This is a genomic window from Dyella soli (genome assembly GCF_054482295.1).
This window is the reverse complement of the sequence record NZ_JBTFFU010000001.1, coordinates 2035088-2090629: the sequence shown is the minus strand read 5'-3', so window position 1 is coordinate 2090629 and position 55542 is coordinate 2035088. Positions and strand designations below refer to the sequence as shown.

The 55542-nt window shown below is 65.9% G+C and carries 54 protein-coding genes and 1 tRNA gene (2 of these 55 only partly in view); 34 read left to right on the top strand and 21 right to left on the bottom strand.

Annotation, left to right across the window (positions count from 1 at the left end; translation table 11 throughout):
- On the bottom strand, positions 1-1072 hold the 5' end (the start) of the coding sequence (locus ACXU4B_RS09625; protein ID WP_131409953.1) for an ATP-binding protein. It extends 1514 nt beyond the left edge of the window; the window shows 1072 of its 2586 coding nt (coding positions 1-1072); it begins with the start codon at positions 1070-1072; the stop codon falls past the left edge of the window.
- 84 nt (positions 1073-1156) lie between these two features.
- On the bottom strand, positions 1157-1507 hold the full coding sequence (locus tag ACXU4B_RS09620) for a DUF4242 domain-containing protein (RefSeq protein ID WP_131409951.1): 351 nt from the start codon (positions 1505-1507) through the stop codon (positions 1157-1159).
- 344 nt (positions 1508-1851) lie between these two features.
- Here ACXU4B_RS09620 and ACXU4B_RS09615 point away from each other — a divergent pair, with 344 nt between their 5' ends.
- Both ACXU4B_RS09615 and ACXU4B_RS09610 read left to right on the top strand, forming a co-directional pair.
- Complete coding sequence (locus ACXU4B_RS09615) at positions 1852-2940, top strand: catalase family peroxidase (RefSeq protein ID WP_131409949.1); 1089 nt, start codon at positions 1852-1854, stop codon at positions 2938-2940.
- Entirely contained in the window at positions 2940-3542 is a 603-nt protein-coding gene (locus ACXU4B_RS09610) for a cytochrome b (RefSeq protein WP_131409947.1), read from the top strand. Before ACXU4B_RS09615 ends, ACXU4B_RS09610 begins: the two co-directional genes overlap by 1 nt.
- Before the next feature lie 33 nt (positions 3543-3575).
- Here the strand turns inward: ACXU4B_RS09610 and ACXU4B_RS09605 are convergent, their stop codons facing one another.
- The 5 genes from ACXU4B_RS09605 to ACXU4B_RS09585 form a co-directional block, all read right to left on the bottom strand.
- Positions 3576-4040, bottom strand: coding sequence for a nuclear transport factor 2 family protein (locus tag ACXU4B_RS09605; RefSeq protein WP_131409945.1), 465 nt, complete (start codon positions 4038-4040; stop codon positions 3576-3578).
- Positions 4041-4118: 78 nt separating this feature from the next.
- Positions 4119-4949, bottom strand: a complete 831-nt coding sequence (locus tag ACXU4B_RS09600) for an alpha/beta fold hydrolase (RefSeq protein ID WP_131409943.1) — start codon at positions 4947-4949, stop codon at positions 4119-4121.
- A 745-nt stretch (positions 4950-5694) separates the two neighbouring features.
- Positions 5695-6327 carry a M23 family metallopeptidase gene (locus tag ACXU4B_RS09595; RefSeq protein ID WP_131409941.1) on the bottom strand — a complete coding sequence of 211 codons (633 nt, stop codon included), beginning with the start codon at positions 6325-6327 and terminating at the stop codon, positions 5695-5697.
- A gap of 38 nt (positions 6328-6365) precedes the next feature.
- Positions 6366-7832, bottom strand: coding sequence for an FAD-dependent monooxygenase (locus ACXU4B_RS09590; protein ID WP_131409939.1), 1467 nt, complete (start codon positions 7830-7832; stop codon positions 6366-6368).
- 418 nt (positions 7833-8250) lie between these two features.
- Positions 8251-9432: an FAD-dependent oxidoreductase gene (locus ACXU4B_RS09585; protein WP_131409937.1), complete on the bottom strand. Its 1182-nt coding sequence runs from the start codon at positions 9430-9432 to the stop codon at positions 8251-8253.
- A gap of 149 nt (positions 9433-9581) precedes the next feature.
- On the opposite strand from ACXU4B_RS09585, the gene ACXU4B_RS09580 reads away from it, so the two are divergent.
- The 6 genes from ACXU4B_RS09580 to ACXU4B_RS09555 all read left to right on the top strand — a co-directional run bounded on the left by ACXU4B_RS09580 (position 9582) and on the right by ACXU4B_RS09555 (position 14561).
- Positions 9582-10040: a MarR family transcriptional regulator gene (locus ACXU4B_RS09580; protein WP_205746544.1), complete on the top strand. Its 459-nt coding sequence runs from the start codon at positions 9582-9584 to the stop codon at positions 10038-10040.
- A 103-nt stretch (positions 10041-10143) separates the two neighbouring features.
- The gene (locus ACXU4B_RS09575) at positions 10144-10608 is read left to right on the top strand and encodes a cupin domain-containing protein (protein WP_131409933.1); all 465 of its coding nucleotides are present in this window, start codon (positions 10144-10146) and stop codon (positions 10606-10608) included.
- Positions 10609-11095: 487 nt separating this feature from the next.
- A complete protein-coding gene (gene dusA, locus ACXU4B_RS09570; RefSeq protein WP_131410515.1) occupies positions 11096-12067 on the top strand; it encodes a tRNA dihydrouridine(20/20a) synthase DusA in 972 nt (323 codons plus the stop codon).
- A gap of 97 nt (positions 12068-12164) precedes the next feature.
- Entirely contained in the window at positions 12165-12485 is a 321-nt protein-coding gene (locus ACXU4B_RS09565) for a hypothetical protein (RefSeq protein WP_131409931.1), read from the top strand.
- The gene (locus ACXU4B_RS09560) at positions 12485-13177 is read left to right on the top strand and encodes a response regulator transcription factor (RefSeq protein WP_131409929.1); all 693 of its coding nucleotides are present in this window, start codon (positions 12485-12487) and stop codon (positions 13175-13177) included. Before ACXU4B_RS09565 ends, ACXU4B_RS09560 begins: the two co-directional genes overlap by 1 nt.
- Positions 13143-14561: an ATP-binding protein gene (locus tag ACXU4B_RS09555; protein WP_131409927.1), complete on the top strand. Its 1419-nt coding sequence runs from the start codon at positions 13143-13145 to the stop codon at positions 14559-14561. Before ACXU4B_RS09560 ends, ACXU4B_RS09555 begins: the two co-directional genes overlap by 35 nt.
- 263 nt (positions 14562-14824) lie before the next feature.
- On the opposite strand, the gene ACXU4B_RS09550 is transcribed toward ACXU4B_RS09555, so the two are convergent.
- Together ACXU4B_RS09550 and ACXU4B_RS09545 are read right to left on the bottom strand one after the other, a co-directional pair.
- Positions 14825-15592, bottom strand: coding sequence for a M90 family metallopeptidase (locus ACXU4B_RS09550; RefSeq protein WP_131409925.1), 768 nt, complete (start codon positions 15590-15592; stop codon positions 14825-14827).
- A gap of 12 nt (positions 15593-15604) precedes the next feature.
- Positions 15605-15826, bottom strand: coding sequence for a hypothetical protein (locus ACXU4B_RS09545; RefSeq protein ID WP_458910860.1), 222 nt, complete (start codon positions 15824-15826; stop codon positions 15605-15607).
- A gap of 342 nt (positions 15827-16168) precedes the next feature.
- Here ACXU4B_RS09545 and ACXU4B_RS09540 point away from each other — a divergent pair, with 342 nt between their 5' ends.
- From ACXU4B_RS09540 to ACXU4B_RS09500, 9 genes are all read left to right on the top strand, one after another.
- A complete protein-coding gene (locus ACXU4B_RS09540) occupies positions 16169-17140 on the top strand; it encodes a biotin--[acetyl-CoA-carboxylase] ligase (protein ID WP_131409921.1) in 972 nt (323 codons plus the stop codon).
- Entirely contained in the window at positions 17137-17895 is a 759-nt protein-coding gene (locus ACXU4B_RS09535; protein WP_131409919.1) for a type III pantothenate kinase, read from the top strand. The genes ACXU4B_RS09540 and ACXU4B_RS09535 overlap by 4 nt, the downstream gene beginning before the upstream one ends.
- A gap of 36 nt (positions 17896-17931) precedes the next feature.
- Positions 17932-18636 (top strand): SPOR domain-containing protein, encoded by a 705-nt coding sequence (locus ACXU4B_RS09530; RefSeq protein WP_131409917.1) that lies wholly within the window; start codon positions 17932-17934, stop codon positions 18634-18636.
- 49 nt (positions 18637-18685) lie between these two features.
- Positions 18686-18761: transfer RNA gene (locus ACXU4B_RS09525), tRNA-Thr, on the top strand.
- 16 nt (positions 18762-18777) lie between these two features.
- A complete protein-coding gene (locus ACXU4B_RS09520; RefSeq protein ID WP_131409915.1) occupies positions 18778-19185 on the top strand; it encodes a rhodanese-like domain-containing protein in 408 nt (135 codons plus the stop codon).
- Positions 19186-19194: 9 nt separating this feature from the next.
- Positions 19195-20109, top strand: coding sequence for an arginase (rocF, locus tag ACXU4B_RS09515; RefSeq protein ID WP_131409913.1), 915 nt, complete (start codon positions 19195-19197; stop codon positions 20107-20109).
- Between the two features lie 35 nt (positions 20110-20144).
- On the top strand, positions 20145-21506 hold the full coding sequence (locus ACXU4B_RS09510; protein WP_131409911.1) for a tryptophan--tRNA ligase: 1362 nt from the start codon (positions 20145-20147) through the stop codon (positions 21504-21506).
- Positions 21507-21543: 37 nt separating this feature from the next.
- Entirely contained in the window at positions 21544-21870 is a 327-nt protein-coding gene (locus ACXU4B_RS09505) for a hypothetical protein (RefSeq protein ID WP_131409909.1), read from the top strand.
- An 18-nt stretch (positions 21871-21888) separates the two neighbouring features.
- Positions 21889-22530 carry a DUF6348 family protein gene (locus ACXU4B_RS09500; RefSeq protein ID WP_131409907.1) on the top strand — a complete coding sequence of 214 codons (642 nt, stop codon included), beginning with the start codon at positions 21889-21891 and terminating at the stop codon, positions 22528-22530.
- 29 nt (positions 22531-22559) lie between these two features.
- Here ACXU4B_RS09500 and ACXU4B_RS09495 read toward each other — a convergent pair whose 3' ends face one another.
- From ACXU4B_RS09495 to pdhA, 4 genes are all read right to left on the bottom strand, one after another.
- A complete protein-coding gene (locus ACXU4B_RS09495) occupies positions 22560-22943 on the bottom strand; it encodes a VOC family protein (RefSeq protein ID WP_131409905.1) in 384 nt (127 codons plus the stop codon).
- 231 nt (positions 22944-23174) lie between these two features.
- Positions 23175-24560 (bottom strand): dihydrolipoamide acetyltransferase family protein, encoded by a 1386-nt coding sequence (locus ACXU4B_RS09490; RefSeq protein ID WP_131409903.1) that lies wholly within the window; start codon positions 24558-24560, stop codon positions 23175-23177.
- A gap of 112 nt (positions 24561-24672) precedes the next feature.
- Complete coding sequence (locus ACXU4B_RS09485) at positions 24673-25653, bottom strand: alpha-ketoacid dehydrogenase subunit beta (RefSeq protein WP_038615039.1); 981 nt, start codon at positions 25651-25653, stop codon at positions 24673-24675.
- A 3-nt stretch (positions 25654-25656) separates the two neighbouring features.
- Positions 25657-26742: a pyruvate dehydrogenase (acetyl-transferring) E1 component subunit alpha gene (gene pdhA, locus ACXU4B_RS09480; RefSeq protein WP_131409901.1), complete on the bottom strand. Its 1086-nt coding sequence runs from the start codon at positions 26740-26742 to the stop codon at positions 25657-25659.
- A gap of 211 nt (positions 26743-26953) precedes the next feature.
- Between pdhA and ACXU4B_RS09475 the strand changes: the two genes are divergently transcribed.
- From ACXU4B_RS09475 to ACXU4B_RS09465, 3 genes are all read left to right on the top strand, one after another.
- Positions 26954-27802, top strand: coding sequence for a tryptophan 2,3-dioxygenase (locus tag ACXU4B_RS09475; protein WP_131409899.1), 849 nt, complete (start codon positions 26954-26956; stop codon positions 27800-27802).
- A gap of 112 nt (positions 27803-27914) precedes the next feature.
- Positions 27915-29426: a peptide MFS transporter gene (locus ACXU4B_RS09470; RefSeq protein WP_131409897.1), complete on the top strand. Its 1512-nt coding sequence runs from the start codon at positions 27915-27917 to the stop codon at positions 29424-29426.
- 131 nt (positions 29427-29557) lie between these two features.
- Positions 29558-31147 (top strand): peptide MFS transporter, encoded by a 1590-nt coding sequence (locus ACXU4B_RS09465; RefSeq protein ID WP_131409895.1) that lies wholly within the window; start codon positions 29558-29560, stop codon positions 31145-31147.
- 40 nt (positions 31148-31187) lie between these two features.
- Here the strand turns inward: ACXU4B_RS09465 and ACXU4B_RS09460 are convergent, their stop codons facing one another.
- Positions 31188-31667: a MarR family winged helix-turn-helix transcriptional regulator gene (locus tag ACXU4B_RS09460; RefSeq protein WP_131409893.1), complete on the bottom strand. Its 480-nt coding sequence runs from the start codon at positions 31665-31667 to the stop codon at positions 31188-31190.
- 82 nt (positions 31668-31749) lie between these two features.
- Between ACXU4B_RS09460 and hppD the strand changes: the two genes are divergently transcribed.
- The 6 genes from hppD to tpx all read left to right on the top strand — a co-directional run bounded on the left by hppD (position 31750) and on the right by tpx (position 37845).
- Positions 31750-32844 carry a 4-hydroxyphenylpyruvate dioxygenase gene (hppD, locus tag ACXU4B_RS09455; protein WP_131409891.1) on the top strand — a complete coding sequence of 365 codons (1095 nt, stop codon included), beginning with the start codon at positions 31750-31752 and terminating at the stop codon, positions 32842-32844.
- A gap of 82 nt (positions 32845-32926) precedes the next feature.
- Complete coding sequence (locus ACXU4B_RS09450) at positions 32927-33301, top strand: endonuclease domain-containing protein (RefSeq protein ID WP_240734057.1); 375 nt, start codon at positions 32927-32929, stop codon at positions 33299-33301.
- 17 nt (positions 33302-33318) lie between these two features.
- Entirely contained in the window at positions 33319-34620 is a 1302-nt protein-coding gene (gene hmgA / locus ACXU4B_RS09445; RefSeq protein ID WP_131409889.1) for a homogentisate 1,2-dioxygenase, read from the top strand.
- A 62-nt stretch (positions 34621-34682) separates the two neighbouring features.
- Positions 34683-35669, top strand: coding sequence for a fumarylacetoacetate hydrolase family protein (locus tag ACXU4B_RS09440; RefSeq protein ID WP_131409887.1), 987 nt, complete (start codon positions 34683-34685; stop codon positions 35667-35669).
- A gap of 124 nt (positions 35670-35793) precedes the next feature.
- Positions 35794-37194, top strand: coding sequence for an oxygen-independent coproporphyrinogen III oxidase (hemN, locus tag ACXU4B_RS09435; protein ID WP_131409885.1), 1401 nt, complete (start codon positions 35794-35796; stop codon positions 37192-37194).
- Positions 37195-37344: 150 nt separating this feature from the next.
- Positions 37345-37845: a thiol peroxidase gene (gene tpx / locus ACXU4B_RS09430; protein ID WP_131409883.1), complete on the top strand. Its 501-nt coding sequence runs from the start codon at positions 37345-37347 to the stop codon at positions 37843-37845.
- A 101-nt stretch (positions 37846-37946) separates the two neighbouring features.
- Here the strand turns inward: tpx and gap are convergent, their stop codons facing one another.
- Entirely contained in the window at positions 37947-38960 is a 1014-nt protein-coding gene (gene gap, locus ACXU4B_RS09425; RefSeq protein WP_131409881.1) for a type I glyceraldehyde-3-phosphate dehydrogenase, read from the bottom strand.
- Between the two features lie 170 nt (positions 38961-39130).
- Here gap and ACXU4B_RS09420 point away from each other — a divergent pair, with 170 nt between their 5' ends.
- On the top strand, positions 39131-39601 hold the full coding sequence (locus ACXU4B_RS09420) for an OsmC family protein (RefSeq protein ID WP_131409879.1): 471 nt from the start codon (positions 39131-39133) through the stop codon (positions 39599-39601).
- Positions 39602-39672: 71 nt separating this feature from the next.
- A complete protein-coding gene (locus ACXU4B_RS09415; protein WP_131409877.1) occupies positions 39673-40485 on the top strand; it encodes a S1/P1 nuclease in 813 nt (270 codons plus the stop codon).
- Positions 40486-40538: 53 nt separating this feature from the next.
- Here the strand turns inward: ACXU4B_RS09415 and ACXU4B_RS09410 are convergent, their stop codons facing one another.
- Both ACXU4B_RS09410 and ACXU4B_RS09405 read right to left on the bottom strand, forming a co-directional pair.
- On the bottom strand, positions 40539-42491 hold the full coding sequence (locus ACXU4B_RS09410) for an alpha/beta hydrolase family protein (protein WP_458910859.1): 1953 nt from the start codon (positions 42489-42491) through the stop codon (positions 40539-40541).
- A 207-nt stretch (positions 42492-42698) separates the two neighbouring features.
- Positions 42699-44717, bottom strand: coding sequence for an alpha/beta hydrolase family protein (locus ACXU4B_RS09405; RefSeq protein ID WP_165583174.1), 2019 nt, complete (start codon positions 44715-44717; stop codon positions 42699-42701).
- 474 nt (positions 44718-45191) lie between these two features.
- Here ACXU4B_RS09405 and pyk point away from each other — a divergent pair, with 474 nt between their 5' ends.
- The 3 genes from pyk (at position 45192) to ACXU4B_RS09390 (ending at position 48353) form a co-directional block, all read left to right on the top strand.
- Complete coding sequence (pyk, locus tag ACXU4B_RS09400; protein ID WP_131409871.1) at positions 45192-46664, top strand: pyruvate kinase; 1473 nt, start codon at positions 45192-45194, stop codon at positions 46662-46664.
- Positions 46665-46746: 82 nt separating this feature from the next.
- Positions 46747-47196: an energy transducer TonB gene (locus ACXU4B_RS09395; RefSeq protein WP_131409869.1), complete on the top strand. Its 450-nt coding sequence runs from the start codon at positions 46747-46749 to the stop codon at positions 47194-47196.
- Between the two features lie 149 nt (positions 47197-47345).
- Positions 47346-48353, top strand: a complete 1008-nt coding sequence (locus ACXU4B_RS09390) for a class I fructose-bisphosphate aldolase (protein WP_131409867.1) — start codon at positions 47346-47348, stop codon at positions 48351-48353.
- A 79-nt stretch (positions 48354-48432) separates the two neighbouring features.
- Here ACXU4B_RS09390 and ACXU4B_RS09385 read toward each other — a convergent pair whose 3' ends face one another.
- On the bottom strand, positions 48433-49047 hold the full coding sequence (locus ACXU4B_RS09385; RefSeq protein ID WP_131409865.1) for an outer membrane beta-barrel protein: 615 nt from the start codon (positions 49045-49047) through the stop codon (positions 48433-48435).
- Between the two features lie 255 nt (positions 49048-49302).
- Between ACXU4B_RS09385 and tkt the strand changes: the two genes are divergently transcribed.
- Positions 49303-51306: a transketolase gene (tkt, locus tag ACXU4B_RS09380; protein WP_131409863.1), complete on the top strand. Its 2004-nt coding sequence runs from the start codon at positions 49303-49305 to the stop codon at positions 51304-51306.
- 126 nt (positions 51307-51432) lie between these two features.
- On the opposite strand, the gene ACXU4B_RS09375 is transcribed toward tkt, so the two are convergent.
- Together ACXU4B_RS09375 and ACXU4B_RS09370 are read right to left on the bottom strand one after the other, a co-directional pair.
- Positions 51433-52071, bottom strand: a complete 639-nt coding sequence (locus tag ACXU4B_RS09375; protein ID WP_131409861.1) for an HAD hydrolase-like protein — start codon at positions 52069-52071, stop codon at positions 51433-51435.
- The gene (locus tag ACXU4B_RS09370) at positions 52071-53234 is read right to left on the bottom strand and encodes a phosphoglycerate kinase (RefSeq protein ID WP_458910858.1); all 1164 of its coding nucleotides are present in this window, start codon (positions 53232-53234) and stop codon (positions 52071-52073) included. Before ACXU4B_RS09370 ends, ACXU4B_RS09375 begins: the two co-directional genes overlap by 1 nt.
- Positions 53235-53399: 165 nt before the next feature.
- Between ACXU4B_RS09370 and maiA the strand changes: the two genes are divergently transcribed.
- Positions 53400-54065, top strand: a complete 666-nt coding sequence (gene maiA / locus ACXU4B_RS09365; protein WP_205746542.1) for a maleylacetoacetate isomerase — start codon at positions 53400-53402, stop codon at positions 54063-54065.
- A gap of 69 nt (positions 54066-54134) precedes the next feature.
- On the opposite strand, the gene ACXU4B_RS09360 is transcribed toward maiA, so the two are convergent.
- A complete protein-coding gene (locus ACXU4B_RS09360) occupies positions 54135-55250 on the bottom strand; it encodes a PilT/PilU family type 4a pilus ATPase (protein ID WP_165583173.1) in 1116 nt (371 codons plus the stop codon).
- A 131-nt stretch (positions 55251-55381) separates the two neighbouring features.
- On the opposite strand from ACXU4B_RS09360, the gene ACXU4B_RS09355 reads away from it, so the two are divergent.
- Positions 55382-55542 carry the 5' portion of a DUF4398 domain-containing protein gene (locus ACXU4B_RS09355; protein ID WP_240734056.1) on the top strand. 358 nt of this gene lie beyond the right edge of the window, so only the first 161 of its 519 coding nucleotides appear in the window; its start codon is at positions 55382-55384; its stop codon lies beyond the right edge, outside the window.

The window sequence follows — 55542 nt, the reverse complement described above, 5'->3', positions numbered from 1 at the left end:
CGGCGTCGCAATGCGCGCCATGCATCGCCGCATCGGCCGCAGCCCGCGGCGCGTACTGCATCACCGCGGCTGCATCGCCCGCGCCGGCCGCGTGGTGCACCAGTCGCGCCAGCGGAAGCTCGCCGCCGCGCGCTTCCAGATAACGCAGCACGCGCTCGTGCAGGGCCGCCGCCACCGGGTGCGGCAAGGCCTGCTCCATCGAGATGCGCGCCAGTTCGTGCCGATAGGCATAGGTGCCGCCCTGCGACGACAACAGGCCCGAGGCCAGCGCCGCGGAGATGTCTTCGCGCGTGGGCGCCAGCAGCGCATCGACCATCGACACGTCGACGCGAGCCGGCACGATGGCGGCAAGATCGAGCAGGGCGCGCACGGCAGTCGGTTGTCGCGCCGCGCGTGCCAGCACGGCGTCACGCACCGTGGCCGGCAGGCCGTCGGCGCTCAACGCCTCGGTAACGAAGAACGGATTGCCGCCCGTCGCGGCGAACAGCCCGTCCGACGAGCGGCCGGTCCGATGGGCCATCTCGCCCACTGCCGCTTCCGACAGCGGCAGCAGCGGAATGCGCACCGCCGCATCCGTCGGCAGGTCGCCGAACAACAGGCGCAGCGGGTGCCGCTCGTTCAGTTCATCGTCGCGGTAGGTCAGCACCAGCAGCACGCGGGCATGCTGGATGCGTCGCGTCAGGTACTTGACCAGGTCCAGCGTGGCGGCATCGGCCCAGTGCAGGTCCTCGAGCACGATCAGCGTGGTGCCGTCGAACTCCTTCAGATCGGCGAGCAGGGACGCGAACAATTCCATGCGGCGTCCCTCGCGCCCGAGCAACTCCTGCGTCTTCGCGCTGAAGAGATCGGCCATGTCGTAGAACGGGCCGAGCGGGCGCGGGGAGAACAAGGCCTCGCACCAGCCGAGCAGAATACGACCATCGACATGCGCGGAGGCCAGGCACTGCACCACCGACGTCTTGCCGATGCCGGCTTCGCCGTATACCAGAGCCGTACGACCAGCGCCTTGCCGCGCCAGCTCGAGAGCGTCCAGCAGACGCTGCAAGGCGTAGTCACGTTCGATCAGTTCCACCGCGTGAACTCCTGGGAACCGGTCGATTGTCGCACTTACCCGTGACGGGCAAGAGACGCCGATTCTCCTAGGCCGTTCGCGCTATCAGAGGAAGTAGCGGAACGGGCGCCACGGTGCCCGATAGACCGTACGGTTGGCGGAGGCCCTGCTCGCTCCGGCCATGCTGAGATAGAAGTACGGGTTGAGTACCGAAATCTCGGTGATCTGGTTCACGGGCAGCTCGTTGCGGCGCGCTACCTGGCGAATGGCTTCGGGCGTGGGTGCATCGTAGACGCAGAAAGTCCGGGTCTTGTCCTCGCTCACGTACGAGTGGAGCCAGGTGACGCCTTCCTCGGCGTTGGTGTTGACGATCTCCACGCACTTGGCGGCACCGGAAGCATTGGTGGGCAGCGAGAGCCCGTCGGGGAAGGAACGTTCGACGATATAGCGCGGCATGACGATTTCCTCGTGGTATGCAGCTCGTGCTCAAGCTGCAAGGCCAGACTACGGATCCACGCGCCGCGCCACATCGGGAGGGTTACCCAGATTGGTCGTCGCCACCCCTCATTTTGCGCCGTGCCGATTTCCGGCCTGACCGGCGCACGAGGAGGCGACGACAAGCATGCCTGTCATGTCCTGTTTCGCCGCAGGCACGCCGGGAACGGCTTTCGCGTTGCGCTCGCAAAGCGCCTGCGACAATGGCGGCGCCGGGGCATGACCCCGTTGCGCGCGGGTAACCCTGCACGGTGGTCGGGCGAATCTGTTCTTGAGCACAGTCATTGCCAGGTGGGGAGCGTTCCATGTCCGAATCGTTTGAGGTCGCACGCCGGGCACGACAGCCGTGGCGCTGGGCGGTGATCGCTGCCGCGGTGCTGCTGCTCGCCGCGGCCTTTGCCTTTGTGGGTGGCTGGCTCAGCCCGCAGCGGCTGACGCCGCACCGCATCGTGGATGCCCTGCAAGAAAACGGCGGCCTGCACCCGGGCTATCGGCGCAATCACGCCAAGGGCGTTTGCGTAGGTGGCTATTTCGAAAGCAACGGCACGGCGGCGGTGTATTCCACCGCGACGGTGTTCGCCGCGGGGCGCACGCCGGTGGTGGGACGCTTTGCGATTCCCGGCGGCAATCCTTATGCGCCCGATAGTGGCACGCAGGTGCGCAGCTTGGCGTTGCGTTTCAGCCTGGCAAACGGCCAGCAGTGGCGCACCGCGATGAACAACATGCCGGTGTTCGTCGTGGCCACGCCCGAGGCCTTCTATCAAATGTTGCAAGCCGGTCGGCCCGATCCCGCCACGGGCAAGCCCGATGGCGCGCGCATGGGTGCCTTCTTTGCCGCGCACCCGGAGACCGCAGCGTTCCTGACCTGGGCGAAAGCGGTGAAGCCATCGGCAAGTTTTGCCACCGACAGCTACTACAGCCTCGATGCGTTCTACCTGGTCGACGCATCCGGCCAGCGCCATGCCGTGCGCTGGCGCGTGGTGCCCGAGGCCAGGGACGATGGCAGCAACGTGCCTGACGCCAGTGACAACGATTACCTCGCGCAGGACCTGCAACGACGCCTTGCCGCCGGTCCGCAGCGCTGGCATCTGCTGCTGACGCTCGCGGCGCCGGGTGATCCCACCAACGATGCCACCAAGGCGTGGCCTGCGGATCGCCCCACCGTCGACGCCGGTACGCTGGTCATCGACAGCGAACAGGCGCAGGACGGTGGCCCGTGCCGCGACGTGAACTACGACCCCACCATTCTTCCCACTGGCATGCGCATCTCCGACGACCCGCTGCTGCCGGCGCGCTCGGCGGCCTATGCCGATTCGTATCTGCGTCGCACCAGCGAGGAAGGCCATCTTCCCGGTGCAGCCAGCGCCGGCGCACGCCGATCGGAGCGCAAGTGATGAACGCACGCACATCCTTTCATCCGCTGGCGCGCCTGCTCCACTGGACCATGGCGTTATTGATCCTGGCGATGTTGTTCATCGGCGTGGGCATGGTCGATACGTTGGCGCCCAGGCACCAGTGGCTGCTTGCCATCCACAAGCCACTGGGGCTGGCGATTTTCCTGTTGGCGCTGATTCGCCTGGGAGTGCGCCTGCGCAATCGCCCACCGGCGCTGCCGGCCGACATGCCGGCGTGGCAACAGTTCTTCGCGCACGCATCGCACTGGGCTCTCTATGCCCTGATGCTGGCGATGCCTCTGATCGGCTGGGCCATGCTGTCCGCCGGCGGCTATCCCATCCTGTCGGGACGTTCATGGCATCTCCCCGCCCTGCTGCCGGCCGACCCGACGCTGTTTGCGTGGCTGCGACTGGCACACCGTTACGTGGCGTACCTGTTCTTCCTGACCATCCTCGGGCACATGGCGGCAGCGCTCTATCACGCGCTGATCCGTCGCGACGATGTCTTCCCGAGCATGACTGTCGGGGTCAGGCCCACGGTGGTCGCCACCCAGGAAGAGGCCGCGCCGGCCGCACCGCCGCCCGGCGACGCCGCGGCCTGAAGTGCCGGGCACAGGGCCCCGCGTCGTGGCCGTCTAGAAGCCCAGGTCGGACAGCGCGGGATGATCGTCGGGGCGGCGCCCGAGCGGCCAGTGGTATTTGCGATCCGCTTCGGCGATGGGAAGGTCGTTGATGCTGGCAAGGCGTAGCCGCATCAGCCCCTCCTCGTCGAATTCCCAGTTCTCGTTGCCGTAGCTGCGATACCACTGCCCGCTGTCGTCGTGGCATTCGTAAGCGAAGCGCACGGCGATGCGGTTGTCACGGAAGGCCCATAGCTCCTTGATCAGGCGGTAATCGAGTTCGCGCCGCCACTTCAGCGTCAGGAATGCCTCGATCGCCTCGCGACCCTTGATGAACTGGTTGCGGTTACGCCATTGGCTGTCCAGCGTATAGGCCTGCGACACCAGCGCGGGGTTGCGGGTGTTCCAAGCGTCTTCTGCCAGGCGCACTTTCTGCGTTGCGGTTTCCAGCGTGAACGGGGGCAGGGGTGGTCGGCTCATGGCGTTCTCCTCCAGGCGTTGTGGGCCATGGATGGGCGGTGCAGCCTCCCGCGTCCGTGCGGGGAGGCAGCACGTGACTCAGCCCTTGATGAAGGCGAGCAGGTCCGCGTTGATCACATCCGCATGCGTCGTCGGCATGCCGTGGGGGAAGCCGGGGTAGATCTTGAGCGTCGCATTCTTTAGCAGTTTGGCCGATAGCACGGCCGCGTCCTGGTAAGGCACGACCTGGTCATCGTCGCCATGCAGCACGAGCGCAGGCTGCGTGATCTTCTTCAGGTCGTCGACGAAGTCGGTCTCGGAGAATGCCTTGATGCAGTCGTAGTGGGCCTTGGTCCCGCCCATCATGCCCTGTCGCCACCAGTTGTTGATGATGCCTTCCGACGGTTTGGCGCCGGGCCGGTTGTAGCCGTAGAAGGGACCTGATGCGATGTCCAGGTAGAACTGGGCCCGGTTCGCCGCCAGTTGTGTGCGAAAGCCATCGAACACTTCGATGGGGAGGCCGCCCGGGTTGTCCTTGGTCTTGACCATGATGGGGGGCACGGCGCTGAGCAGTGCGATCTTCGCCGTGCGCTCCATGCCATGGCGCGCCACGTAATGCACCACTTCGCCACCGCCGGTGGAGTGCCCGACGTGCACGGCGTTCCTCAGATCGAGTGCTTCCGTCAGCGCGGCGAGATCCGCCGCGTAGTGGTCCATGTCGTTGCCATCGGGTGTCTGCGTGGAGCGCCCGTGTCCGCGCCGGTCATGGGCGATCACCCGGTAACCGTGGCTCAGGAAGAACAGCATCTGCGCATCCCAGTCGTCTGCCGTGAGCGGCCAGCCGTGGCTGAAGACGATGGGCTGCCCGCTGCCCCAGTCCTTGTAGAAGATTTCAACGCCGTCTTTCGTAGTGATCGTGCCGCTGCCCATATGTATTCCTCAGGTGGTCGAATGTGCCGTCATGGCGGTTGCGTCCATCTCTGCGCCAGGCGCGTGTCTCGCCCGCTGCTTCGGCGGGAGACGCGTGGGGTTCGCAGAGCGCGCGCTGCCCTTGGCCTGATTCACCAGGCCAGGCAGACGCGCGGAGAGGCATGTCGCCAGAACGTCATGCTTTTTAGCGAAGACGATGTCTAGGGCGAATCAACACCGTCGGCGATGGCGACGCACGGCCATGGGTTGTGGCCTGGGCAGCCAGGCGGAGCCGGGCCGGAGCTCTGGCCCACGAAGGGGCGTCGTGGGGTCGTTGCGCCAGCGCATGTGCGACTTTTGGCCCGATCCGGAGCTTCCATTGCGTGCCGGGATGCCGGCGAGAGGCCGTGGCGATGCTATCCGGGTAAAATATTCAGCATGCATGGCATCAATCGAACCGACTTTCGCCTATTGACGGCTCCTATGATGGATCGAACCGAAATCGCATAGTTATGCGGCTTTCTGGCCATCTGGTGCATTTCTGGTGCATCAAGATTGTCCGCAATGTCGTCGATTAACCAGACTCGGTCGCTGGTAGAACGCGGGAACGTTTCGGCGGAAACGCGTTGACAATGTAGCCGTTCGAGTCACTTGCACCGTGGTGGTCAGCGGTCGCCGTTCGACCCCTTGCGGACCTTCGCGAAGGGCAGCTATGCGGTAGCCTACAGACGTGATCTGTTCTGAGGAGCCGATCAAGTACTGAACCTCAGCAAGGCCGTGCTTGATAGGTGGCCCCTTTCACAGCGAAGCCTCCAGGGACTCCGCAAAAGCGCGGGTTCCGCTCCCGCTTTCCATTTTCGTTATCGGTTAAGAATCCCCCCGAATCGATGGGTTTCTCGGGGTTGGGAATGGCTACCTCGAAGTGCACGTGGTCAAGCATCGAACAACCCACGGCACCCTCGTCGCCCAGGTACTGTCCCGCCTTCACCCAGTCGCCGACTTTGAGTCCGGCCTCCCTGGTGACCGTGTTGTGGGCGATATGCGAATAGTTCGTCCATTCGCCATTTGGATGAGCAATCCAAACATAGTTGTTGTGACAGTCCTTCGCCGCGCGCCCTGACTGTTGCTCGCTGTATCCATCCTGGATGGCCACGATACGCCCCGATGCTGCTGCCACTACGTGATAAGGAGCTTGGCCGTCGACCGCGAACAGGTCATTGCGGCCGGACGGCCGATGGGTGAAGAAATCGTCAAAGACTTTGACGCGCGTTCCATCGGCGAAAGGCAATCGATAGATATTCTGGCTGGGCGTAAACGCAGGTTGCTCAGTCTGTGCCAGTGAAGAGCCTGACAGAGTACAAAACAATGCAAGTCCAACGAAGATCGGATGGATACGCATAATATTTCTCCTTCAACATCTACCCTGCACCGAGTGCGCTACGCCGAAGCAGGCGGTCCGAACCAAGTGGTCAGGGCGTCACGCAGACTCTGGTCCGTGTCGTCTCCGACCCACGCCACGTGTCCGTCGGGCCGAATCAATACGGCAGTAGGAGCAGCGACCGCGCCGATTACCGGGAGCTCCCACGCACCAGCGTATCGAGTGTCGATCCGTTGAACGCGATCCGCCCATGGAGCGATGTCGAGGGTGCCGGGTTCGCCGAAATTGAGCAGGACGGGTCGGGCATCGTGCAGCAGCGTGAACATGCGCCGCGCGCCGTTTTCGGTGACCAAGTCAAGATCGGGCATGCGGCGACCGAGCAGAGGATGTCCGGTACCCAGGTCGTAGTGAATGTCTAGACCAGACATCATCGCGGCGTATCGCTTGCGCGGCTCGTCCATCGAAAGCAGCTCCGACATTTTCTCGTGTAGAGCCTTCGTCCGTTCGTCGCCGCGCCCTAGCGCCGTTTGCGCCAAGGTGTTCTTAAGTACGCGCGCACCGACCGGGTGCCGCTCGGCCTCGTAGGTATCGAGCAGGGTTTGAGGTGATATGCCTTTGGCCACTTGGGCCAGCTTCCATCCCAGATTCACAGCGTCGTGGACACCGATGTTGAGTCCTTGTCCACCGGCCGGCGAATGCACGTGTGCCGCGTCGCCGGCCAAGAGCACGCGTCTGTCTCGATACGACGTCGCCTGCCGTGCCGCGTCAGTGAACCTCGAGAGGAGCGTGACGTCGTGAACGCCGAAGTCGTTCCCGTAGACGGCGATGAGCGCCTCGCGAAGATCGTCCACAGTCGGCTCGCTGCCTTGCCTGACCTGCGGTTCGTTCACCACCACGCCCACTCGCTTCCCATCCTCCAGCTTGCGCATTGCATTGACGCCCCGATCATTGCGGCGGATGCCCCATGCCGGCTCCTCGGTCATCTCGGCCTCGGCGATCAGGTAGCTGACGGATGGTTCCCACCCCGCGAAGTCGATGCCGGCGCTCTTGCGGATGAGGCTGCGGCCGCCGTCGCATCCGACCAAGTACTTCGCTCGCAACGAACGACCGTCGGACAACTCGACGTCGACGCCGGTGTCATCCTGGGCAAAGCCCGTCACCTCGACTCCGCGATAAATCGGTACTGCCAGTTCGTCGACCCACGCGGCCAGCACGCGCTCGATGCCCTCCTGAGGCAGCGCGAGCCCATAGTTGTGGCGCGTTGGGAAATCGCTGATGTCGAGCGGAATCATCGCAAAGCCCGCGACTTGCATGATCTGCCCTTGCGTGAGGAAGCGCTCCGCGACTCCACGCTGATCGAGCACCTCGATGGTGCGTGCATGCAGACCGCCCGCACTCCGGCCGGGGACATCCTGTTTGACGCGCCGCTCGAAAACGACGACATCTATGCGCGCAAGCGCGAGTTCGGCTGCCAACATCAGCCCTGTCGGACCGCCTCCGGCAATCACCACTGCATGCTCAGTCATAGCCGCACTCCGACGAGCATCACGGCCGCGGTCAGTGCATCACATCCCTTGGCACCGAATGCTCGTAACTTCTCCACAAATCCAACCCATTGGTTCAATGCTCCTGCGCGATTCATGTTCGTTAACAACACTCTCATTCCGCCACACCCGATTTTGTAAGTTAATTTTGACTGGCGATTAAGACTCATGACCGGGGGCTTGCCACAAGCCCCCGGTGGATTAAGATATTGGTAGGGGCAAGAGCGGATTCTCTCCATACGGTTTCGTCCACTGCGGACGAACAGCCTTTTTGCAAGGCGAGGAGAGCCGCGAGATCATCGATCCGGGAGGATCTCCAGTAAACCATTCGATCTAGTCGCGGAGCACAAAGTTCCTACATCCGCGTCATCACACCGCCTCTCTCCGAGGTTCCGCGGAGCTAAGCGCAGGCGACCTGTGGCACTTCGTATTCGTATACCCAAGCCGTGCGCGCGGGACTAGCAAAGACCTTCAATGCCAGCGGCATTAACTGGTCGCGCAGCCAGCGAGCGACAGGATTCTTGGGCGCGTTCTGCGCGCCAGAGCGCCGCGACCAGGCGACGATCCGCTCGACGCGCGATTTCCGCACCTGTTGAAAACGCTGTAGAGCGGGCTCCACGTCAGCACCGCGCTGTACCTTGCTCAGGCAGTTGGCGAGCCAGGCACTGTCCTCGAGCGCCAGCGAAGCGCCTTGTCCGCCGTGTGGCGCTGTAGCATGCGCAGCATCGCCAATCAGCACCGCGCGACCGCGCGACCAATTCGGCAAGGTCGCGATGTCGTGGATGTCGGTGCGACCGAAACTGTTCCACGGCGCCCTCAGGATCTTATTCACAACCGGACCGTCATCGGCATGCACTTGCAGTAGCAAGCGACGCCACGCGTCGGCATCGAGCAAGTTGTCACGCTCCAGCGTGGCCGCGTCGAGGTTGCTGAACCAGTAGACCTCGTGCGATGACGAAATAATGTAGCCAAAGGACGCGCGGAGGCCGAACACCATCTGCATACCCTGTGGCGTGGGTGCCAGATCCTCGCAGTATGTGAAGCCTCCACAACTTGCCAAGCCGGTCGGCGCTGGCGCTCTTGCGAGGGGAAACAGAGCATGGCGAACGCAAGAGTGAATGCCATCGGCACCCACGAGTAGGTCAGCCGTGGCACTGCTGCCATCGGCGAAGTGTGCCCGCACGGCGTCGTTGCCGAGCTCGAGCCCAACGAGCTTGTGCGCGTAGTGCGTGGCGATGCCGTTGCGTCGCACTTCCTCGCGCAGAATGCGATGCAGCTCGCTGCGCTTGATCGTCACGCCGCAATGCCGGCCGTTTCCGAAGCGAACTTCGCCTAACGTACGCGCCGAGCTGTTGACGAACTGCAAAGTTGGCATTGGCAACGACGATGCACACAGACGGTCGCCCAAGCCCAGGGCTTCCAGCACGCCGACGCCATTGGGCGCCAGACCGAGGAACTGGCCTGCTTCGTCCTGAGTACCCGCGGAACGCAGCTCGTGAATTTCTGTCCGGATGCCGATACGCTGCAGGAACAAAGCAGTAGCCGGGCCGGCAACGCCGTCGCCTATGATCAGAGCTTTCATGATGGCGCTACTCCTTCTGTTAAGATTTCATGAAGGTAAGTATCTTAGTAACTAAGATACAGTGACTCTAAGAGACGGGAGTAACCATGTCAAGTGTCGGAACAAAGAAGGCAGGCTTGTTGCAGGCGCTAAACCGAGAGGTTCGCCGCATGAGCGCGCAGGGAGTGCTATTGAGCGCGGCGGTGGCCGAGCGGGTGGGACTGTCCAGTTCGGACCTCGAGTGCCTCGACTTCATTGTCATGGCTGGGCCAGAGGCGATGACGCCGGGCCAGCTTGTTGTAGCCACCGGACTCACGTCCGGAGCCGTCACGGGCCTGATCGATCGCTTAGAGCGCTCTGGTTTCGTGCGCCGAGAGGCCGACCCAGTCGATCGGCGCAAAGTGCGCGTCGTTGCTGTCGAGGCACGTGTGCGCCCAATCTTTGCCTACTACGAACGACTGGCGCAGCGAACTCAGGCGCTATGGGCGCAGTTCACCGAAGAGCAACTTCGCATGGTGCTCGACTTCACGCGACGCAGTATCGAACTGTCGGCTGAGGAAGCGACGCACATCCGCACTTTGCCGCCGCTAAAACACGTAGCGAAGTCAGCGCGTAAGGCGAATTCTTGATCACAGCGCGGCGCATCTGCATAGAGCGCTCGGGCTCGAGGAGTATTCGCCTCGAGTCGATTGTATGATCGTCCACCATCAGTTCCCACAGATCGAGAGTGCTATGCCCAAGATTGACAAGGATGCAGCGCCACGCAGCTCCGGCACACGGTACCCGCCTCCACATGACGAGCCGTGCAAGCTGCGCGAGTGGCGCCGCCTCGGCGATGCCGCGGGACTCACGCAGTTCGGCGTGTCTCTATTCCGGCTTGCTCCCGGCGTCTGGTCAAGCCAGCGCCACTGGCATTCACACGAAGACGAGTTTGTCTACGTACTGACAGGTGAACTCGTGCTCGTTACAGACAAGGGCGAGGACATACTGCGCGCCGGCGACTGCGCGGGATTCCCGGCAGGACAACGCGATGGGCATTGCCTGCAAAACCGCTCAACCGACGATGCCGAAATTCTTGTCGTCGGCTCACGCAATGACGAGGACCATGGCGAGTACTCGGACATCGACATGGTATTTACCTCCGGCCGCTACTCTGGCAAAAGTGGCTACAGGCATAAGGACGGGTCGCCATACTAACCACGTCGCGGGTACCAACGATGGGATATCGAACAAGCGACGGATGCCTAGCTTAGCGCGCGTTGTTCTGGTCCCGGCGTTGGCCGACAACTACATCTGGCTGCTGGCAGATGGTGTTGGCCACGATGCATCTCCGAGAAACTCCGAAATGAACGACAGCTACAGAGAAGTCTGTTCAATCAATTGAACTTCCGGTGTTGGCCGATAGTTGCCGGTCAACTGCAATGGCATCGCAGGCGAACAATGCCCATTTGCGACACATCCGCTGGCGGCGTAAATCGTTCGGAGCGCGCAGCGCATATCCCACGTATCATGGCCCGAGCCCATTGGACATTCGGCGCAACAGAGAAGCGGTGACGACTGATGGATTCGAAGGCGAATTGCAAAGGAAGCACAAGGATCACACTCTTCAGTTCGCACCAAACGCTTGCATCAATATAGTTTACTAATTAAGGTTCATATTTTTCTTTTTACACTTTATACCTTTATGGAAAATGGTCCATATTCCATTTGTATAGCCCCTATGATGGACTGGACCGACCGGCACTGCCGCTATTTCCATCGGCTGCTGTCGCCGCACGCGCGCCTGTACACCGAGATGGTCACCAGCGCCGCGCTGGTGCGCGGCAGGCAGCTGCGCCTGCTGGAACACAGCCAGCAGGAGCACCCGGTGGCCTTGCAGCTGGGCGGCAGCGACCCGCATGAACTGGCCGTGGCGGCGCGCTACGGCATGGACGCGGGCTACGACGAGATCAACCTTAACGTGGGCTGTCCCTCCGATCGCGTGCAGTCGGGCCGCTTTGGCGCCTGCCTGATGCGCGAGCCGGCGGTAGTGGGCGATTGCGTGAAGGCCATGCGCGATGCGGTGGATGTGCCTGTCACGGTGAAGTGCCGCATCGGCGTGGACGACCAGGACGAATACGCCGACCTGCAGCATTTCACCGAGACGATGATCGATGCCGGTGTCGAAGTGCTGGTCGTGCATGCTCGCAAGGCGTGGCTCAAGGGCCTCAGCCCGAAGGAGAACCGCGAGATCCCGCCGCTGGACTACGAACGCGTGTACCGGCTCAAGCGCGAGTTCCCGCAGCTGGTCATCGTCATCAATGGCGGCATCACCACGGTGGAAGACGTGCTGGCCCATCTGACCCAGGTCGATGGCGTGATGCTGGGCCGCGCGGCCTACCACGACCCCTACGTGCTGGCCCACGTCGAGGCGGCTCTGTACGGCGAGCCGCTGCCCACGCGCGAGGACCTGTTGTTGCGCATGCGCCCTTACATCGAGGCCGAGCTGGCCCGCGGCACCGCGCTCAAGCACATCACCCGCCACTTGCTGGGCCTGTACCAGGGCGAACCGGGTGCCCGCGGCTTCCGCCGGCGCCTGAGCGAGGGTGCCCATCTGGCGGGCGCCGACTGGGGGCTGATCGAGCAGGCCATGGCCCCGCAACGGGTGGCCGCGTGACGCCGCCGGTCCATCCGGTCAATATTCAGCCCCGGTTTCATAGTCTGAACGACGATGCCTACCGTTCCCGCCAGTTCACCTGGGCTTGATTAACGAAATGAAAACAATCCTGCGAACGTCGGCGCTGCTGATTTTGCTGTCGGCAAGCGCCGCCGTGCTGGCGGTGCAGACCGCTGAGCCGGCCATGTCGCTGGAGCAGGCCGTGGCCCAGGTGCAGCAGGAGACTGGCGGCAAGGTGCTGTCGGCCAGTACCGTGCGACGTGGCCGTGGGTCCTTTGAGCATCGTGTGAAGGTGTTGACCCCGACGGGTCATGTTCGCGTAGTGACCGTGACCACGGAAGCCAGCAAGGCCCCGGCTTCCACCGATTCGACCAAGAACCCGTCCGCTGACGGAGAGAGCAACAAGGAGAAACACTGATGCGCATCCTTTTGGTTGAGGACGAGGCGCCCCTGCGCGAAACGCTTGCGGCGCGTCTGAAGCGCGATGGTTTTGCCGTCGATGCAGCTCAGGACGGTGAGGAAGGCATCTACCTCGGTCGCGAGGTGCCCTTCGATCTGGCCATCATCGATCTGGGCCTGCCCAAGATGTCGGGCATGGACCTGATCAAGGCGCTGCGTGAGGCCGGCCAGCGTTATCCCATCCTGATCCTTACCGCCCGTGGCGGCTGGCAGGACAAGGTGGAGGGCCTCAAGCACGGCGCGGACGATTACCTGGTCAAGCCGTTCCACGTCGAAGAGCTGCTGGCGCGCATCAACGCGCTGGTGCGTCGCGCCAGCGGCTGGTCCAAGCCGGTGCTGGCCTGCGGCCCGATCAAGCTCGACACCACCGCGCAGACGGTGACGGTGGAAGGCAAGGTCGTCGACCTGACCAGCTACGAATACAAGGTGCTCGAGTACCTGATGCTGCACGCCGGTGAACTGGTCTCCAAGGCCGACCTCACCGAGCACATCTACCAGCAGGATTTCGACCGCGACTCCAATGTGCTGGAAGTCTTCATCGGTCGACTGCGCCGGAAGCTCGACCCCGAAGGCAACCTCAAGCCCATCGAGACGGTACGTGGACGCGGATACCGCTTTGCCATCCCTCGCAGCGAAGCCGAAGACGAGTGATCCAGCCCCGCCGCGCCGCCCGTTCTCGCTGGCGGGGCGGGCGGCGCTGGCCACCAGCTTCGTGCTGGCGGCGTTCCTGGGCGTGGTCGGGCTCACGCTCACGCGCACGGCTGCCGATAGTGCACTGAAGGGGCTGCAGGATCGCCTGCAGAACTTCGTCGTGGCCTACCTGGCGGGTACCGAAGTCGGTCGCTCGGGCAAGGTGTTGCTGCCGGACACGCCGCCCGACCCGAGCTTCTCGCGTCCGGGCTCGGGCCTGTATGCCGTGGCCATCGGCGACAACGGCTTCAAGTGGGAATCACCCTCGGCAATCGGGCGCGATTTCGGCTTCCTGCATCCGCTGCCGCCGGGCGACGGGAAGTTCGTCGGCCCGGTCGATACGCGCATGGGGCGCCTGTACTACTACACCTATGGCGTCGCGCTGGACACCTCGGAGCGTAAGTCGGTGCACCTCACCTTCATGGTGGCGCAGACCGAGGACCAGCTCGAAGGGCGCAATGCCGTGTTCCGGCGCAGCCTGATCTTCTGGCTGGCCTCGCTGGGCGTGATGCTGATCCTGCTGCAGATGTTGCTGCTGCGCTGGAGCCTTACGCCGTTGCGCAAGGTGGCCAGCGAAATGTCGCGCGTGGAACGCGGCGAGCGCGAACACCTGGGCGACCAGTATCCGGCCGAGCTCACCGGTCTTACCGAACGCATCAACGCCTTCATCGACAGCGAGCGCGAGCAGCGCGTGCGCACGCGCAACACGCTCGCCGATCTCGCGCACAGCCTGAAGACGCCGTTGGCGGTGATCCGCTCGCGGCTGGAAACCGTCAGCGGTGAATCGGACCTGCGCGACCACGCGCTCGACCAGGTACGCAAGATGGACGAACTGGTGGCCTACCAGCTCGCCCGCGCTGCGACTTCCGGGCGCCAGACCTTTGCGACCACCGCGATCCCGATCGCCGGTCATGCCGAGGACCTGGTGCAGAGCCTGGAAAAGGTCTACGCCGCCAAGAACGTGCTGTGCGAATTCGACATCGACGACAACGCCGCGTTCTACGGCGAGCAGGGCGACCTGCTCGAGCTGATGGGAAACCTGCTGGAAAACGCGTTCAAGTGGGCGCGTCACCGCGTGCTGCTGGTGGTGAAGATGCGCCCGGTGGCCGGGCGCCAGCGTCCAGGCCTGTGGCTGAGCGTGGAAGACGACGGTCCCGGCATCGACGACGACAAGATCGAGACGGTGCTGCAACGTGGCGTGCGCGGCGATGAGCGCGTGCAGGGGCACGGGATTGGACTTTCCATCGTGCAGGACATCGTGCGCGCCTACCAGGGCGAATTGAGCGTCGATCGTTCGCCCGAGTTCAACGGCGCGCGTTTCAGCGTGAAGTTGCCGCCGGGCTAACGGGGCCGGGGGATGTTTTGTTGTTGCGTCCCGCTCTCTTCTGGTTCGTGCTTTCAGGTCGTCACTCTTGCGAAGGCAGGAGTCAAGTGACTTCGCGTTTGGCATCTGTCTTTGCCGGGCTTCGCTCATCAAGATCGTTCGCGATGCACTGAACTGCTCCCTCTCCCCTTGGGGGAGAGGGTTGGGGTGAGGGGCCAATCTCGCGATACGGCATGTTGATACGCCGGTGCTGGCGCGTTGCGCCGTCAACGTCGGACACAACCTCAGCCGGGTGCCGGCGACGATCCGTAATAGGCGGCCAGCAGATCCGCCACCGACGGATCGGCGCGACGCAGTACACCCGGTTGCGACCAGTGCAGCTCGCTCACCACCGCGAAGAACTCGTCCGCGCCTTCGGTCGCGTAGGGATCGATCAATGTATCGCGGCCGCGCGCAATATCGTCGGAGAGATGGTCGAATGCGCGCTGGAACGCCACGATCCACTGGCGCCGCGCGATGTTCGCCGGCAAGGGCGGCACGCCGTCCGGTGGTCCGTCGAGCATGTCCAGCTTGTGTGCCATCTCGTGGACGACCACGTTGTAACCGTCCCACGGTCGCTCGAGGTCGAGTTGCACGTCGGCCAGCGAGAGCACCAGCGGGCCGCGTTCCCAGGCCTCGCCGATCAGCACGTCATCGCCTTCGATCACCACGCCGCTGTGCTCGTCGTGGTGGCTGCGGCGCACCTTGAACTCGCCGGGATACACCAGCACGTCGCGCCAGCCGCGCAAGGCGCGCGGGCCTTGTTGCACGGCGGGCAGGCAGGCCTGCATGGCAATCAGGGTGCGAAGGTGTTGGTCGAGTTCGGCCCCGGCGAGGGCGAAGAACCGCTTGCGCGCCAGGAAGACCGAAACCAGCTGGCGCAATTCGGCCTGTCGGGCCGCGTCCAGCCGGCAGGCCAGTGGGCACGCTTGCAGCGCGCGCTGCCAGTCCGGTTCAGCAAGAGGAGGAGGGGTGACGAAGGCGCTCAGGCGGCGCCACCAGGATGCCGCCACAGGCCGGGGGTGTTACTGGATCGAACCTGGCAGCAGCGATTGCCAGCCGAGGCTTGCGCGGCGGCCACGCGGAGCGGCGGCCGGGGCATTGTTGGAGGGGCAGTTTTCGCTGCTCGCTGACGACGAGGGCGTTGCGGGCATGGCGCTCTCGTGCGAAATGCCGAGGGCATCGCCGCCGCTGCCGTTGCTGCCGCCATCGTGGTTGCTGCTGGCGCTGTCCACCGAATGCAGCATCGAGCTCAGCTCCTGGGTGTCCGCATCCGCGGCCGACGCAGCATGGATGCCGCCGACACTCAGAATACAGCCCAGTAGGAACTTCCCGACGCCCATGGCGGCTCAACCCCTTGATCCGCAATACAGAGGCTGGATGCTGGCAGAAATGGGCGCCCAATGCCAGTGCCTGGGAGGCCCTCGGCGCCACCCGCGAGTCCCAGAAGTCATGGGACGCCAGCCATGCGCCGGCCTGTGGAGCGCTGGCGCGGCAGGCTAGAATCGGCGGATGCCACACCTCCATGCCCCGTGTGCACGCTTCCAAGGTGGTCGCCGACGCGACCGGCCCGGCATGGTCGTGCACTGATGCAAGCCCAGGACCTGCTGACCGCGCTGGCGGGTGGACAGACCGTGTCCGGCGCCCTGCTGGCCGAGCGCGCCGGGGTGACCCGCGCGGCGATCTGGAAACAGGTCGAGGCCTTGCGCGCGCGCGGCGTGCCGGTGGAATCGCGTGGCACCGCCGGCTATTGCCTGCCGTGGCCGGTGCAGTTGCTGAGTCTCGCCGAACTGCGCGCCGCACTGTCGCCGGCCGCACGCCAGCGGCTCGGCGAACTGGAGCTGCACTGGGAGATCGACTCAACCTCCAGCGAGATCCAGCGCCGCCTGTCGAGCTTGCCCGACCTCAGCGTGATGCTCGCCGAGACGCAGAGTGCCGGTCGCGGGCGACGGGGGCGTAGCTGGCTGTCGCCGCCGGGCATGAATATCTATCTCTCCTGCCTCAAGCGCTTCGACGCCGGCTTTGCCGCGTTGTCGGGGCTGTCGCTGGCCGTGGGCGTGATCGTGATGCGCGCATTGTCCGCGCTGGGCATCAACGGCGCTGGCCTCAAATGGCCCAATGACGTGCTCAGCCCGGACGGCAAGCTGGCGGGCATCCTGGTCGAACTGAGTGGCGAGTACCAGGGGCCGTGCGCGGCCGTCATCGGCATTGGCCTTAACGTGCGCCTGACGCCGGCGCTGCGTGCGCAGGCCGGCCAGCCGGTGCACGACCTGGCCGGCCTCGCCCACGGCGGAGCCCCGGATCGCAACCTGGTGGCGGCAGCGTTGATCGTCGCGCTGATCGAAGGGCTGGCGCAGTTCGAGCGCGAGGGCTTTTCCGCGTTCGTCGAGGAATACACCGGGCACGATCTGCTGCGTGGCCAAACGCTGCACCTGCAGGGCGCGCTGGGCGAGCTCGACGGTATCGGCGCCGGCGTGGATGCGCGTGGCGCCTTGCTGCTGCAGACCGCGGGCGGGGTGCGCTCGATCGACAGCGCCGATGTCTCGGTGCGCCGCGCATGAGGCTGCTGCTCGACCTTGGCAACACGCGCCTGAAGTGGGCGCTGCGCGATGCCGACGGCTGCCACGCGCAAGGTGCGGTGGGCTGGAACGAGGACGTCGCCCTGGTGCTGCACGAGGCCTGGCGCGAACTGCCGGTGCCCCGCGACGTGTTCGGCGCCTCGGTGGTCGACGGCGAGCGCGAGGCCTCGGTGGCCGCCGTGGTGTCGGCGCGCTTTGCCCGCGACTGCGCCTGGGTGCGCACGCCGGCCGAGGCGTGCGGCGTGCGCAACGCCTATGCCGAGCCGTCGCGGCTGGGCGTGGATCGCTTCCTCGCCATGGTGGCCGCGCGTGCCGATGGCCTGGCGCCCTGCGTGCTGGCCGGTGTCGGCACGGCCCTGACGCTCGATGCGCTGACCGCCGATGGGCTGCACCTGGGCGGACTGATCGCGCCCGGACCGCAGCTGATGCAGCAGTCGCTGCTCGGCGCGACCGCGCGCGTGCAGGTCGAGCGGCCGGGCCAGCTGCGCGACGTGGCCGACAACACGGCTGACGCCGTGGCCTCCGGTTGCTGGCATGCCGCGGCCGCGCTGATCGAGCGCTTCGTGACGCGCATGGCGCCGGCCCTGGGCGGCTCGCCAGCGCTGGTCCTGGGCGGCGGCGACGCCGAAGCCCTGCTGTTCCTGCTGTCCGTGCCCGCGAGCCTGAGCGCGGACAGCGTCCTGCGCGGTCTGGTCGTGTGGTCGGACGCACATTTCCCTCTTGCACCGGCTCTCTAGAATGCCGGCTGCTGTCATTTGCCTGACGGATCGACGATGTTCCTGCGTCTGCTGTTTGTCCTGCTGATTGCCCTCAATATCGCGGTAGGCGCCTGGTTGCTGCTTGGGCAGGACGACGTGCACGGCCGCAGTGCCAGCGATACGGGCGTGCCGACGCTGCGGCTGCTGTCCGAGCGTCCGCCAGCGCCGGCCGCCACCACGCCGGCTCCCGCCGCGCCCATATCGGCCACCGCGGCGGCGGCTGCCGCGTCCGCGCCGGCGCCGGCCCAGCCGGCTGCGCCGCGGCAGACCACCTACACCTGCATGGCGCTGGGCCCGTTCGCCACGCCGATTGACCTGCGCAACGCCCGCAGCGCGCTCAGCAGCCAGGCGGCCCGCATGCGCTCGCGCCAGGAACAGACCACCCAGACCACGGGCTGGTGGGTCTACCTCCCGGGCGCCGGCAATCGCGACAAGGCGCTGGAGCTGGGGCGCCGGCTCGGCGCGGCCAACGTCGGCGACTACTTCATCGTGAGCACCGGCGACCAGTCGAACACCATTTCGCTGGGCCTGTTCAAGGACCCGGCCAACGCGCGGCGCCGTCGCGACCAGGTGGTCAGCGCCGGCTTCCCGGCCCAGATGAGCGAGCGCACCGAGAGCGTGCCCGAGTACTGGCTGGACGTGGTCGTGGCCGACAACGGTCGCTCCGACTGGCGCGCCCGCCTGCACGGCGTGGGCTCGCACAGCACCGGCTGCTTCTGAGCCGGCTTTGGCCCTGATCTGCATGGGCCTGCTAGACTTCGCATCCTTCGCCGGCATAGCTCAGTTGGTAGAGCAACTGATTTGTAATCAGTAGGTCGCGGGTTCGATTCCTGCTGCCGGCACCATTGTGAGGAACTGCGCATGCGCAACGCGCACCTGGCCGTCCTTCTCATGCTGGCGGGGGCGAGCGCGGCCACGGCGGCGGACGTCCCGCTGGCCGCCGGGCAACTGATGGAGCTGCAGCAGGCCGGACAGGCGCCCTTGGTGCTCGACGTGCGCCACGCCGACGAGTACCGCGATGGGCACATCCCCGGCGCGCTCAATATCCCGGTGGAACAGCTGAGCGGCCGCGCCGGCGCGCTCGGCGTGCCACGCGACCGTGAGATCGTGGTGTATTGCGTGTCCGGGCTCCGCGCGGCGCGTGCGCAGGAGACCCTGCAGGCCCTGGGCTATAGCCATGTACGTGTGCTTGATGGCAGCCTCAACGCATGGCGGCAACAAAAGCTTCCGCTGGTGCGCGAAGCTGCCGCCGATTCCGGTCCACTCTGACGAGATTTCATGAGCAACAAGGCACTCTCCCTGATCGGCGCTCCCACCGACATCGGCGCGGGCCACCGTGGCGCCTCGATGGGCCCGGAAGCGCTGCGCGTGGCCAACCTGCTGGCGCGCCTGGCGCGGCGTGGCCTGGACGTGGTCGATCGCGGCAACCTGCAGGGGCCGCTCAATCCCTGGCTGCCGCCGCAGGATGGCTATCGCCACCTGCCGGAAGTGGTCGCGTGGAACGAGGCGGTGCACGCCGCCATCTACGCCGAACTGAAGGACGGCCGCCTGCCGGTGATGCTCGGTGGCGATCACTGCCTGGCCATCGGTTCGATCAGCGCCGTGGCGCGCCACTGCCGCGAACAGGGCAAGCGCCTGCGCGTGCTGTGGCTGGACGCGCATGCCGACTTCAATACGGCCGAGGCGACGCCGTCGGGCAACATCCACGGCATGCCGGTGGCCTGCCTGTGCGGCAACGGGCCCCGGGCGCTGGTCGAGCTGGGCGGCCATGTGCCGGCCACCTCGCCCGACGTGTATCGCCAGATCGGCATCCGTTCGGTGGACGAGGGCGAGAAGCGACTGGTGCGCGAGGCGAAGGTTGGCATTTTCGACATGCGCCACATCGACGAAGTCGGCATGAAGCGCACGATGGAAGAAGCGCTCGCCGGCGTGGACGAGAACACGCACCTGCACGTGAGCTTCGACGTGGACTTCCTCGACCCGAGCATCGCGCCGGGCGTGGGCACCACCGTGCGCGGCGGCCCCAATTACCGCGAGGCGCAGCTGTGCATGGAGATGATTGCCGACACCGGCCGCATCGGCTCGCTGGACATCGTCGAACTCAACCCGGCCTTCGACAAGAAGAACCAGACCGCGCGCCTCGCGGTGGACCTGGTGGAATCGCTGTTCGGCAAGTCCACGCTGATCCGCTGAATGCCCCGACCCAACACACGAACAAAGAAGTGCACATGAAGACCCGCGTACTCACCGGCATCACCACCACCGGCACGCCACACCTGGGCAACTACGTCGGCGCGATTCGCCCGGCGGTTGCCGCCAGCCAGCGTGCCGACGTCGATGCGTTCTACTTCATGGCCGACTACCACGCGCTGATCAAGAGCGACGACGCGGCGCGCATCGAGCGTTCGCGGCTGGAAATCGCCGCGACGTGGCTGGCTTCCGGGCTGGATCCGCAGAAGGTCACGTTCTACCGGCAGTCCGATATCCCGGAAATTCCCGAGCTCACCTGGTTCCTCACCTGCGTCACGGCCAAGGGCCTGCTCAACCGCGCCCATGCGTACAAGGCCGCCGTGGACAAGAACACCGCGACCGGCGAGGACGCCGACGCGGGCGTCACCGCGGGCCTCTACATGTACCCGGTGCTGATGGCGGCGGACATCCTGGCGTTCAATGCGAACAAGGTGCCGGTGGGCCGTGACCAGATCCAGCACGTGGAGATGACGCGCGACATCGCGCAACGCTTCAACCACATCTACGGCCGCGAGTTCTTCGCACTGCCCGACGTGGTGATCGAAGAGCAGGTGGCCACGCTGCCCGGTCTCGACGGGCGCAAGATGTCAAAGAGCTACGACAACACCATCCCGCTGTTCGCGGGCGGCCAGAAGCAGCTGCGCGAATCGATCATGCGCATCGTCACCGACTCGCGCCTGCCCGGTGAAGCCAAGGACCCGGACAGCTCGTCACTGTTCACCATCTTCCGCGCGTTCGCCAGCGACGCCGAATCGGCGGCGTTCCGCCAGGCACTGGTCGATGGCATCGGCTGGGGCGAGGCCAAGCAGGTCCTGTTCGAACGCATCGAGGTGGACGTGGCACCGATGCGCGAGAGCTATGACGCGCTGATCGCCCGTCCCGCGATGATCGAGGACATCCTGCAGGAAGGTGCGCGCAAGGCACGCGCCATCGCCGGGCCGAAGCTGCTGGAGCTGCGCGATGCGCTCGGCTTGCGCTCGGGCATCGCCGTGGCGACGTGGTCGTCGGCCAGGCCGGCGGCCAAGGCGGGCAAAATGCCGCGCTTCGCCAGTTTTCGCGATACCGATGGTAGCTTCCGTTTCCGCCTGTTCTCCGCCGATGGCGAGGAACTGTTGTTGTCCCGGTCGTTCGCCGATCCCAAGGCCGCCGGCAGCCTGCAGAAGCGCATCAAGGAGCTCGGTTCGACCTCGGCCGTGCTGCAGGTGCAGCCCCTCGCGCTGGCGCTGGAGCTGGACGGCGAGGCCGTGGCGACCACGCCGACCTATGACGGCGAGCAGGCGCGTGATGAAGCCCTCGAGCGCTTGCGCGGGGCACTCGAACAGCTCGCCGCGCAGGATTGAGCGCGGCGGCCATGGCGTTTACGGAGTGATCTGATCCATGCGTTATCTCGCCATCCTGTTGCTGGCTCCCTGGCTGCTGGTGCTCGGCTGGGCCTATTGGACGTTTCCACGGGATCTGCCGCGCATCGCGGCGCGCCGTGTCTTCGATGTGGCCGTGCTGCTGCTGGCTGCCTTTGCCGCCTGGCAGTGTGCGGCGATGGCGTTTGACGCCGCGGTGGTGCCGGGCATGGGCCAGTACGGGCGTACCAGCGGCGCGATCTGGCAGCAGGTGCTGCCGGCCTTGTATGGCTACGGTGCCTGCGTGCTGGTGCTGCTGCTTGCGCTGGTCGTGCGCCAGCTGATGTGGCGTCGCCGCGCGCACTGAGTGAAACGAGGAAGTTCGATGGACGACACGACCCTGCAGAAATACCTGCTTCGCCTGTTCGAGCGGCATGACGTCGAGCTGGAGCCGGACGAAGAATGGTTGATGACCGACGGCGATTTCCCCGCCGTGCGCGCCACCTGGCACGAGGCGGCCGCCGGCGAGCCGGGCCGCCTGGACGTCGATGTCGTTTTCAGCGAAGACCGCCACATCGAAGAGAGCTTTGCCGGCGTGGGTGGTGGCGAGGCCGGTTGCCTCGATGCGCTGGTGGCGTTCGAGCGTGGCGTGTTCCACGTCGTGCTGGCGGCGTGCTGGTATGTCACCGACGATCGCCGGCTGCAGATCCAGGGCTGGGAGATGGGCGTGCGCACCTGGGACGTGTTCATCGGCCCGCCACTGTCGAGCCGCGACGACGTCGCCGCCCCGGACGAACTGGTGCCTGCGCTGCGTGCCGCCCTGCAGGGCGAGGCGCTCACCCCGGAGCTGCACTGGGTGCGCCTGTTCCATCGCCGCGGCGACGACGGGCAGGTCAGCGCCGAGGCTCTGCTCGACAATGCGCCGTGGCCGGCCGGTGACCGCCTGCTGGCCTCGCTGCCGTGGCCCCAGACGTCTGCCGGCTACAGCGTGCGCGCCTTCGTGGCGCTGGACATCCGCGACTACTGAGGCGGCGGACAAGGCGTTCCTGCGGCGGGCTATTCCCAGCGATTCAGATGGGGACCGAAGCGGTCCCGCTGCGGACGCACCACGCAGAAGCGATGCCCGCTGGGCGCCTGCATCACCCACCAGCGCTCGCGCACAAAGGCCACGCGCTGGGCGCCAAGTTTTTCGAGTCGCGCCACCTCGGCTTCCAGGTCATCCGTCTCGATGTCCAGGTGCACGCGGCTGTCGTGGTCCACGCGTTGCAGCAGGATGATCGGTTCGTCGTCCTCGGTGGCGAGCTCGGCGTACTTGCCATCGCCGTCCTGGTCGACCGTGACCACGGATTTGCCCAGCGCATGGCTCCAGAACGCAGCGGCCGCAGCGAGGCTGTCGGTCTGGCAGTCGATGACGATCGTGCACAGTCTGCTGTGATGCATGGCGCGGCCCCGGCCGTTGCTGTCCGCGGATCGTATAGCGCCGATGGGTGCAGGCGTCGTCAACGCAATCGATGTGCCAGGTGGCCCAACCGTTGACGCTTGGGAGACAGGCCGAGCCGGTCGGTATGGACGGACATGCGCTTGCGCAGTCCGACGCGCGAGCGGCGTCGATGAACGCAACGCAAAAAAAAGCCCCGGCATGACCGGGGCTTTTTCTTCACTGGCGTCGCCTTAGTTCGGCAGCGACAGGTCGTCCAGCAGCGCCTTGAGGAAGCGCGCGGCTTCGCCGCCGGTGGCGGCGCGGTGGTCGAAGGTCAGCGAGATCGGCATGCGGCGATGCACTTCGATGCCGCCGATCACGGCGACCACGTCATGGCTGAGCTTGCCGGCGCCGATGATCGCGACGGTGGGCGGCACCACGACCGGGGTGGCGTAGCGACCGGCGAACATGCCGAAGTTCGACAGGCTGATGGTGTAGCCCGAGAGCTCCGAAGCCGGAATCGTGCGGTCTTCCACCTGCGAACGCAGGCGCTTGATCGCCGCGCGCACGCCGGCGCCGTCGAGCACGTCCGCATTGCGCAGCGCCGGCACGAACAGGCCGTCGTCGGTGTCCACGGCGATGCCGATGTCCACGTGCGGGTGCAGCGTGCGGGTGAGGTTCTTGCCGTCGAACCAGGCGTTGAGCGCCGGCACCGTCTTGCATGCCACCACGATGGCGCGGATCAGGCGGGCGGTGATGTCCTGCTTGCCGATCCAGGCGTGCAGGTCGGCGTCGTCCACCAGGGTGGTGGGCACCACGTTGGCGTGGGCCTCGGCCATGACGCGCGCCATGTTGCGGCGGACGCCCTTCAGCTGTTCCGGCTGGCCGCTGGCCTGCACGCTCGGCGGGGCCGTGCGCACCGGCTTGCCGGCGAGCGAGGTGGCCGTGCGGGCCGGCTCCGGCTCGGGCAGCTGCGGGGCAAGGTGACGACCGGCCGAGGCCGGCACCGCGGCGCGTGCCGGGGCAGCGCCCAGCGCGGCCGTGCCGTTGGCGGCGGCGTTCTTCACGTCCTGCATGGTGACCACGCCGTCGGCGCCGCTCGGGCGCACGCGGGTGAGGTCGACCTTGAGCTTCTTGGCCAGGGCGCGCACGGCCGGCACGGCCTTGACGCCACCGATGCTGGCGGCCTGTTCGACGTGCACGTGGCTGCCGCTGACCATGGCGCCGACCACGGTGCCTTCGTCTTCGCGGTCACCGCCGTCGTTGCTGTCGAGTTCGCCGCCCTCGTCGGAGGCGACCACCTTGTGCGCGTCGGCGGTGGCGCTGCCGGCCCCCTTCTTCGGGCCATGGTGATGGCCGGTGGACTCGGCCTCGGCACGCTGCTTGGCGTTCGGGTCGGGCTCGAATTCGGCCAGCGCCGAACCGGTGTCGATGATGTCGCCGGCGGCGCCATGCAGCTTGGTGACCTTGCCGGTGTAGGGCGACGGCACGTCGACCACGGCCTTGGCCGTTTCCATCGACACCAGCGGGGCGTCGAGCTTGATGGTGTCGCCTTCCTTCACGTGCCACTCGACGATGGTGGCGTCGGGTAGGCCCTCGCCGAGGTCCGGCAGGTAGAACGTCTTGATGTCGGCCATGTTGATTCTCGCGAATTTGTTTGGTCGTCATCCCCGCGAAAGCGGGGATCCAGTGTCTTGGTTCGAGGCGCTGGGTCCCCGCCTTGGCGGGGACGACGAGCGCGGAAAGATCTTAGCTTGCTGCCAGCGTGCGCTTGGCGGCTTCCACCACGCGCTCGGTGCTCGGCAGGTACTTCATTTCCAGGCGGAACAGCGGGATGTGCGTGTCGAAACCGGTGACGCGCTCGACCGGGGCGAGCAGGTCGTACAGGCATTCCTCGGCGATGCGGGCCGCAATCTCGGCACCGAATCCGGCGGTCTTGGGCGCCTCGTGCACGATCACGCAGCGGCCGGTCTTCTGCACCGACTCGGCGATGGTGTCGAAGTCCAGCGGGGTCAGCGTGGCCACGTCGATCACTTCGGCGCTGATGCCATCGGCGGCCAGCTCATCGGCGGCTTCCAGCGCTTCCTTCACCTGCGCGCCCCAGGTCACGATGGTGACGTCGGTGCCGTCGCGCAGCACGAAGCACACGTCCAGCGGCAGCGCCTCGCCGTCATCGGGCACTTCTTCCTTGTACTGGCGGTAGATGCGCTTGGGCTCGAAGAACATCACCGGATCCGGATCGCGGATGGCGGCGAGCAGCAGGCCGTAGGCACGCGCCGGCGACGACGGCATCACCACGCGCAGGCCCGGGATGTTGGTGAACAGGTGCTCGTTCGCTTCGGAGTGATGCTCGGGCGCGCGAATGCCGCCACCCCACGGTGCACGCCACACGGCGGGCACGGTGATGCGGCCGCGCGTGCGGTTGCGCAGGCGGGCGGCGTGGCAGGCGATCTGCTCCATCATCGGGTAGATGAAGCCTTCGAACTGCGCTTCGGCCACCGGCTTCATGCCCTGGGCAGCAAGGCCCACGGTGACGCCGGCAATGGTGGTCTCGTCCAGCGGCGTGTCCAGCACGCGCAGTTCGCCAAACTTTTCCTGCAGGCCCTGGGTGGCGCGGAACACGCCGCCGTTGACGCCTACGTCCTCACCGAGCACGACGACGCTGTCGTCATGGGCCATTTCATAGGCCAGCGCCTGGGTGACGGCTTCGATAAGTGTGATCTGTGCCATGACTTAATGGGCCTTCTTTTCGAGCGAGAGAACGTAATCGCGCTGCTTGGCGAGATCGGCAGGAACTTCGGCGAAGGTGTAGTCGAACATCGCCGTGACCGGCTGGGTCTTGGTCTCGAGGTAGGCATTGACCTCGTTGTCCATCCACTCGTCGCACTCGTTCTTCCAGGCTTCTTCCTTGGCGTCGTCCCACACGCCCTTAGCCACGAGCCAGTTGCGCAGGCGCTTCATCGGCTCCTTGGCCCAGGCGTCCTTCACTTCCTGCTCGCCACGGTAGCGGCGGGCGTCGTCGGCGGTGGTGTGGTCGGACAGGCGATAGGTCACCAGTTCGAGCACGCTGCCGCCTTCGCCGTTGCGGGCGCGATCGAGCGCGTCGCCCATGGCCTTGCGCACGGCAATGATGTCGTTGCCGTCCACCTGGATGCAGTGCAGGCCGGCGGCAATACCCTTCTGCGCCAGCGTCGGCGCGCCGGACTGGATCTTGCGCGGCACCGAGATGGCCCACTGGTTGTTCACGATCACCGCCACCATCGGCAGGTTCTGCGCGCCGGCGATGTTGATGGCGCCGTAGAAGTCGCCCTTGGACGAGCCGCCGTCACCGATCGTGCACACGGCCACGCGCTTTTCGTTGCGGATCTTGAACGCCAGGGCGCTGCCGGCGGCATGCAGGCACTGCGTGGCGATCGGCACCGACCAGGCGAAGTCGTGGCGGGCCGGTTCGTTCTGGTAGTCGTTGCCGCGCTCGTCGCCGCCCCAGTACATGTACACCTCGCGCGGCTGCACGCCGCGGTACAGCTGGGCGCCGTATTCGCGGTAGCTGGGCGCGAACACGTCTTCCGGACGCATGGCGCTGCCGATGCCCACGTGCGCGGCCTCGTGGCCCAGGCAGCTGGCGTAGGTACCGAGCTTGCCGGTGCGCTGCAAGGCGACCGACTTGGCGTCGAACACGCGGGTGGACAGCATCAGCTTGTACAGCTCGACCATGTGGTCGAGGTCGCTGGCGAAGGCAGGCAGGTCGTCCCGGACCTGTTTGCCCTCGGCATCGAGATACTGCAGGTATTCGATTTCGAACTTGGCGGCGATGGACACGACTCGCTCCCGGAGTGAGTAATGGTGGGGATATTGGTGCAGGGAAGCGGCAGCCCATCCAGTGGGGCCAGGCACGCGTAAGGTCCTGACAAGACCGCATTTGATAACAGGCAGGCATGTTGCGCTGCAAGGTACAGCGCAGCATTCGCGGCGGTACGGCCCCCGCCCCGGCAGCGGTTAACATGGGCATTCCACTGCAAGCAGGAAGGCCATGACCGAGAACCAGCGCGACCTTGAGGCCGGAATCGAACTCGACCTGAACGGGCGACTGACCTACGGGGGTTACCTGAAGCTGGACCTGCTGCTCAGTGCGCAGCGTCCGCTGAGCGACCCGCCGCACCACGACGAGATGCTGTTCATCGTGCAGCACCAGGTGGCCGAGCTGTGGATGAAACTGATCATCCACGAGCTGAAGTCGGCCCTGGACCACCTGCGGCGCGACGAGCTGGACGCCTGCCTGAAGATCCTGGCGCGGGTGAAGCAGGTGCAGCGCCAGTTGTTCGAGCAGTGGGCCGTGCTGGAAACGCTCACGCCGTCCGAATACCTGGAGTTTCGCGGCGTGCTGGGCGCTTCGTCGGGGTTCCAGTCCCTGCAATACCGCCAGATCGAATTCCTGCTGGGCAACAAGAACGCGCAGATGCTGCAGGTGTTTGCGTATGACCCGTCCGCGCAGGCCGCACTGCGGGCCGTGCTTGAGGCACCCAGCCTGTACGACGAATTCCTGCGCTATCTCGCCCGCCGCGGCCATGACGTGCCGTCGACGCTGGTCGAGCGCGACTGGTCCCAGCCGTATCAGCGGCATGAGGCGCTGCTGCCGGTGCTCAAGCGCATTTACGAGGACCGTGCTGCGTTCTGGCCGGAATACCACATGTGCGAACAGCTGGTGGACGTGGAGGAGAGTTTCCAGCTCTGGCGTTTCCGCCATATGAAAACGGTGGAGCGCATCATCGGGCACCGGCGCGGCACGGGCGGCTCCTCGGGCGTTTCCTTCCTCAAGAAGGCGCTGGAGCTGGAGTTCTTTCCCGAGCTGCTGGAAGTGCGCACCGAACTGGGTACGTGATCCGGCGCCTCCCGCTGCCCGCGTTTGACCGGGCCAGGCCAGCCGGTTACACCTCCCGGCCCACCACCAGGGCCGGCGCGCCAGGCGCCGGCCAGTTTCCAGGGGATTTTGCATGAGCAACACCGCTGTTACCGCGCCGTCGCCGGTGCCCGACTTTCCGCAGACGCTCGGGCATCCACGGCCACTGTGGATGCTGTTCATGACCGAATTCTGGGAGCGCTTCGCGTTCTACAGCGTCAGCTGGGCGCTGGCCCTGTACATCGTGGCGCACTTCTACCACGGCGACCCCGCCGGCCAGGCGTGGGCCAGCAAGATCTATGGCGCCTATACCGCGCTGATCTACGCCAGCAGCATTTTCGGCGGCTACGTGGCGGACAAGGTGATCGGCTACCAGCGCTCGATCCTGCTTGGCGCGCTGGTGATGGGGCTGGGCCTGTTCGTGGTGATGTTGCCGAGCAGGGAGCTGTTCCTGTTCGGCCTGGCGATGGTGGTCGTCGGCAACGGCCTGTTCAAGCCGAATATTTCCTCGATGGTAGGCCAGCTCTATGGCCCCACCGACGATCGCCGCGACCGCGGCTTCACCCTCTTCTACATGGGCATCAATGGTGGCGCCTTGCTGGCGCCGCTGCTGACCGGCTGGCTGGCCAGCTATTTCACCGACACGCCGATGCAGGAGAACTACCGGCTGGTGTTTGGCGCGGCCGGCGTCGGCATGCTGCTGAGCCTGTGCTGGTTCTGGTTCGGTCGGCGCGGCCTGCACGGTGTCGGCCGACCGGCTCCGGCCGCGGCCAGCCGCGTGCGCGTGGCGTGGGTGGCGCTCGGCGTGGCGGTCGCGGTGCCGCTGGTCTATCTGTTGCTGGCGTTCGTGGGGGGCAGTGGCCTGCAGTGGCTGCTGGGCCTGTTGTTCGTGGGCGTGGCGGCCATGCTGATCGTCGAGGCGATGCGGCACGATCGCGTGCAACTGCAGCGGGTGATCGCCATGCTGATCATCTTCGCCTTCAACATCCTGTTCTGGATGTTCTATTTCCAGCTCGGCACGTCGTTCAACTTCCTGGCGGCGAACATGGTCGACCGCGAGATGTTCGGTGGCTGGATGTTCCCGGTGGGCTGGTTCCAGTCGGTGAGCCCGCTGGCGATCATCGTGCTGGCCCCGCTGGTGACCCAGGTGTGGTCGTTCCTGGCCCGGCGCCACCTGGAGCCGTCGATTCCGCGCAAGTTCGGCCTCGGCCTGGTGTTCAACGGTCTGGGCTTCACCGCCTTGATGTTCGCCTTGTCGCGCGTGGTCGCCGGCCATGGCGGGCTGATTCCGTTCTGGCCGCTGACCCTTTGCTATGTGCTGCAGACGGTAGGCGAGCTGTGCCTGTCGCCGATCGGCCTGTCGATGGTGACCAAGCTGGCGCCGCCGCGCCTGGTGGGGGTGGCCATGGGTGGCTGGTTCCTGTCGCTGGCGGTGGGTGGCAATCTGTCGGGCCTGCTGGCCGGCCGCATCAGTGGCGAGAGCGGCATGACCGCCGCCTCCGCGCTGAGCGGCTTCACCTTCAGCTTCTGGCTGCTGGCCGGCGCCGGCGTGTTCCTGTTGCTGGTGTCACCGCTGATCAACCGGCTGATGGGCGGCGTGCGCTGAGCAGGCCGCCGCCGGCGGATTCGCAAAATGTTGCGCTGCATTTGACGGATCAGGCAGCACCCGGCTAAACCTCCGGGTCGCCAGCCACCGGGTCCGCGCGCGCCGTGCCGACCCTCGCCCAGAGGACAGGTATGAGTCAGACGGCCATTACCGCACCGCCGGTGCCCGACTACCCGCAGACCCTGGGTCATCCGCGGCCGTTGTGGATGCTGTTCATGACGGAGTTCTGGGAGCGCTTCGCGTTCTACGGCATCCGCTGGGCGCTGGTGCTCTACATCGTGGCGCAGTTCTTTGGCGGCGATCAGTCAGGGCAGGCGCCCGCGAGCCGCACCTACGGCGCGTATCTGGCCCTGGTCTACGCGGCGGCGATCTTCGGCGGTTACATCGCCGATCGCGTGCTGGGCTACCAGCGCTCGATCCTGGTGGGCGCCGCGGTGATGACCCTGGGCCTGTTCGCGATCGCGGTGCCCAACCAGCACGTCTTCGAATTCGGGCTTGCCACCATCATTGCCGGCAACGGCCTGTTCAAGCCGAACATTTCGACCATGGTCGGCAAGCTCTACGGCGTCGAGGACGGGCGCCGCGACAGTGGCTTCACCATCTTCTACATGGGCATCAACCTCGGCGCCATGGTGTCGCCGGTGATCACGCAGTACCTCGCCGAAACCGTGTTCGGCAGCCAGGCCATGCCCAGCTACAAATACGTTTTCATCGCCTCGGGCGTGGGCATGCTGATCAGCCTGGTCTGGTTCTGGATCGGCCGTCGCGGGCTCAAGGACGTCGGGCTGCCGCCTGTAGGCGGCGAGAGCCTGATGCGCGTGGTCTATGTGCTGATCGGCGTGGCGGTGACGGTGCCGCTGGTGTTCTTCCTGATGGGCGGCGGCTTCTCGGGGCAGGTCACCCGGGCGCTGCTGGCGGTCGGGGCGGTCCATCCGGTGCTGGTCAACGGCGCGGTGGACTACGAGAAGACCCTGGCCGCGGCGACCGTGCTCGCCTGGGTGCTTGGGGTGCTGTTCGCCGGGCTGTCGCTGCTGCTGCTGATCGAAGGCATCCGCGAGGGCAGGGTGCAGCGCGACCGGGTGATCGCGATGCTGATCATCTTCGTCTTCAACGTGCTGTTCTGGATGTTCTTCGAGCAGGCGGGCAGCTCGTTCACCTTCCTCGCCGACCAGATCGTCAATCGCCAGCTGGGCAGCTTCACTTTCCCCAACGCGTGGTTCCAGTCGGTGAACTCGATCGCCATCATCTCGCTGGCGCCGTTGATCGCCTGGACCTGGGTGCGCATGGGGCGTCGCAACCCGTCGATTCCGCGCAAGTTCGGCCTGGGCCTGATCTTCAATGGCCTGGCCTTCCTGCTGCTGATGTTCGCGTTGTCCAGCCTGGTCAGTGAAGCGGGCAAGATCCCGTTCTGGACGCTGTTCATGGTCTACGTGATCCAGTCCGTCGGCGAGCTCTGCCTGTCGCCGATCGGCCTGTCGATGGTGACCAAGCTGGCGCCCGTGCGGCTGGTCGGCTTCGGCATGGGTGGCTGGTTCCTGTCCACCGGCATCGGCAACAACCTGTCAGGCATCTTCGCCGGCCATGTGAGCGGCGAGAGCGGGATGACCGTGGCTTCCGCGCTGAGCGGCTACACCTTCGGCTTCTGGTCGCTGCTGGGTGCCGGCGTGCTGTTGTTCCTGGTCGCGCCGCTGATCAACCGGCTGATGCACGGCGTGAAGTGATGCGGCCCCTCCCTGTCCGCAGGGAGCGGCCAGGGCGGGCTCAGCGCTCCTGCAGCTTGTCCAGGATGCGCATCAGCCACGCCCGCTCGTCTTCGTCCAGCTTGGCCAGCAGTTCGCGCTCGTGGGCGCGGGCCATCGGCGCCACCTCGTCGTGGATGGCCCAGCCGGCCTCGCTCAGGCCCAGCACCGAGCGCCGCTTGTCGCCATCGTGGGTGCTGCGACTGACCCGCCCGGATTCCACCAGCCGGGCCAGGGCGCGGCTCACCGCGACCTTGTCCATGGCGGTGCGCTCGGCCACCTCGCGCGCCGACAGGCCGTCAAACCGGGCCAGCACGGCCATCACCCGCCACTCGGTCATGCTGAGGTCAAAGCGGCGCTGGTAGTCGTCGGCGATGGCCTGGCTGACCGTGTTGGACAGGATCGAGAGCCGGTACGGCAGGAAATGCTCCAGTTCCAGCGGTGCATGGTCGGGATGGCGATCTTCGGGCACTGCTGCGGCGCTCCTTGCAAATGGTTTCATATGTAACTATAACGCTGGGATGATGACGATGGTCGCACGCTTGGCGTTGGGCCATAGAGCTTGGATCCATCAGGAGAATCCCATGAGCGCGCAGCCCAATCTTGGCATGCAGGTCACCACCTTCGAAAACCCCATGGGTATCGACGGTTTCGAGTTCGTCGAATTTGCCGCCCCCGCTGGCCGCGGCGCCGAGTTGCACGCGCTGTTCGGCAACATGGGCTTCAGCGCCGTGCTCAGGCACAAGTCGCGGGCGATCACGGTCTACCGCCAGGGCGGCGTGAACTTCCTGGTCAATGAAGATCCCGATTCGTTCGCCGCCGATTTCGCCAAGGCGCACGGCCCCTGCGCGGCCGGCTTCGCCATCCGCTTCAAGAAGCCTGCCACCGAGGTGCTCGCCACCGTGCTCGGCAATGGCGGCGAAGCGATGCTCGACAAGGAAGCAACCAAGGCGGTGCATGCGCCGGTGGTCAAGGGCATCGGCGACTGCATGCTGTACCTGGTCGACCGCTACGGCAGCGCCGGCAGCATCTACGACGGCGACTACGAGGCGATCCCGGGTGCCGACCAGAACCCGACCGGCTTCGGGCTGACCTTCATCGACCACCTCACGCACAACCTCTACTTCGGCAACATGCAGAAGTGGTCGGACTACTACGAGCGCCTGTTCAACTTCCGCGAGATCCGCTACTTCGACATCAAGGGCGCCAAGACCGGCCTGGTGTCCAAGGCGATGACCGCGCCGGACGGCATCGTGCGCATTCCGCTCAACGAATCGAGCGACCCGAAGTCGCAGATCAACGAATACCTCGACGCCTACCATGGCGAGGGCATCCAGCACATTGCCTGCTTCACCGACAACATCTACGACACGGTCGAAGCGATGCGCGCGCGGGGCGTGCAGTTCCTCGACACGCCCGATACCTATTTCGACGTGATCGACCTGCGCATTCCCAACCATGGCGAGGACGTGCCGCGCCTGGCCAGGAACAAGATCCTGATCGACGCCGACCCGGAGACCAAGCAGCGCAAGTTGCTGCAGATCTTCACGCAGAACAACATCGGCCCGATCTTCTTCGAGATCATCCAGCGCAAGGGCAACGAGGGCTTCGGCGAAGGCAACTTCCAGGCGCTGTTCGAGTCGATCGAGCGCGACCAGATGAAGCGCGGCTTCCTGTAAGGCTTGGGCTCTGAAGCCCCTCTCCCTCCGGGAGAGGGGTTGGGGAGAGGGTGCGGTGATGCGGGAAGGCAGGAAGCCACCCTTGCCAACACGGACGCTAGGCCAGGCGCGTCAGCTGCGCGGAGCAGCCATCGTTGCCGAACGAAGGTTGTGGCAACACTTGCGTGCAGCCCGGTTGAATGGCCTGAAATTCCGGCGCCAACATCCGATCCCTCCTTATGTGGTGGATTTCTATTGCGAGGCCGTTGGGCTGATCGTAGAACTCGATGGTTCGCAGCACGACGAGTACGTAGACGCGACGCGCACCCGTTATCTTGAATCACTGGGCCTCAAGGTCCTGCGGTACTGGGACAATGAGGTCTTGAAGCAAACCGAGATGGTGCTCGAATCCATTTTGAGCGCCAGCGAAAACCGAACCCTCACCCCAACCCCTCTCCCGGAGGGAGAGGGGCTCTAGAAGCAGAAGGCGGACGCATGTCTGAGACGGTCAGCAAAGGTTACCAACCCGGTTTCGCCAACGAATTTGCCACCGAGGCCATGCCCGGCGTGCTGCCCGAGGGGCGGAACTCGCCCCAGCGCGTGGCGCATGGCCTGTATGCCGAGCAGCTCTCCGGCACGGCCTTCACGGCGCCGCGCCACAGCAATCGCCGCAGCTGGCTCTATCGCATCCGGCCCGCCGCGATGCATCAGCCGTTCGAGGCGATGCCGCCGGGACGCTTCCATAATCGCTTCGGCGAGGTGCCCGCCAGCCCCAACCAGCTGCGCTGGAACCCGTTTCCGCTACCCTCCGAGCCGACCGACTTCATCGACGGCATCGTCACCATCGCCGGCAACGGCGGTGCGGGCGAGCAGTCCGGCGTCGGCATCCACATGTATGCGGCCAATCGTTCGATGGAAGGTCGTTTCTTCTACAACGCCGACGGTGAGCTGCTGATCGTGCCGCAGCAGGGGCGCCTGCGCCTGGCCACCGAGCTTGGCGTGATCGAGCTGGAGCCGCTGGAGATCGCGGTGATCCCGCGCGGCGTACGCTTCCGCGTCGAGTTGCTGGACGAGGCCGCGCGCGGCTACATCGCCGAGAATTTCGGTGCGCTGCTGCGCCTGCCGGACCTCGGCCCGATCGGCAGCAACGGCCTGGCCAATCCGCGCGACTTCCTCACGCCGGTGGCAGCCTACGAGGACGTCGAAGGCACGTTCGAACTCGTCGCCAAGTTCCAGGGCGGCCTGTGGCGCGCGGCGATCAACCACTCGCCGCTCGACGTCGTCGGCTGGCACGGCAACTACGCGCCCTACAAGTACGACCTGCGCCGCTTCAACACTATCGGCTCGATCAGCTACGACCACCCGGACCCGAGCATCTTCCTGGTGCTGCACTCGCCCAGCGACACGGCCGGGGTCAGCAACATGGATTTCGTGATCTTCCCGCCGCGCTGGCTGGTGGCGCAGAACACCTTCCGGCCGCCGTGGTTCCACCGCAATATCGCCAGCGAGTTCATGGGCCTGATCACCGGTGCCTACGACGCCAAGGCCGAGGGCTTCTTGCCCGGCGGCGCTTCGCTGCACAATTGCATGAGCGGGCATGGACCGGATGCGGCGACGTTCGAGAAGGCTTCCGCCGCGGATCTGTCGAAACCCGACGTGATCACCGGCACCATGGCCTTCATGTTCGAGACGCGTCGGGTGATTCACCCCACCCGGCAGGCGCTGGAAGCCCCGCAGTTGCAGGGCACTTACCATGAGTGCTGGCAGGGCATCCGCAAGCACTTCACCGGCAAGTAAGTACCGCATCCACCAAGCACAGGAAAGGGCTGCAGCGAAGGCGCGGCCTACGGAGTAGAGGCATGAAACTGGGTTCCCTGAAGGAAGGCGGCCGCGACGGTACGCTCATCGTGGTTGGCCGTGACCTGCAGCAGGCAGTCAGGGCGACCGGCATCGCAGCCACCTTGCAGGCGGCGCTGGACGACTGGTCGAACACCGCGCCGCGGCTCAACGCGCTTTCCGACGAACTCAACAACGGCACGGCCGCTGGCGCCTTCGCGCTGGACATGGGCGCCATGGCAGCGCCCCTGCCGCGCGCCTACGAGTTCGTGGATGGCAGCGCCTACCTGCCGCATGTCGAGCGCGTGCGCCGTGCGCGCGGCGCCGAGGTGCCCGCATCGTTCTACACCGACCCGCTGATGTACCAGGCCACCAGCGCCGGTTTCCTGGGGCCGCGCGACCCGGTCGTCGTGCCCAGCGAGGACTACGGCATCGACCTGGAAGCCGAAGTCATCGTGGTGACGGACGACGTGCCGATGGCGGTCACGCCGGCCCAGGCGGCGGAACACATCCAGCTGGTGGGCCTGGTCAACGACGTCTCCCTGCGCGGACTGATTCCCGCGGAGCTGGCCAAGGGCTTCGGCTTCCTGCAGTCCAAGCCGCGCTCCGCGCTGTCGCCCGTACTGGTGACGCCCGACGAACTCGGCGACCACTGGCGTGACGACAAGCTGCACCTGCCCATGCGCACCTGGCTCAATGGCCAGTGGTTCGGCGAGGTGGAGTGCGGCGTGGACATGCAGTTCAATTTCGCGCAGCTGGTTGCGCACGTCGCCAAGACCCGCCCGCTGACCGCGGGCACCATCGTGGGCTCGGGCACCATCGCCAATGAAGACACCGGCAAGGGCGCATCCTGCCTCGCCGAACAGCGCACGGTGGAAACCCTGCGCGACGGCAAGCCGACCACGCCGTTCCTGAAGTTCGGCGACAGCCTGCGCATCGATGTCACCGACAGCGCCGGCGCGTCGATCTTCGGCGCCATTGAGCAGCAGGTGACGCCGCTCAAGCGGTAGGCCGCCGGCAAGGGCGAGGCGTAGCCGCGGCCACCGTGATGGCGTACGGGCTACGTCGTGCCATGTCGCAGGGGGATGATGCGGATCAAAGGCCAGGCGCGAGCTGACGGCGATACTGCCGTCCATGCGTCATCCCACGACTGCCATTGCGTTCGACCCAGAACTCATCGCCCGCCACGATACGGCCGGCCCGCGATACACCAGCTATCCCACCGTTCCGCAGTTCCACGCCGATTTCGGTGAAGCCGCCCTGCGTGCTGCCATCCGGGCAACGAATGCAGCGCCGGGGCCGCGACCGCTGTCGCTGTACGTCCATGTGCCGTTCTGCTTCAGCCCGTGCTTCTACTGCGGCTGTACCCGCATCATTGCGCGCGATCCGGCACGGGCCGACGTCTACCTGACCAGCCTGCAGAAAGAGCTGAGCCTGGTCGGGCCGCTGTTCGACCCCGGTCGCACGGTCAGGCAGCTGCATGTCGGCGGCGGCACGCCCAATTTCCTGGACGCACGGCGCATGCGGACCCTGATGGGATCGCTCGCCCGTCATTTCCATTTCAGTAGCGACGCCGAACGCGAATTCGGCATCGAAGTCGATCCGCGTTATGCCGATGGCCACTACGTGCGTGCGCTCGGTGAGCTTGGCTTCAATCGCCTGTCCGTGGGCATCCAGGATTTTGATCCTGCGGTGCAGGTTGCCGTCAACCGGATCCAGGGCGTGGCGCAGACGCGCGAGGTGCTCGAAGCCGCCCGCCGCTCAGGCTTTGCTTCGGTCAGCGTGGACCTGATCTATGGCCTGCCGCGCCAGACGCTGGAAGGCTTCACGCGCACGCTGGAAGCCGTGATCGCGTTGTCGCCCGACCGCATCGCCGTCTACGGCTACGCCCACATGCCGCACTTGTTCAAGGCGCAGCAGCAGATCGAGGCGGGCGACTTGCCCGATCCTTCCGCCCGGCTGGCGCTGTTCGGGCGCGCACTGGAGGTGCTGTGCGCGGCCGGCTACGTCTACGTCGGCATGGATCATTTTGCGCGGGCCGAGGACGAACTCGTGCGCGCGCAACGGGCGAGCACGCTGCAGCGCAATTTCCAGGGCTATTCCACGCATGGCGATTGCGACATCGTTGGCCTGGGCGTCAGCGCGATCGGTCGCATAGGCGACAGCTACAGCCAGAACGCGCGTGACCTTGCCGGTTACCAGGCCGCGCTCGATGCAGGCCATGTCCCCGTCGCGCGGGGTCTGACGCTCGGCCGCGATGACCTCATCCGTCGCGCGGTCATCGGCCAGATCATGTGCCACGGCGAGCTCGACATGCCGTCGTTCGGCCAGCGCTACCAGCTGGCCTTTGCCGACTACTTCGCAGCCGAGCTGGAGCGACTGCATGCACTGGCGGCCGATGGGCTGGTGACGCTCGATGCCACCATGCTCCGCGTCACGCCCAGGGGCCGCCTGCTGTTGCGCAACGTCGCCATGTGCTTCGACGCCTATCTGCATCGTCAGTCGGAGTCGCCGCGCTATTCGCGCACGATCTGACCGGCCCTCCCGTCCACAAGACCGCCTTGCCCGTCGTGTGCGGGGTCCGGGCCGTCGTCTGCCGCAAGCGGCCGATGCGCGCGGCGGCGCTATCGTCTTCAGGCCATCGGACGTGTTTTACTCTCAGGCCCCCATCCAGCGAGGTGCCTTATGTCCCACGTTACCCTCAAGGGCCAGCCGATCCAGGTCGATGGCCATTTCCCCGCCAGTGGCGAGCAGGCGCCTGCCTTCTCGCTGGTCGGCAAGGACCTGTCCGACGTCTCGCTGGCCAGCTTCGGCGGCAAGCGCAAGGTGCTGAACATTTTCCCCAGCATCGACACGCCGACCTGCGCGACGTCCGTGCGTCGTTTCAACGAAAAGGCCAGCCAGCTTTCCGATGCCGTCGTGTTGTGCATTTCCGCGGACCTGCCGTTCGCGCAGGCACGCTTTTGCGGCGCCGAAGGCCTGGCCAATGTGGTGACGCTGTCGACCTTGCGTGGCCATGAGTTCATCCGGAACTACGGCGTTGCCATCGCCTCGGGCCCGCTGGCCGGCCTGACCGCGCGCGCCGTGGTGGTGCTCGATGCGAACGACAAGGTGCTCCACAGCGAACTGGTCGGCGAGATTGCGCAGGAGCCGAACTACGACGCTGCGCTGGCGGCCCTGGACTGACCGCACGGGGCGGGGACGTCGGCGACGACATGCCCGCTTTCCGCGAGCAAAAAAAAGCGGCCACCCGCAGGTGGCCGCCTTGCTGAGCGCAGGCTGCCGGCTTACTTGGCAGCCATCAGCGCGATCGTCATGTCGAGCATGCGGTTGGAGAAACCCCACTCGTTGTCGTACCACGACAGCACCTTGACCAGCGTGCCTTCCATGACGCGCGTCTGCGTGGCGTCATAGGTGGAAGAGGCCGGGTTGTGGTTGAAGTCGATCGACACCAGCGGCTTGGTGTTCACCGCCAGGATGCCCTTCAGCGCGCCGTTGGCGGCTTCGCTGATGGCCGCGTCGATTTCTTCCTTGGTGGTCGGACGGGCGGCGTCGAAGGTCAGGTCGACCACCGACACGTTGATGGTCGGCACGCGCATGGCGAAACCGTCCAGCTTGCCGTTGAGTTCCGGCAGCACCAGGCCCACCGCGGCGGCGGCGCCAGTCTTGGTCGGGATCTGGCTCATCGTGGCCGAACGGGCGCGACGCAGGTCGGAGTGATACACGTCCGTCAGCACCTGGTCGTTGGTGTAGGCGTGGATCGTGGTCATCAGGCCACGCACGATGCCGATCTTGTTGTGCAGCACCTTGGCCAGCGGCGCGAGGCAGTTGGTGGTGCACGAAGCATTGGAGATCACTTCCAGCTTGGAGGTGAGCTTGTCTTCGTTCACGCCGATCACGAAGGTGCCGTCCACGTCCTTGTCGCCAGGCGCGGAGATGATCACCTTCTTGGCGCCGGCGGCGATATGCGCGCTGGCCTTGGCCTTGGAGGTGAACAGGCCGGTGCACTCGAGCACCACGTCAACGCCCAGGGTGCCCCAGGGCAGCTTGGACGGATCACGCTCGGCGCAGACCTTGATGCGGTCGCCGTTGACGATCAGGTCGCCGCCGTCCACCGACACGGTGCCCGGGAACTTGCCGTGGGCGGTGTCGTACTGGGTCAGGTGCGCGTTGGTCTCGGCGTCGCCGAGGTCGTTGATCGCGACGATCTGGATCTCGTTGGTGCGACCGGCTTCGTACAGCGCACGCAGGATATTGCGGCCAATGCGACCGTAACCGTTGATGGCGACCTTGATGGCCATGGGACAGCGTCCTCCGGGGTGAGATGGCGAACAATGGCGGCTTGCGGCCACCGTAAAGCGTCCATTTTAGCCTGAACCGGGGGGCAGCCTCACCCCGGGGCTGTTCAGGAAAGCCATAACGCGGTTGAATCGGACCTCCCCCCAGCGTCCGACCCCCCAAGGAGCACCCCATGAGCGACGTCGAGCAGTCCTTCGAGATCAACCTGGAGCAGACCGGCGATTACGAGTTCCGGGTGCGCTTCGACAACACGACCGTGCCGGACCTGATGACCGACGAGAGTTCGCCGCTGGGCCACGATGCCGGTCCCAACCCCTCGCGCCTGCTGGCGGTAGCCGTGGCCAACTGCCAGGCGGCGAGCCTGCTGTTTGCGCTGCGCAAGTACAAGAACGCGCCGGGCACGCTGCGCGCCAAGGCGACCACGACGCTGGCCCGCAACGAGCGCGGCCGCCTGCGCATCAAGCACGTGGCGGTGGACCTCCAGTTGGCCGACGCGGCCGCGTCGCTCGAACACCTCGATCGCGTGGTCGCCCAGTTCGAGGATTTCTGCATCGTGACCGAAAGCGTGCGGCAGGGCATTGCGGTGGATGTCACCGTGCGCGACGCCGACGGCCAGCAGGTTTCGGTGCCCCGCGCCGGCTGAACCAGGCTGGCGCCAACCTGTCATCGGGCTGTGGCAAACTCGCCGCCCCTGATCCTGGAGCCCGTGCCGCCATGCCCTTCCTGCGTCGATCCGCGCTTGCCCTGTTCACCTGCCTCGCCCTGGCCCCGGTGGCGCAGGCCTGGGGGCCGCTGGGCCACAGCGTCGTCGCCGACCTGGCCCAGCGTCACCTGAGCCCTGCGGCAGCGGCGGAAGTGGAACACCTGCTGGCGGCCGAGCACACCAAATCGCTGGCCGACATCGCCAGTTGGGCAGACGAGATCCGCAACGATCCCGCGCAGGACGCGCTGTGGAAGCAGACGCGTGCGCTGCACTACGTCGACTTCACCTCCGGCGACTGCAACTACACGCCGCCGCGCGACTGCAAGGACGGCCAGTGCGTGGTGGCCGGCATCGACCATTACGTGAAGGTGTTGGGCGACAAGAGCCAGCCCGACGCCGCGCGCCTGGAAGCGCTGAAGTTCGTGGTGCACTTCATCGGCGACGAACACCAGCCGCTGCATGGCGGCTCCCGCGACGACAAGGGCGGCAACACCTACCAGGTGCAGTTCGATGGCAAGGGCACCAACCTGCACAGCGTGTGGGACTCCGGCCTGCTCAAGACGCGCGGCCTGGACTGGAAGACCTATGCCAACGAACTGGATGCCCGCGGCGCGGTGACCTTGCCGCCGGCCATCCCGCCGCAGGACAACGCCTATGCGCAGTGGGCGGAGGAATCGTGCGAAATCAGCCGCGGCATCTACCCCGACGGGCACAAGATCGACCAGGCCTATGTCGACAGGGAACTGCCGGTGGCCGAACTGCGCCTGCGTGAAGCCGGCCGTCGCCTGGCCGAAGTGCTCAACCTCGCCCTGGCCAAGGGGTGAAGGCTTGGGGATCGACGCCTGGGCGTCGAACCCCGCTGGAACGACAGCGTATGTCAGTTGGCGCTGCTCTTCCCGGCATCGGATGAGTTCGTCGTGGTGTCACTCACCGATGCCGCGTCGGACGGACCGATGTTGCGCCCCAGGAAATCCAGCAACTTCTGGTAGGCCTGCTCGCGATGAGCTGGCACGTAAAAGCCATGGCCTTCCTTGGGTTCGACCAGGGTTTGATAGTGCTTGCCGTTCTTGTCCAGCGCCTTGGTGAACTCCTGGAAATTCTTGAACGGCGCGCGCTGGTCTTCTTCGCCGTGGATCAGCAGGATGTCGGCCTTGATCCGTTCCGCGCCGCTGAGAGGCGAGCGCCGCAGCAGGTCACGGCGGTCCGTGCCGAGCACCAGTCGGAGGTACGCCTCGCCCATGTCGCTACGCTGTGTATCGCTCTTGTCCATCTGCACACGCAGGTCGTACACCCCCGCATAGCCGGCAGCGCACTTGTACAGATCGGGTTCGCGCACTGCGCCCTCGAGGGCTGCATAGCCGCCGTAACTGGCGCCATAGATGCAGACGTGGCGAGGGTCGGCGTAGCCCTGCCGGATCGCCCACTGGGTGGCGTCGGTAAGATCGTCCTGCATGCTCAGGCCCCACTGGCGGTAGCCGAGTTTCTGGAAAGTCGTGCCATAGCCGCCGGAGCCGCGATAGTTGACCTGCAACACGGCATAGCCACGGCTGGCCAGCAGCTGTGCCTCCGGATCGAAGCCCCAGCTGTCGAAGGGCCCATGCGGGCCGCCGTGTGGAAGGATCACCAGCGGGAAAGGCTTGGAACCAGCGGGCAGGGTGATAAAGCCATGCATGGTGATGCCGTCGCGCGCCGGCACCTCGATGGGCTCCATCGGGCGCATCTGCCGCGGGTCGATCCAGGGTTCGGCATGCACCAGCAATTGCGCGTTGCGGCTGTTCAGGTCGAACAGGTAGTAGTCACCGGGGTTGCGATCGCTGGTGACCCGGACGATGGCGCGCTTGCCATCGCGGGTGAAGCTGGAGACGTAGGCGAGTTGTCCGGGGAACGATTGCGCGAGCGCCTGGCCCAGGTGCGCGTCGTCGCTGCTGTCGTCGAAGTAGTGCAAGCCAGGTCGACCATCGCGGGTAATGACCGCGTAGAAGTCCTGCCGGTCGGCCGTGGGCAGCAGATCGCCCGGGCTGGCGGACTTCCCCTGGTACAGCCGGGTTCTCTGCCGCGTTGTCATGTCCATCAGTTCGATGGCATCGGGCCGGTCGCCATCGGTGACGCGCACATACAGTTTCCTGTTGTCGCGATTGAAGCCGAGCGGCGTGATCTCCACCTGCGATTTCGCCGGCTCGTTGACCAGCTGCCATGGGGCGTCGTTGTCTGCCCGGATCCAGAGGCGTTGGCCCGAGAAATCGTTGTCGGCATACGCGGCGCGTACCTGGCCGGCGTGGTCGGCCTTCAGGCCGGCGTTGCGCGCAGGAGACTGGCCGATCTGCGAGGTCTTGCCGTTGCGCACGTTCAGGCGGTCGATGTCGATGAAGCTGCCGCTGCTGGCGTGCGAGTATTCGTAGACCCCGATGAGGATCTGGTCCTTGTCGACATAGCGGGTGCTGATCGGCTGCGCCGATGCGTAGCGTCGCTCGGGTCCTCGTATCAGGCTGCCGATGCTCTCGGCGCCGTGACTGCCGCCGGCGCGATATCCAAACAGCTCGATCTGATGGGTTCCATCAGGGTCGATGGCGAACAGCTCGCCCGTGAGCATGGGTGTATCGAGTTCATCGCTGTGGATGGCGAGGGACACGATCAGGCGGTCGTCCTCGCCCCAGAAGTAGTTGGCGACAATCGCGTTGGTGCCGGCCGGAATGGCGTGCAGCAGTCGCGCCGTGGCGCCATCCATGATCGCCAGGTAGTTCTCATGGGGATTGCCCGTCTTGGGCACGACGGCGGCGATGTACTTGCCATCCGGTGAGAGGGTGACCTGCGAGAAGTCCGTGGGACGCACGAAGTCGCTGATCGGTACGCTGGAAAGGGATGGTTTCCCGGTCGTGGCGCCTTGCGCCCACGCACTGCCGCCGCACGCAAAAGCTACCAGGACTGCTGCAGCCAGCCTCAACCTTTTCGTCGTACGCATGGATCCTCCCTGGAATGGCTGTTTCGATTCAACCCGGCGTGCCCACGTCGGTCGCTTCGTTGCGCGACCCTGGACAGGTCATGGTGCGACGCCGGCCTTGGCAGGTTCCGCTCCCGTGCCGATATGCCGGTCCAGGAAGTCGAGCAGCTTGTCGTACATCGCCAGACGGTGCTCGGGCAGGAAGAAGCCATGCCCTTCCCGTGACTCGGTGAGAGACTCGTAATGCTTGCCCTGCTTGTCGAGTGCGGCGGTGAACGCCTTGAAGTTCGCATATGGAACCCGCTCGTCCATGCCGCCGTGGATCAGCAGCAGGTCGGCCTTGATGCGATCGACGCCGGCGATAGGGGATCGCTTGAGCAAGTCCGCGCGATCGTCGCCCAGCACGTCGTGCAGGTAGTCCACGCCCGCGTCGGTACGCTGCGTGTCGCTCCTGTCGAGCTGGATGCGCAGGTCGTACACGCCGGCATAGCCGACGGCGCAGCGGTAGAGCCCGGGTTCGCGCACCGCGCCTTCCAGCGCGGCGTAACCGCCGTAACTGCCTCCATAGATGCAGATGCGGGAGGCATCGGCGTGACCTTCGCTGACGGCCCAGCGGGTGGCGTCGGTGACGTCGTCCTGCATCGACAGGCCCCACTGGCGATAGCCCATCTGCTCGAACTGCGCTCCGTAGCCACCTGATCCGCGGTAGTTGACCTGCAAGACCGCATAGCCATGGCCTGCCAACAGCTGGGTTTCCTCGTCGAACGCCCACGCGTCGGCCTGGCCATGCGGGCCGCCATGGGGCAAGACCACCATGGGGAACGGCCCCTTGCCGGCGGGCTCGGTGAGAAAGCCGTGCAGGACGACGCCATCGCGAGCGGTGACGGCAATGGGCTGCATCGGCCGCATGCGCTTGGGCGACAGCCAGCGACGCTGGCTGAAGAGATAGCGCGCCTGTTTCTTCTCGAGGTCGAACAGGTAGTAGTCGCCGGGGTTGCGATCGCTGCTCACATGGACGATGGCCAGGTGGCCGTCGCGGGTGAATGAGGTCAACCGGACCAGTTGCCCCGGAAAACTGCCGGCGAGTGCGTCGATGATCTGCGCCTCGATGCTGTGCCGGTCGAAGTAGTGGATCGTAGGCACACCGTCCCCGGTGATCACGCCGAAGAAGTCCTTGCCGTCCGCCGTGGGCAGCAAGTCGCCCGGGTCGGCGAACTCGCCGCGGTAGAGCAGCGAGCGCTCGCCGCTGTGCAGGTCCATCAACTCAATGGAATCGGGGCCCTGCGCATGCGTCACCTGGACATACATCCGACTGTTGTCGCGATTGAACCCGATGGGCCAGATGGCTTCGTGCGATGAGCGTGCGTCGTTACGCAGGACCCATTCGCCACCCGCGTCGCGCGTCCACAGGAGCGGGTGGAAGTAGCCACCGCCGCTGGCGGCGCGGGGTTCGCCGGTATGGTCCAGCGTCATCCATGCATGGGGTGCAGGCCCGCCCAGGATGCGCCGGCTTTCGCCGTTGACCACGTCCAGCCTTTCGATCGACGGCATGCTTCCCTTGCGATCGTTGGTGAATGGCTGGGTCTGCACCAGCAGGTAGCGGTCATCGTCCGCCGGCGCGGATGGAAGCAGGTCGGCAAAGGCGGCGCGGGCGATGGCACCATGCTGCATATGGTTGCTGCTCCCGCCAACATCGCCACCCCAGCCGAACAGGTACACATAGTGCTGGCCGTCGGCATCCATGGCCTGCAGTTCACCGGTATACGACGGTCGTTCGAGGCTGCCGAGGCGCGTGGCCGCTGCCACCACCAGCCGATGGTCGTTCACCCACCGGTACTGGAGGATCTCGTTGCGGCTGCTGGCGCGCACGCTCGACAACGGCTTGCCGCTGGCGGTGTCGATCACCACCAGCATGTTCTCGAACTGCATGTTGGGGCGGGGCACCAGGGCGGATATGTATTTGCCGTCCGGCGACAGCCTGACGCTGGTGAATTCGCCGGGTCGGATGAAGTCGCTGGTCGACGCGGTATCCCGCTCCCCGGCCAGGAGGGTCTTCGGCAAGACGGCGCACACGAGAGCGAGCACAGCTGCTGCGGCCGTGCAGGAAAGTCGTGACATGGCGTGTTTCCCCAGTTCCATTGGCAGTGGATCCCCCGATCCATGCGGAAATCCTAGCGCAACACGTCGATCGCCACCCAGGTGCCCCGATGGCGTCTGCAGGCGGCGTCCGGCGCGGACGACTCCGGGCATAGCCCGTGCCACTGCAATGACGAAATTGTTGCTGTGCAATAAGGCGATGGCAGTGCTTGGAATGGCCTTTGCGGCCGCTCGCGCCGGTTCCTGCGGGTGACGTCGGTCACGCTTGCGAACGGGCGCGCCGCTGGCTTTACATGGCACCAGTGTTTGGACGTCCCGACGCTGGCCAAGCAGACCAGTCAATCACGCATTCCTTGTCTTCTTTGTCGATGGGTAATACCAGTGGTCGCCTGTGGTCCGCATGCCACCAGCAGTCCACTTGCACGCGTGCGGCAGCGTCGAAAACGCCGGCGCAAACCCTCTGGCGCAACCGGACAGTTCTGCTAGCCTCGAAGCATGACTAATGAAAATCCGCTGCGCCGCACAAAGATTGTTGCCACCCTCGGCCCCGCTACCGATGCGCAGGGCATGCTCGAAAAAATCATCGCCGAAGGCGTCGACGTGGTTCGCCTGAACCTGTCGCATGGCCAGCCCGATGATCACCGCGCGCGCGCGGTCGCCGTGCGCGATGCGGCCGCCAAGCTCGGCCGCGAAGTGGGCGTGCTGGCCGACCTGCAGGGTCCGAAGATTCGCGTCGAGCGCTTCGCCAATGGCCCGGTGGAGCTGCGTGTCGGCGACACCTTCGTGCTCGACTGCAGCCCCGGTGCGCCGCTGGGTGACGCCACCCGTGTGGGCGTGAGCTATTACGGACTGCCCAACGATGTGGCGGCGGACGATGTGCTGCTGCTCGACGACGGGCTGGTCGCACTGACCGTGGAAGCCGTGGCCGGTGCCGAGGTGCGCTGCCGCGTGCTGATCGGCGGGCGCCTGTCCGACCGCAAGGGGCTCAATCGCCAGGGCGGCGGCCTGTCGGTCGCGGCGCTGTCGGACAAGGACCGGGCGGACATCAAGCTGGCCGCCGAAATCGGTGCCGACTTCCTGGCCGTGTCGTTCGTGCGTTCGGCCCACGACATGCATGAAGCGCGTCGCCTGCTGGAAGAGGCGGGCGGCAAGGCGTCGCTGGTGTCCAAGATCGAGCGCGCCGATGCGATCCCCGTGCTGGGCGAAATCATCGACGCCTCGGACGTGGTGATGGTGGCGCGCGGCGACCTGGGCGTGGAGATCGGCGACGCCGAGCTGCCGGGCCTGCAGAAGAAGATCATTCGCGAGTCGGTGCAGCGCAATCGCGCGGTGATCACCGCCACGCAGATGCTGCAATCGATGGTGCGCTCTCCCATTCCGACGCGCGCCGAGGTCATGGACGTGGCCAATGCCGTCATCGACGGTACCGATGCGGTGATGCTGTCGGAGGAATCGGCCGCGGGTGCGCATCCGGACAAGGCGGTCGCCGCACTGCGCCGCATCTGCCTCGGTGCCGAGCGCCAGTTCGAGCCGAAGGAAGACCTCAGCACCACCGGCCACCACCTGGACCGCACCGACCAGGCCATCGCGCTGGCGGCGATGATGCTGGCCAGCCAGCTGGGGGTCCGCGCCATCGTGGCGCTGACCGAGTCGGGCGCCACCGCCCAGTGGCTGTCGCGCTACCGCAGCGCCGTGCCCATCTATGCGCTGTCGCCGTTCGCCGATGCGCGCCGCCGCATGTCGGTCTTCCGCGACGTGCAGGCCGTCAAGTTCACCCACACCTCGCAGACGCCTGCCGGTTCCGCCCGCGAGGCCGTGCGCCAGCTCTACGTGGAAGGCAAGCTGAGCGAGGGTGACCGCGTGTTGCTCACCCATGGCGACCACATCGGGCAGGGCGGTGGCACCAATACGCTCAAGCTGCTTTCGGTCGGCGCCGAGGGCGTGGTGGAGTGCCTGCGCGACCTGTAAGCGTGGCCCTGGACGTCGGCTTCGATCCGATGTGGCTAGAATCCGGGCCGATGTCCCCCCACCCACGCGCAGGAGGTTTTCCATGAACACGATGTCACGTCGCTGCAGCCAGGCGTTGCTGCTGGCCCTGGCCATGGCCGGTGCCGGGCCGTTGCTGGCGCAGTCGCAGGCACGCGTGGTGGGCCCGGAACATATCCAGGCGTACTGGATCATGCTCAACACCAAGGTCGATGCCGATATTCCCAACACCGGCAGCAACATGGACAAGCCCGGCTGCGTGGCCGTGAGCTACATGATCGGCTCCGATGGCGTGCCGCAGGGCGTCACGGTGCGCAAGGTGGTGCCGCAGAGTGACCTGGGCACGGTGGCCAAGAGCGTGGTGAGCAACTTCCGCTACGGTCCGTCGCTGACCAACCGCACCAGCGAGCCGGTGTCCACCTATTTCATCGTGCCGTTCAACCTGCCGGCCGATCCGGCCCAGAAACAGGGCGTCATCAACGCCTGCAAGCTGCCGGGCTTCGACCAGGCCTGAGGCGCGCCAGGGGCGCCGCCGGCGCCGTTCAGGGGGTACTCCGGCCCTGAACGGCCAGTTCGCATATAATCGCGGGCTTTGAGCCTCGCCGCCCCCAAGGGGCGGCACCACCTTGTGCGGCCCACACCGCCTAAGTATCCGGAGTTGTCATGAGCATCGAAGATCTCGAAAGCGTTGCCCTCGCTATGGTCGCGCCCGGCAAGGGCATCATCGCCATCGATGAGTCGACCAACACCATCAAGAAGCGTTTCGAGGCCGTTGGCATCGACAACACCGAGGAGAACCGCCGCGCCTACCGTGAGCTGCTGCTCACCGCGCCGGGCCTCAACGAGCACATCTCCGGCGCGATCCTGTACGACGAAACCATTCGCCAGTCGACCAAGGACGGCGTGCCGTTCACCCAGGTGATGAAGAAGAACGGCATCATCCCGGGCATCAAGGTGGACAAGGGCCCGGTGCCGCTGGCCGGCTTCCCGGGTGACGTGGTCACCGAAGGCCTGGACGGCCTGCGTGAGCGCCTGCAGGAATACGTGAAGCTGGGCGCCCAGTTCGCCAAGTGGCGCGCGGTCATCAACATCAGCGAAGACAACCCGTCGTCGACGGCGATCGAAGCGAACTGCCACGCGCTGGCCCGCTATGCCGCGCTGTGCCAGGAAGCCGGACTGGTGCCGATGGTCGAGCCGGAAGTGATCATGGACGGCGACCACAGCATCGAAGTCAGCTACGAAGTGCACGAAGCCGTGCTGCGCAGCCTGTTCAATGCCCTGTACGAGCAGAACGTGCTGCTGGAAGGCACCATCCTGAAGGTCAGCATGGTCATCCCGGGCAAGGACGCGGACGAACAGGTCGAGGTCGAGGAAGTGGCGGAAGCCACCGTGCGCGTGCTCAAGACCACCGTGCCGGCCACCATGCCCGGCATCGTGTTCCTCTCGGGCGGCCAGACCGACGAGCAGTCCACCGCCCACCTCAATGCGATGAACCGCATGGGTCCGCACCCGTGGCCGCTGAGCTTCTCCTACGGCCGCGCCATGCAGCAGGCCGCGCTCAAGCTGTGGGCCAAGGACATGAAGGCCAACTACGCCGACGCTCAGAAGACCGTGCTGGCCCGTGCCCGCGACAACGGCCTGGCCGCGCTGGGCCAGTGGAACGCCAAGTAAGGCGTCACCGGCTGCTGCCGATGCAGGAAAAAAACGGGCGCCGCGAGGCGCCCGTTCTTGTTTCCCGGTCCTGCGACGATCAGAAGCGGTATTCCGCGCTGACGCTGTACAGGCTGGTCGGCAGGTGGATGTTCTTGTCGCTCTCGCTGGCCTGGTAGTAGTCGTAGTTCAGGCCCACGCTCCACTTCGGCGTGATGTTGTAGCCCACGCCAGCACCCGCGTAGTAGTTGGTGCTGTTGAAGTTGACCATCTGCGGGTTGAACTTGTCGTTGGTCAGGCCCGAACCCTTGGCGAAGAACGCGCCACCGCGCAGCTCGCCGTACCAGCTCGGGTTGAAGTTGTAGCGCAGGTCGAGGCCGGCGGTCGCGCCCTGCAGCTTGGAGCGGCCGTTGTTGCCGTTGAAGTTCTGGTAGTTCTGGGTATACGCGCCACGGGCGTCGGAGCGCCCCAGGTACACGTAGCCCACTTCCATGCCCAGCGACGTCTCGGGGTTGATCGCAAAGCGGTAGCCGCCCTTCACGCCACCGGCGAAGTCGCCGTTGTCGTAGGGCCCCTTCTGCACCTGGCCGTAACCGGCGTTCGCGCCCACGTACCAACCCTGCTGGGCGGTCTGGCCCGCGTCCTGGGCAAAGGCGGCCGGAACGGCCACGACACCGGCGGTCGCGAGGGCAAGGGCAAAAAGCGTCTTCTTCATGGGGAATCCTCTTCGTCTTATTGGGTCCAGACCACGTTGCCGGGGGTTCGGTCAGGCGTGGCCCGCGCACCTGCGTGAAACAGTGCAGACGCTTAGATGGGTCGCCTGCCAGGGAGTTTCAATACTTGTTAGTACACTATTAAGGCTGGGTTAATTGACTTTCCGGGCTGGGTGGCCCGCCGGCGGGCGACACGGCTGGCGAGGATCGGCGACAATAGACGTTTTTAATCGCCGCCTTCCCCGGAGAACCCTTAGATGACAACCCGCCGCGAACTCGCCAATGCCGTGCGCGCCCTCGCCATGGACGCCGTGGAGCAGGCCAACTCCGGCCACCCGGGCATGCCCATGGGCATGGCGGACATCGCCGAAGTGCTGTGGAACGACTTCCTCCAGCACAACCCGGTCAATCCCAAGTGGTTCAACCGCGATCGTTTCGTGCTCTCCAATGGCCACGGCTCGATGCTGCAGTACGCGCTGCTGCACCTGACCGGCTACGACCTGCCGATGGAGCAGCTCAAGCACTTCCGCCAGCTGCACTCCAAGACTGCCGGCCATCCGGAAGCCAGCGAAACCCCAGGCGTGGAAACCACCACCGGCCCGCTGGGCCAGGGCCTGGCCAATGCCGTGGGCTTCGCGCTGGCCGAGAAGGTGCTGGCCGCGCACTTCAACCGTCCGGGCCACGAGGTGGTCAATCACCACACCTACGTGTTCCTCGGCGATGGCTGCCTGATGGAAGGCATCTCGCACGAAGTCGCCTCGCTGGCCGGCACGTGGAAGCTGAACAAGCTGGTCGCCGTCTACGACGACAACGGCATCTCGATCGACGGCGAAGTGCATGGCTGGTTTACCGACAAGACGCCGGAGCGCTTCGAGGCCTACGGCTGGAACGTGATCCGTGGCGTCGACGGGCACGATGCCGAGGCGGTCATGCAGGCGCTGACGCAAGCCACCTCGCAGTCGGACAAGCCGACCCTGATCTGCGCTCGCACCATCATCGGCTTCGGCGCACCGCACAAGCAGGGCAAGGAAGAGAGCCACGGCGCGGCGCTGGGCAAGGCTGAAGTCGCTGGCGCCCGCGATGCGCTGGACTGGCGTTCCGCGCCGTTCGAAATCCCGGCCGAGATCTATGCCGGCTGGGACCACAAGAAGTCCGGCGCCGCCCGCGAGCAGGCCTGGCACGACGCCGTGGCCAAGTACACGGCGGCATTCCCGGAACTGGCGGCCGAGTTCAATCGCCGCATGAGCGGCGAACTGCCGGTCGACTGGGCCGCCAGGTCGCAGGCCTTCATCGACAAGCTGCAGGCCGACGGCCCCGAAGTGGCCTCGCGCAAGGCCTCGCAGATGAGCATCGAGGCGTTCGCGCCGCTGCTGCCGGAATTGATCGGCGGTTCGGCCGACCTGGCCGGCTCCAACCTCACCAAGTGGAAGGGCAGCATCGACGCCGGCAACGGCCATGATGCCGGCGGCAACTACCTCTATTACGGCGTGCGCGAGTTCGGCATGACCGCGATCGCCAACGGCCTGGCCCTGCACGGCGGCTTCATCCCGTACGACGCCACCTTCCTGGTGTTCTCCGACTACGCCCGCAACGCGGTGCGCATGAGCGCACTGATCCCGGCGCACGCCATCCACGTGTACACCCACGACTCGATCGGCCTGGGCGAGGACGGCCCGACCCATCAGCCGGTCGAGCACCTCGCCTCGCTGCGTTACATCCCGAACAACCAGGTGTGGCGTCCGTGCGACGCGGTGGAATCGGCGGTGTCCTGGAAGGCGGCCATCGAGCGCAAGGGCAACCCGGCCTGCCTGGTGTTCTCGCGCCAGAACCTCAAGCACCAGCAGCGCAGCGCGCAGCAGGTGGCCGACATCGCGCGAGGCGCCTACGTGCTGTCCGATCCGCAGGACACCAAGTTCAAGGCCATCCTGATCGCCACCGGCTCGGAAGTGGAACTGGCGATGGAAGCGGCCCGCACGCTGGCGCAGCAGGACGTGCCGGTGCGCGTGGTGTCGATGCCGTGCACCGAGGTATTCGACGCGCAACCGCTGGAATACCGCGAGGCGATTCTGCCGGGCTGGTGCCGTGCCCGCGTGGCGGTCGAGGCGGCCACGGCCGACTTCTGGATGAAGTATGTCGGCCTGGACGGTGCCGTGGTCGGCATGAACTCGTTTGGTGCCTCGGCGCCGGCGCCAAAGCTGTTCGAGCACTTCGGCTTCACCGTGGCCCACGTCGTCGACGCCGTGAAGCGCGTGGTGGGCTGATGCCTGGCTCGCCCCTCCTCCCTCGGGGAGGGGCGCAGGGCGGGGTTTGATCCCGCCTCACCGACGGGGCATGAAAAAACGCCGCGATCACCGCGGCGTTTTTTTTGTACTCCCGCAAACTCCGCTTCAGTCGGCGGCGGTGAGCAGTTCGCCCAGGTGCTGTGGGTCGCGTGCAATCGCGTCGGCGCCGGCCTTTTCCAGTTCCTCGCGGCTGCCGAAGCCCCACAGCACGCCCACGCTGCGCACGCGGTTGGCCACGGCGCCGTCAATGTCGAAGTGGCGGTCGCCGATCATGGTGGCCTGTCCGGGTGCCGCACCGAAGTCGGCCAGCGCAGCGGCGATCATGCTGGCCTTTTCACTATGCGGACTGGATGGGTCCGGGCCATACAGACGGCTGAACGCCTGGCCAAACGGCAGGTGCTCGATGATCGGCCGGGCGTGGCGCTCCGGCTTGCTGGTGACGACCGCCAGCTGGTGGCCGGCCGCCTGCAGTTGCCCGATCATCGCCTCGATGCCCGGATACACCGTGTGCTCCTGCCAGCCGATAGTGTGGAAGCGCTCGTGGTAGTGATCCACCGCCTGCTCGATGCGGTCGTGATCGTGGTCGAGCAGCGGCGCGAAGCTATGTCGCAGCGGCGGCCCGATCCAGTGGCGCAGCTCGGACGGATGCGGCACGCCCAGCTGCGTCAGCGCGTGGCGGACGCAGCCGAGGATGCCCAGCTCCGAATCGATCAGGGTGCCGTCGAGGTCGAACAGGCAGAGCATCAGTGACCCGCGCGGGCCCGGAGCGCCGCGACGGCCGGCAATTCCTTGCCTTCCAGGAATTCGAGGAAGGCGCCGCCGCCGGTGGAGATGTAGGAGATGTCGTCGGCGATGCCGTACTTGTCCACCGCCGCCAGCGTGTCGCCGCCACCGGCGATGGAGAACGCCGGCGATGCGGCAACGGCGCGGGCCAGCGTTTCGGTGCCGGCGCCAAAAGCGTCGAACTCGAACACGCCGACGGGGCCGTTCCACACCACGGTGCCGGCCTTGGCGATCATCTCGGCGTAGCGGCGCGCGGTCTCCGGACCGATGTCCAGGATCATCTCGCCGTCCTTCACCTCGTCCACCGGCTTGACCGTGGCCGGGGCGTGCGAGGAGAACTCAGGCGCCACCACCACGTCCACCGGCACCGGCACGTCGGCGTTGCGGCGCCGGGCGTCGGCCATGACCTTGCGCGCGGCCGGAATGAGATCGGGCTCGTACAGCGAATTGCCGACCGAGTAGCCCATGGCGGCAATGAAGGTGTTGGCAATGCCGCCGCCCACGATGAGCTGGTCCACCTTGCCGATCAGGTTTTCGAGCAGGGTGAGCTTGGTGGACACCTTGGAGCCGGCCACGATGGCCAGCAGCGGGCGGGCAGGGTGTTCCAGCGCCTTGCCCAGCGCGTCCAGCTCGGCCGACAGCAGCGGGCCGGCGGCGGCGATCGGGGCAAACTTGATCACGCCATGGGTCGAGGCCTGCGCACGGTGCGCGGTGCCGAAGGCGTCCATGACGAAGATGTCGCACAGGGCGGCGTACTTCCTGGACAGCGCCTCGTCGTCCTTGCCTTCGCCCACGTTCATGCGGCAGTTCTCGAGCACGACCACTTCGCCATCGGCGACCTCGACGCCATCGAGGTAGTCGGCAACCAGGCGCACCGGCTGGCCGAGCTTGTCGCCCAGCCACCTGGCTACCGGCGCCAGCGAGGACTCGGCGTCGAACTGGCCTTCCTTGGGGCGACCCAGGTGCGACAGCACCATGACCTTGGCGCCGGCGTCGCGGGCGAGCCTGAGCGTCGGCAGCGCCGCATCGAGGCGCTGGGTGGAGGTGATCCGGCCGTTTTCGATGGGAACGTTCAGGTCTTCGCGAATCAGCACGCGCTTGCCGCGCAGATCAAGATCGCTCATGCGGGTAACGGACACGGCGGAACTCCCAGGTTTGGATGGCATGAATACGGGACGCCCGGAGGCGCGAACCGCCTATTGTCCTGCCCGCCCGGCGGCGATGCAAACCGCCGGGAAGGTATCCTAAGGCGCTGGCAGTTTCCGTCTTTCCGCAAAGGACATGGTGATATGGCCCTGGATCTGGTCCTGTATGGCTACTGGCGCTCCAGCGCCGCCTACCGCGTGCGTATCGCGCTGAACCTCAAGGGCCTGGCCTATGAGTCGCGGCCGGTGCACCTGGTCCGCGACGGCGGGGAGCAGCATGCGCCGGATTACCAGGCGCTCAACCCGCAGGAGCTGGTGCCCTGCCTGGTCGACAACGGGCAGGTGTTCACCCAGTCCATGGCGATCATCGAATACCTGGAAGAGACCCGGCCCGAGCCGGCGCTGCTGCCGGCCGATCCGGTTGGCCGGGCCCGCGTCCGCACACTGGCACAGGCGGTGTCCTGTGACATCCACCCGCTGGCGAACCTGCGGGTGCTGCAGCATCTGGTCACGCAATTCGAGGCCGATGACGCGGCCAAGGGCGTCTGGTCGCGGCACTGGATCACCCTGGGCCTGCAGGCGCTGGAAAGCATGCTGGCCGGCAACGTGGCCACGGGGCGCTTTTGTCACGGCGACACGCCGACGATGGCGGACGCCTGCCTGATCCCCCAGGTCTACAACGCCGTGCGCTGGAAGCTGCCGCTGGACGACTACCCGACCATCCGGCGCATCAACGAGGCCTGCCTCGCGCTCGAGGCATTCCAGCAGGCGGTGCCCGAGGCCCAGCCGGACGCACCGGCAACCGACTGAGCCATCACGGGGGCGGGCCGCGGGAAGGCGAGGGGTCCTTCCCGTGGCCCGCCGCGCCGCGTGGGTCTTTCAGAAGCCCAGGCCGTACGGGTCGTTGCCGACCAGCTCGGTGTTTTCGCTGCCCGCGCCTTCGGACAGGCGCACTTTCAGCGCCAGGCCGTCGCGCGAATCGGCCTTGTTGAGCGCCTCTTCCAGCTCGATGCGGCCTTCCTTGTACAGGCGGTAGAGCGACTGGTCGAAGGTCTGCATGCCTTCCTGCAGGCTCCGGTCCATGGCCTCCTTGACCTCGTGGATCTGGCCGCGGCGGATCATGTCGCGGATCAGCGGCGTGTTCAGCAGCACTTCGGTCGCCGGCAGGCGGCGGCCGTCCTTGCCGACGACCAGGCGCTGGCTGATCACCGCGCGCAGGTTGAGCGCGAGATTCATCAGCACGTTCTTGTGTGCCGATTCCGGGAAGAAGTTGAGGATGCGCTCCAGCGTCTGGTCGGCGTTGTTCGAGTGCAGCGTGGCCAGGCACAGATGGCCTGTCTCGGAGAACGCGATGGCCGCTTCCATGGTGTCGGTGTCGCGGATCTCGCCGATCATGATCACGTCGGGCGCCTCGCGCATCGCGTTGCGCAGGGCCTCGTGGTAGCTGTGCGTGTCCAGGCCGACTTCGCGCTGGTTGACGATCGACTTCTTGTGACGGTGCAGGTACTCGATCGGATCCTCGATGGTGAGGATGTGGCCCGACGAGTTCTGGTTGCGGTGGTCGATCATCGCCGCCAGCGTGGTGGATTTGCCCGAGCCGGTGGCGCCCACCACCAGGATCAGCCCGCGCGGCTCCATGATCAGCTCGCGGAAGATGGTCGGCAGCTGCAGCTGGTCGATGCTGGGGATTTCGCTCTTGATCGCGCGGATCACCATGCCCACTTCGCCGCGCTGCTTGAACACGTTGATGCGGAAACGGCCGGCTTCCTTCACCGCGAGCGCCATGTTCAACTCGAGGTCGCGCTCGAACTGGGGTACCTGGCCCTCGTCCATCAGCGAATAGGCGATTTTCTTGACCATGCCGCTCGGCAGGCCGGTGTTCCCCAGCGGGTAGAGCTTGCCTTCCACCTTTATGTTCACGGGGGCGCCCGTGGTCAGGAACATATCCGACGCGCCCTTGTCAACCATTAGCTTGAGGAAGTAACCAATGTCCACTCGAATCCCCTAATTCCGCGCGCATTGCTAAAGTCGATTATGCCCGCCCACAATACGCTGTGACACTCCGAGAGGACTGAGTGATGGTGCACATCTTTTTCCCGCTGTCCGGACGCCCCAAAGGCGCCCGCATGGCGGTTTCGACCCTGGCGCTGGCCCTCATGCTGGCGCTTTCCGGCTGCGCCTCGACACCGCCGCCGGACGGGATCATGAACCAGGCGCAGGTGCAGCTGCAGGCCGCGCGCGACGCGGATGCGGCCGATTACGCGCCCGTGGACCTGGATTTCGCCCA

What these genes read in the sequence shown, in the direction of transcription:
- ACXU4B_RS09420 (WP_131409879.1), top strand. Translation starts at nt 39,131, where the DNA reads ATGAGCGACGTCGAGCAGTCCTTCGAGATCAACCTGGAGCAGACCGGC.
- ACXU4B_RS09620 (WP_131409951.1), bottom strand. Translation starts at nt 1,507, where the DNA reads ATGCCGCGCTATATCGTCGAACGTTCCTTCCCCGACGGGCTCTCGCTG.
- ACXU4B_RS09600 (WP_131409943.1), bottom strand. Translation starts at nt 4,949, where the DNA reads ATGGGCAGCGGCACGATCACTACGAAAGACGGCGTTGAAATCTTCTAC.
- ACXU4B_RS09535 (WP_131409919.1), top strand. Translation starts at nt 17,137, where the DNA reads ATGAGGCTGCTGCTCGACCTTGGCAACACGCGCCTGAAGTGGGCGCTG.
- ACXU4B_RS09585 (WP_131409937.1), bottom strand. Translation starts at nt 9,432, where the DNA reads ATGAAAGCTCTGATCATAGGCGACGGCGTTGCCGGCCCGGCTACTGCT.
- ACXU4B_RS09565 (WP_131409931.1), top strand. Translation starts at nt 12,165, where the DNA reads ATGAAAACAATCCTGCGAACGTCGGCGCTGCTGATTTTGCTGTCGGCA.
- ACXU4B_RS09520 (WP_131409915.1), top strand. Translation starts at nt 18,778, where the DNA reads ATGCGCAACGCGCACCTGGCCGTCCTTCTCATGCTGGCGGGGGCGAGC.
- ACXU4B_RS09595 (WP_131409941.1), bottom strand. Translation starts at nt 6,327, where the DNA reads ATGCGTATCCATCCGATCTTCGTTGGACTTGCATTGTTTTGTACTCTG.
- ACXU4B_RS09475 (WP_131409899.1), top strand. Translation starts at nt 26,954, where the DNA reads ATGACCGAGAACCAGCGCGACCTTGAGGCCGGAATCGAACTCGACCTG.
- ACXU4B_RS09575 (WP_131409933.1), top strand. Translation starts at nt 10,144, where the DNA reads ATGCCCAAGATTGACAAGGATGCAGCGCCACGCAGCTCCGGCACACGG.
- ACXU4B_RS09610 (WP_131409947.1), top strand. Translation starts at nt 2,940, where the DNA reads ATGAACGCACGCACATCCTTTCATCCGCTGGCGCGCCTGCTCCACTGG.
- ACXU4B_RS09405 (WP_165583174.1), bottom strand. Translation starts at nt 44,717, where the DNA reads ATGTCACGACTTTCCTGCACGGCCGCAGCAGCTGTGCTCGCTCTCGTG.
- rocF (WP_131409913.1), top strand. Translation starts at nt 19,195, where the DNA reads ATGAGCAACAAGGCACTCTCCCTGATCGGCGCTCCCACCGACATCGGC.
- ACXU4B_RS09415 (WP_131409877.1), top strand. Translation starts at nt 39,673, where the DNA reads ATGCCCTTCCTGCGTCGATCCGCGCTTGCCCTGTTCACCTGCCTCGCC.
- ACXU4B_RS09500 (WP_131409907.1), top strand. Translation starts at nt 21,889, where the DNA reads ATGGACGACACGACCCTGCAGAAATACCTGCTTCGCCTGTTCGAGCGG.
- tkt (WP_131409863.1), top strand. Translation starts at nt 49,303, where the DNA reads ATGACAACCCGCCGCGAACTCGCCAATGCCGTGCGCGCCCTCGCCATG.
- ACXU4B_RS09375 (WP_131409861.1), bottom strand. Translation starts at nt 52,071, where the DNA reads ATGCTCTGCCTGTTCGACCTCGACGGCACCCTGATCGATTCGGAGCTG.
- ACXU4B_RS09590 (WP_131409939.1), bottom strand. Translation starts at nt 7,832, where the DNA reads ATGACTGAGCATGCAGTGGTGATTGCCGGAGGCGGTCCGACAGGGCTG.
- ACXU4B_RS09385 (WP_131409865.1), bottom strand. Translation starts at nt 49,047, where the DNA reads ATGAAGAAGACGCTTTTTGCCCTTGCCCTCGCGACCGCCGGTGTCGTG.
- ACXU4B_RS09465 (WP_131409895.1), top strand. Translation starts at nt 29,558, where the DNA reads ATGAGTCAGACGGCCATTACCGCACCGCCGGTGCCCGACTACCCGCAG.
- ACXU4B_RS09540 (WP_131409921.1), top strand. Translation starts at nt 16,169, where the DNA reads ATGCAAGCCCAGGACCTGCTGACCGCGCTGGCGGGTGGACAGACCGTG.
- gap (WP_131409881.1), bottom strand. Translation starts at nt 38,960, where the DNA reads ATGGCCATCAAGGTCGCCATCAACGGTTACGGTCGCATTGGCCGCAAT.
- ACXU4B_RS09440 (WP_131409887.1), top strand. Translation starts at nt 34,683, where the DNA reads ATGAAACTGGGTTCCCTGAAGGAAGGCGGCCGCGACGGTACGCTCATC.
- ACXU4B_RS09510 (WP_131409911.1), top strand. Translation starts at nt 20,145, where the DNA reads ATGAAGACCCGCGTACTCACCGGCATCACCACCACCGGCACGCCACAC.
- ACXU4B_RS09390 (WP_131409867.1), top strand. Translation starts at nt 47,346, where the DNA reads ATGAGCATCGAAGATCTCGAAAGCGTTGCCCTCGCTATGGTCGCGCCC.
- hemN (WP_131409885.1), top strand. Translation starts at nt 35,794, where the DNA reads ATGCGTCATCCCACGACTGCCATTGCGTTCGACCCAGAACTCATCGCC.
- ACXU4B_RS09530 (WP_131409917.1), top strand. Translation starts at nt 17,932, where the DNA reads ATGTTCCTGCGTCTGCTGTTTGTCCTGCTGATTGCCCTCAATATCGCG.
- pyk (WP_131409871.1), top strand. Translation starts at nt 45,192, where the DNA reads ATGACTAATGAAAATCCGCTGCGCCGCACAAAGATTGTTGCCACCCTC.
- ACXU4B_RS09395 (WP_131409869.1), top strand. Translation starts at nt 46,747, where the DNA reads ATGAACACGATGTCACGTCGCTGCAGCCAGGCGTTGCTGCTGGCCCTG.
- ACXU4B_RS09560 (WP_131409929.1), top strand. Translation starts at nt 12,485, where the DNA reads ATGCGCATCCTTTTGGTTGAGGACGAGGCGCCCCTGCGCGAAACGCTT.
- ACXU4B_RS09495 (WP_131409905.1), bottom strand. Translation starts at nt 22,943, where the DNA reads ATGCATCACAGCAGACTGTGCACGATCGTCATCGACTGCCAGACCGAC.
- dusA (WP_131410515.1), top strand. Translation starts at nt 11,096, where the DNA reads ATGGAAAATGGTCCATATTCCATTTGTATAGCCCCTATGATGGACTGG.
- ACXU4B_RS09580 (WP_205746544.1), top strand. Translation starts at nt 9,582, where the DNA reads ATGAGCGCGCAGGGAGTGCTATTGAGCGCGGCGGTGGCCGAGCGGGTG.
- maiA (WP_205746542.1), top strand. Translation starts at nt 53,400, where the DNA reads ATGGCCCTGGATCTGGTCCTGTATGGCTACTGGCGCTCCAGCGCCGCC.
- ACXU4B_RS09615 (WP_131409949.1), top strand. Translation starts at nt 1,852, where the DNA reads ATGTCCGAATCGTTTGAGGTCGCACGCCGGGCACGACAGCCGTGGCGC.
- ACXU4B_RS09490 (WP_131409903.1), bottom strand. Translation starts at nt 24,560, where the DNA reads ATGGCCGACATCAAGACGTTCTACCTGCCGGACCTCGGCGAGGGCCTA.
- tpx (WP_131409883.1), top strand. Translation starts at nt 37,345, where the DNA reads ATGTCCCACGTTACCCTCAAGGGCCAGCCGATCCAGGTCGATGGCCAT.
- ACXU4B_RS09545 (WP_458910860.1), bottom strand. Translation starts at nt 15,826, where the DNA reads ATGCTGCATTCGGTGGACAGCGCCAGCAGCAACCACGATGGCGGCAGC.
- ACXU4B_RS09470 (WP_131409897.1), top strand. Translation starts at nt 27,915, where the DNA reads ATGAGCAACACCGCTGTTACCGCGCCGTCGCCGGTGCCCGACTTTCCG.
- ACXU4B_RS09505 (WP_131409909.1), top strand. Translation starts at nt 21,544, where the DNA reads ATGCGTTATCTCGCCATCCTGTTGCTGGCTCCCTGGCTGCTGGTGCTC.
- hppD (WP_131409891.1), top strand. Translation starts at nt 31,750, where the DNA reads ATGAGCGCGCAGCCCAATCTTGGCATGCAGGTCACCACCTTCGAAAAC.
- hmgA (WP_131409889.1), top strand. Translation starts at nt 33,319, where the DNA reads ATGTCTGAGACGGTCAGCAAAGGTTACCAACCCGGTTTCGCCAACGAA.
- ACXU4B_RS09605 (WP_131409945.1), bottom strand. Translation starts at nt 4,040, where the DNA reads ATGAGCCGACCACCCCTGCCCCCGTTCACGCTGGAAACCGCAACGCAG.
- ACXU4B_RS09485 (WP_038615039.1), bottom strand. Translation starts at nt 25,653, where the DNA reads ATGGCACAGATCACACTTATCGAAGCCGTCACCCAGGCGCTGGCCTAT.
- ACXU4B_RS09370 (WP_458910858.1), bottom strand. Translation starts at nt 53,234, where the DNA reads ATGAGCGATCTTGATCTGCGCGGCAAGCGCGTGCTGATTCGCGAAGAC.
- ACXU4B_RS09460 (WP_131409893.1), bottom strand. Translation starts at nt 31,667, where the DNA reads ATGAAACCATTTGCAAGGAGCGCCGCAGCAGTGCCCGAAGATCGCCAT.